The 42,703-nt window shown below is 40.8% G+C and carries 39 protein-coding genes and 2 pseudogenes; 20 read left to right on the plus strand and 21 right to left on the minus strand.

Annotated features, from left to right (window positions below; all coding sequences use genetic code 11):
• The first annotated feature begins 67 nt into the window (after positions 1-67).
• Entirely contained in the window at positions 68-3,262 is a 3,195-nt protein-coding gene (locus L4C32_RS12705) for an HD domain-containing phosphohydrolase (protein ID WP_428197252.1), read from the plus strand.
• Between the two features lie 29 nt (positions 3,263-3,291).
• On the opposite strand, the gene L4C32_RS12710 is transcribed toward L4C32_RS12705, so the two are convergent.
• On the minus strand, positions 3,292-4,197 hold the full coding sequence (locus L4C32_RS12710) for a LysR family transcriptional regulator (RefSeq protein WP_428197253.1): 906 nt from the start codon (positions 4,195-4,197) through the stop codon (positions 3,292-3,294).
• Positions 4,198-4,298: 101 nt separating this feature from the next.
• On the opposite strand from L4C32_RS12710, the gene L4C32_RS12715 reads away from it, so the two are divergent.
• From L4C32_RS12715 to cysS, 3 genes are all read left to right on the plus strand, one after another.
• Positions 4,299-4,775 carry a DMT family transporter gene (locus L4C32_RS12715; protein ID WP_428197254.1) on the plus strand — a complete coding sequence of 159 codons (477 nt, stop codon included), beginning with the start codon at positions 4,299-4,301 and terminating at the stop codon, positions 4,773-4,775.
• Positions 4,772-5,236, plus strand: coding sequence for a DMT family transporter (locus L4C32_RS12720; protein ID WP_428197255.1), 465 nt, complete (start codon positions 4,772-4,774; stop codon positions 5,234-5,236). Before L4C32_RS12715 ends, L4C32_RS12720 begins: the two co-directional genes overlap by 4 nt.
• A gap of 209 nt (positions 5,237-5,445) precedes the next feature.
• The gene (gene cysS / locus L4C32_RS12725) at positions 5,446-6,819 is read left to right on the plus strand and encodes a cysteine--tRNA ligase (protein ID WP_428197256.1); all 1,374 of its coding nucleotides are present in this window, start codon (positions 5,446-5,448) and stop codon (positions 6,817-6,819) included.
• On the opposite strand, the gene dsdA is transcribed toward cysS, so the two are convergent.
• Positions 6,806-8,146 carry a D-serine ammonia-lyase gene (gene dsdA, locus L4C32_RS12730; RefSeq protein WP_428197257.1) on the minus strand — a complete coding sequence of 447 codons (1,341 nt, stop codon included), beginning with the start codon at positions 8,144-8,146 and terminating at the stop codon, positions 6,806-6,808. The two genes, cysS and dsdA, sit on opposite strands and share 14 nt — an antisense overlap.
• Positions 8,147-8,223: 77 nt before the next feature.
• On the opposite strand from dsdA, the gene L4C32_RS12735 reads away from it, so the two are divergent.
• The gene (locus L4C32_RS12735; RefSeq protein WP_428197258.1) at positions 8,224-8,454 is read left to right on the plus strand and encodes a hypothetical protein; all 231 of its coding nucleotides are present in this window, start codon (positions 8,224-8,226) and stop codon (positions 8,452-8,454) included.
• Positions 8,455-8,463: 9 nt separating this feature from the next.
• Here L4C32_RS12735 and L4C32_RS12740 read toward each other — a convergent pair whose 3' ends face one another.
• Positions 8,464-9,348, minus strand: coding sequence for an AraC family transcriptional regulator (locus L4C32_RS12740; protein WP_428197259.1), 885 nt, complete (start codon positions 9,346-9,348; stop codon positions 8,464-8,466).
• 88 nt (positions 9,349-9,436) lie between these two features.
• Between L4C32_RS12740 and L4C32_RS12745 the strand changes: the two genes are divergently transcribed.
• From L4C32_RS12745 to L4C32_RS12755, 3 genes and pseudogenes are all read left to right on the plus strand, one after another.
• Positions 9,437-10,585 carry an aminotransferase-like domain-containing protein gene (locus L4C32_RS12745; RefSeq protein ID WP_428197260.1) on the plus strand — a complete coding sequence of 383 codons (1,149 nt, stop codon included), beginning with the start codon at positions 9,437-9,439 and terminating at the stop codon, positions 10,583-10,585.
• 596 nt (positions 10,586-11,181) lie between these two features.
• Positions 11,182-11,647, plus strand: a pseudogene (locus L4C32_RS12750) (CobW family GTP-binding protein); the annotation flags it as partial.
• 143 nt (positions 11,648-11,790) lie between these two features.
• Positions 11,791-12,156, plus strand: a pseudogene (locus tag L4C32_RS12755) (GTP-binding protein); the annotation flags it as partial.
• A 55-nt stretch (positions 12,157-12,211) separates the two neighbouring features.
• On the opposite strand, the gene ylqF reads toward L4C32_RS12755, so the two are convergent.
• Both ylqF and L4C32_RS12765 read right to left on the minus strand, forming a co-directional pair.
• Positions 12,212-13,147 (minus strand): ribosome biogenesis GTPase YlqF, encoded by a 936-nt coding sequence (gene ylqF / locus L4C32_RS12760; RefSeq protein WP_428197261.1) that lies wholly within the window; start codon positions 13,145-13,147, stop codon positions 12,212-12,214.
• A gap of 79 nt (positions 13,148-13,226) precedes the next feature.
• Positions 13,227-14,009, minus strand: a complete 783-nt coding sequence (locus tag L4C32_RS12765) for an EAL domain-containing protein (protein WP_428197262.1) — start codon at positions 14,007-14,009, stop codon at positions 13,227-13,229.
• 405 nt (positions 14,010-14,414) lie between these two features.
• Here L4C32_RS12765 and nrdD point away from each other — a divergent pair, with 405 nt between their 5' ends.
• Both nrdD and nrdG read left to right on the plus strand, forming a co-directional pair.
• Positions 14,415-16,550: an anaerobic ribonucleoside-triphosphate reductase gene (nrdD, locus tag L4C32_RS12770; RefSeq protein ID WP_428197289.1), complete on the plus strand. Its 2,136-nt coding sequence runs from the start codon at positions 14,415-14,417 to the stop codon at positions 16,548-16,550.
• On the plus strand, positions 16,550-17,020 hold the full coding sequence (gene nrdG, locus L4C32_RS12775) for an anaerobic ribonucleoside-triphosphate reductase-activating protein (protein WP_428197263.1): 471 nt from the start codon (positions 16,550-16,552) through the stop codon (positions 17,018-17,020). The genes nrdD and nrdG overlap by 1 nt, the downstream gene beginning before the upstream one ends.
• A gap of 59 nt (positions 17,021-17,079) precedes the next feature.
• Here nrdG and L4C32_RS12780 read toward each other — a convergent pair whose 3' ends face one another.
• The 4 genes from L4C32_RS12780 to L4C32_RS12795 all read right to left on the minus strand — a co-directional run bounded on the left by L4C32_RS12780 (position 17,080) and on the right by L4C32_RS12795 (position 22,419).
• Complete coding sequence (locus L4C32_RS12780; protein WP_428197264.1) at positions 17,080-18,249, minus strand: hypothetical protein; 1,170 nt, start codon at positions 18,247-18,249, stop codon at positions 17,080-17,082.
• Between the two features lie 39 nt (positions 18,250-18,288).
• Positions 18,289-19,071, minus strand: coding sequence for an outer membrane lipoprotein-sorting protein (locus tag L4C32_RS12785; RefSeq protein WP_428197265.1), 783 nt, complete (start codon positions 19,069-19,071; stop codon positions 18,289-18,291).
• Between the two features lie 24 nt (positions 19,072-19,095).
• Positions 19,096-21,432, minus strand: coding sequence for an efflux RND transporter permease subunit (locus L4C32_RS12790; protein WP_428197266.1), 2,337 nt, complete (start codon positions 21,430-21,432; stop codon positions 19,096-19,098).
• Between the two features lie 201 nt (positions 21,433-21,633).
• Positions 21,634-22,419, minus strand: coding sequence for a TetR/AcrR family transcriptional regulator (locus L4C32_RS12795; RefSeq protein ID WP_428197267.1), 786 nt, complete (start codon positions 22,417-22,419; stop codon positions 21,634-21,636).
• A 354-nt stretch (positions 22,420-22,773) separates the two neighbouring features.
• Here L4C32_RS12795 and L4C32_RS12800 point away from each other — a divergent pair, with 354 nt between their 5' ends.
• Both L4C32_RS12800 and L4C32_RS12805 read left to right on the plus strand, forming a co-directional pair.
• Positions 22,774-23,316: a cytochrome b gene (locus tag L4C32_RS12800; protein ID WP_428197268.1), complete on the plus strand. Its 543-nt coding sequence runs from the start codon at positions 22,774-22,776 to the stop codon at positions 23,314-23,316.
• Positions 23,313-23,882 carry a YceI family protein gene (locus L4C32_RS12805; protein WP_428197269.1) on the plus strand — a complete coding sequence of 190 codons (570 nt, stop codon included), beginning with the start codon at positions 23,313-23,315 and terminating at the stop codon, positions 23,880-23,882. Before L4C32_RS12800 ends, L4C32_RS12805 begins: the two co-directional genes overlap by 4 nt.
• Positions 23,883-23,937: 55 nt before the next feature.
• Here the strand turns inward: L4C32_RS12805 and L4C32_RS12810 are convergent, their stop codons facing one another.
• From L4C32_RS12810 to L4C32_RS12820, 3 genes are all read right to left on the minus strand, one after another.
• A complete protein-coding gene (locus tag L4C32_RS12810) occupies positions 23,938-25,014 on the minus strand; it encodes a mechanosensitive ion channel family protein (protein WP_428197270.1) in 1,077 nt (358 codons plus the stop codon).
• 29 nt (positions 25,015-25,043) lie between these two features.
• Positions 25,044-25,796, minus strand: coding sequence for a S1 family peptidase (locus L4C32_RS12815; RefSeq protein WP_428197271.1), 753 nt, complete (start codon positions 25,794-25,796; stop codon positions 25,044-25,046).
• Positions 25,797-25,922: 126 nt separating this feature from the next.
• On the minus strand, positions 25,923-26,678 hold the full coding sequence (locus L4C32_RS12820; protein ID WP_428197272.1) for a hypothetical protein: 756 nt from the start codon (positions 26,676-26,678) through the stop codon (positions 25,923-25,925).
• 218 nt (positions 26,679-26,896) lie between these two features.
• On the opposite strand from L4C32_RS12820, the gene L4C32_RS12825 reads away from it, so the two are divergent.
• The 3 genes from L4C32_RS12825 (at position 26,897) to L4C32_RS12835 (ending at position 28,265) form a co-directional block, all read left to right on the plus strand.
• Positions 26,897-27,415, plus strand: a complete 519-nt coding sequence (locus L4C32_RS12825; RefSeq protein ID WP_428197273.1) for an NUDIX hydrolase — start codon at positions 26,897-26,899, stop codon at positions 27,413-27,415.
• An 11-nt stretch (positions 27,416-27,426) separates the two neighbouring features.
• Positions 27,427-27,642 (plus strand): DUF3820 family protein, encoded by a 216-nt coding sequence (locus tag L4C32_RS12830; protein WP_428197290.1) that lies wholly within the window; start codon positions 27,427-27,429, stop codon positions 27,640-27,642.
• A 71-nt stretch (positions 27,643-27,713) separates the two neighbouring features.
• Positions 27,714-28,265 (plus strand): GNAT family N-acetyltransferase, encoded by a 552-nt coding sequence (locus L4C32_RS12835; RefSeq protein ID WP_428197274.1) that lies wholly within the window; start codon positions 27,714-27,716, stop codon positions 28,263-28,265.
• Positions 28,266-28,302: 37 nt separating this feature from the next.
• Here the strand turns inward: L4C32_RS12835 and L4C32_RS12840 are convergent, their stop codons facing one another.
• A complete protein-coding gene (locus tag L4C32_RS12840; RefSeq protein WP_428197275.1) occupies positions 28,303-28,620 on the minus strand; it encodes a hypothetical protein in 318 nt (105 codons plus the stop codon).
• A gap of 307 nt (positions 28,621-28,927) precedes the next feature.
• On the opposite strand from L4C32_RS12840, the gene L4C32_RS12845 reads away from it, so the two are divergent.
• A complete protein-coding gene (locus L4C32_RS12845; protein ID WP_428197276.1) occupies positions 28,928-29,506 on the plus strand; it encodes a cysteine dioxygenase in 579 nt (192 codons plus the stop codon).
• Between the two features lie 3 nt (positions 29,507-29,509).
• Here the strand turns inward: L4C32_RS12845 and L4C32_RS12850 are convergent, their stop codons facing one another.
• From L4C32_RS12850 to L4C32_RS12865, 4 genes are all read right to left on the minus strand, one after another.
• Positions 29,510-29,824 (minus strand): c-type cytochrome, encoded by a 315-nt coding sequence (locus L4C32_RS12850; RefSeq protein WP_428197277.1) that lies wholly within the window; start codon positions 29,822-29,824, stop codon positions 29,510-29,512.
• Positions 29,825-29,946: 122 nt separating this feature from the next.
• Positions 29,947-30,897, minus strand: coding sequence for a transaldolase (tal, locus tag L4C32_RS12855; RefSeq protein ID WP_428197278.1), 951 nt, complete (start codon positions 30,895-30,897; stop codon positions 29,947-29,949).
• Between the two features lie 176 nt (positions 30,898-31,073).
• Positions 31,074-32,537: a transposase gene (locus L4C32_RS12860; RefSeq protein WP_428197279.1), complete on the minus strand. Its 1,464-nt coding sequence runs from the start codon at positions 32,535-32,537 to the stop codon at positions 31,074-31,076.
• Between the two features lie 157 nt (positions 32,538-32,694).
• Positions 32,695-33,528, minus strand: a complete 834-nt coding sequence (locus L4C32_RS12865) for a DUF2797 domain-containing protein (RefSeq protein WP_428197280.1) — start codon at positions 33,526-33,528, stop codon at positions 32,695-32,697.
• A gap of 175 nt (positions 33,529-33,703) precedes the next feature.
• On the opposite strand from L4C32_RS12865, the gene L4C32_RS12870 reads away from it, so the two are divergent.
• Positions 33,704-35,050: a DEAD/DEAH box helicase gene (locus tag L4C32_RS12870; protein WP_428197281.1), complete on the plus strand. Its 1,347-nt coding sequence runs from the start codon at positions 33,704-33,706 to the stop codon at positions 35,048-35,050.
• An 85-nt stretch (positions 35,051-35,135) separates the two neighbouring features.
• Here L4C32_RS12870 and L4C32_RS12875 read toward each other — a convergent pair whose 3' ends face one another.
• The 3 genes from L4C32_RS12875 to L4C32_RS12885 form a co-directional block, all read right to left on the minus strand.
• Positions 35,136-36,503, minus strand: coding sequence for a YjiH family protein (locus L4C32_RS12875; protein ID WP_428197282.1), 1,368 nt, complete (start codon positions 36,501-36,503; stop codon positions 35,136-35,138).
• A 196-nt stretch (positions 36,504-36,699) separates the two neighbouring features.
• On the minus strand, positions 36,700-38,346 hold the full coding sequence (locus L4C32_RS12880) for a P-loop domain-containing protein (RefSeq protein ID WP_428197283.1): 1,647 nt from the start codon (positions 38,344-38,346) through the stop codon (positions 36,700-36,702).
• Positions 38,347-38,458: 112 nt separating this feature from the next.
• On the minus strand, positions 38,459-39,289 hold the full coding sequence (locus L4C32_RS12885) for a hypothetical protein (RefSeq protein ID WP_428197284.1): 831 nt from the start codon (positions 39,287-39,289) through the stop codon (positions 38,459-38,461).
• A 181-nt stretch (positions 39,290-39,470) separates the two neighbouring features.
• Here L4C32_RS12885 and L4C32_RS12890 point away from each other — a divergent pair, with 181 nt between their 5' ends.
• The 3 genes from L4C32_RS12890 to L4C32_RS12900 all read left to right on the plus strand — a co-directional run bounded on the left by L4C32_RS12890 (position 39,471) and on the right by L4C32_RS12900 (position 41,884).
• Positions 39,471-39,713, plus strand: a complete 243-nt coding sequence (locus L4C32_RS12890; protein WP_428197285.1) for a hypothetical protein — start codon at positions 39,471-39,473, stop codon at positions 39,711-39,713.
• Positions 39,714-39,926: 213 nt separating this feature from the next.
• A complete protein-coding gene (locus L4C32_RS12895; RefSeq protein ID WP_428197286.1) occupies positions 39,927-41,390 on the plus strand; it encodes an FAD-dependent oxidoreductase in 1,464 nt (487 codons plus the stop codon).
• A gap of 119 nt (positions 41,391-41,509) precedes the next feature.
• Complete coding sequence (locus L4C32_RS12900) at positions 41,510-41,884, plus strand: hypothetical protein (protein WP_428197287.1); 375 nt, start codon at positions 41,510-41,512, stop codon at positions 41,882-41,884.
• A 10-nt stretch (positions 41,885-41,894) separates the two neighbouring features.
• On the opposite strand, the gene L4C32_RS12905 is transcribed toward L4C32_RS12900, so the two are convergent.
• Positions 41,895-42,536: a hypothetical protein gene (locus L4C32_RS12905; RefSeq protein ID WP_428197288.1), complete on the minus strand. Its 642-nt coding sequence runs from the start codon at positions 42,534-42,536 to the stop codon at positions 41,895-41,897.
• Positions 42,537-42,703 lie beyond the last annotated feature (167 nt).

A 42,703-nucleotide genomic window follows, 5' to 3' on the forward strand; every position in this document is an offset into this window, starting at 1 on the left:
GTATAAATAGTATAAATAGTATAAATAGTATAATGTTAATGCATTGTTGTTTCAAAAGGAAACTCTAATGATAATGCGCGTGCCAGCTCTGTCAAAGCATACAATTCGTTTTACTGTTGTTAGTATTTTTATTTTGGCAACGGTTATCACTGCCACAATTGCGATCAGTTTACAGTATTATTTTAGTCGAACAATGGCGACTGAATCCGCTAGCCAGCTCTTTTCATTAACCAGCAAAAAAACACAAGAACATTTGTTAGTGATTGATAAAAAAGCAGAAAATGTCACTCAAATGCTTGCTAAATTTGGTGATCTGCTCAATGGCCATGAGCTTAGTGATTCCGCAATCCCCATATTTTCGTCAATGTTGGATAGCAGTGATGTTTTTTATGCGGTGTATATTGGTTATGGTAATGGTGACTTATCTGAGGTTATCAATTTAGATGCTAGCCCGGTTATTCGGCAACAAATTAAAGCCTCATATAAAGACCGGTGGGTGGTGATTGATATTAAGGATACGGGAACGGGTAGAACTCGAACCATAAAGTATCTGGATGAAGTATTCAATGTTCGCGTGATCCGTGAAGAGCCTAGCGATTATCTGGCTACGGTTCGCCCCTGGTATAAAAACGCTCAATTAGATACTGTTTATAAAACGTCACCCTATATGTTTCAGAATCTACAAGCGCCAGGACAAACCTATTCAGCGAAAATACCCAATACGGATGCGGTATTAGCAATCGATATTGCGTTGTCTTCTCTAGACGAATACTTAATGGAACAAGGCTTAGGGCAAGAGGGTGAAATCGATAAGGAGATATATCTATTTCAAAAATCTGGTGAGATCATTTCAAGCAGTCAAAAGGACATTGAGGGTTCGCTACCGACTCCAGCACCCAATTTACCATTAAGCAGTAAACAGAGGCAGTTGATTGAGAGTACCCCAACATTAAATGTGTCGAATGAAACAGATTGGGGCCCGATTGATTTTTCAATTTCTGGACATCCAGAAGGCTATAGTATTGATGTCCTAACCTTAATTTCTGAAATGACGGGGCTAAGTTTTACATATACTAATGGTCATACTTGGTCAGAATTAGTTGACGGATTTGATAATCACAATATCGACATGCTTCAACCCGCTTTTAATAGTGAAATTAATCATCAAAGAGGTGTGTTATCAACACCATTTTTAACTTTACCCTTTGCCATTATTACTCAACCAAAGCACGCCAAAATTGGTCGTATTGAACAGTTGCAAGGAAAAGAGTTAGCCATAGTACAAGGGTGGTCAATTACTAAAACAATTAAAGAACATTTCCCGACCATCAATATTATCGAACTCCCATCTAGTCGGGATGTGTTAGAGGCTGTATCACAAGGAGAGGTTTATTCAGGGCTTGATAATGAAGTGATCCTTCGATATACCCAGCAACAGTACTTTATTGGTGATATCCAATATCACTCGACACCGAGCTTCTCTCCAGCCGATATTGATAGTGGGCTGCATTTTATATTAAAAGATGAACAAAATGAGTTGATGTCTATTATTAATCTCGCTATTGATAATATTACTCAAGAGCAACGAGATGAATTAAACAAAAAGTGGCTTACCGTTACGACTGAAAATGGCCAGGTAGAGAGTCCTGAAGGTGTGATTCCTTACGTAGAGCTACTTGATCTAGCAGAGCAAGAAGAGTTTTATGGGAAATTACTTCCAGTTCAAATCGATGGCATCGATCAGTTTGTTTTTTTGACACCAGTCAACAGTAATAAGAGCGATTTTTTGGCGATTGTCGTTCCCAGTGAAACTATTTTTTCGAGCAGTTTAGAAAAGGTTCACATATCAATAGTTATTACCAGTATCTGTTTATTGTTCATTTTTCCTATTAGTTGGTTTTTCTCCGGGCCCATTGTAAAGCCAATTAGATTGCTTGCGATTGAGAATGAAAAAATCAAACATCGTCAATATGAAGATGTGTCTCGCATAAATAGTAATATTGTAGAAATTGATGAACTCGCGGAGTCAATGGTAGAAATGTCAGATGCCATTAAACATCATGAGAAGACGCAGCAAAACCTCATGGACTCCTTTATCAAACTCATTGCCCAGACTATAGATGATAAATCGGCCTATACAGGAGGCCACTGCAACCGTGTACCAGAACTCGGCTTGATGCTAGCCAGTGCTGCTGAGCAGAGTAGCAGTGAAGCATTTAATGACTTCTCTTTTAAGAACGCGGATGAGTATCGCGAGTTTCAAATTGCGGCGTGGCTGCATGATTGTGGGAAAATAATTACCCCTGAACATATCGTTGATAAAGGCAGCAAACTTGAAGCCATTTATAACCGGATTCATGAAGTAAGAATGCGTTTTGAAGTACTATGGCGTGATACCGAGATAGAATTTTATCAAGCGCTTATCGAACAACCAGATAAAAAAGCGGAGCTACAGCAGCAATTATCGGAGCAGCAGTCTCAATTAACCCTAGACTATACTTTTGTGGCCAATGCTAATGTGGGGGGCGAGTTTATGGCGCAAGAGAAAATCGAACGATTGCAGCAGATTGGTCAACGAACTTGGCTTCGACATTTTGATGATACCCTTGGCTTGTCTCCTGTTGAGGAGTTGCATTTATCACAATTTACGAATCAGTCAAAAGCTGATGGCTCTGTGGAATTACCCGTTACTGAGCAAGTATTAACAGACAAACCTGAGCATAAAGTGGTTAGAGGAGTGAAAAAAGAGTTTGATGAAAAGTTAGGGATCAAGATGCAGCCTCCGGAGCACCAAGCAAATTTAGGAGAGATCTATAACTTATCCGTTGCTCGAGGCACGTTAACTGCAGAAGACAGGTATATCATTAATGAGCATATAGTGGGAACGATTAAGATGCTGGAGCAGTTACCTTTCCCGCCTGAACTGGCTAATGTACCAAAATTTGCTTCAACGCATCATGAAACGCTTATTGGGACAGGGTATCCAAGACAGTTGGATGCAACCGATCTCACAATACCTGAGCGCATCTTAGTCATTGCGGATATTTTTGAAGCTCTTACTGCGGCAGATCGTCCGTATAAAAAAGTGAAACCATTAAGTGTTGCTATTAATATCCTGCACAAATTTGCGCTTGACGAACACATAGATATTGATCTTTTTGAGCTGTTTTTAACCTCTGAAACGTATCTAGTCTATGCGAAGAAATTTATGAAACCAGAGCAGATAGATAAGGTAGATATTACTAAATTCCTTCGGGGCTAATTCGTTTCATCACTCTTATGATGGGGGTGTTATTTATCCCAATGCGGCATTTCCTGATCGAATTGTTGTTGAAGGAACTCAATAAACAGACGAGTTTTTGCAGGAACATGCTTGCGCTCAGTGAGCATGGCGTAAACCGCATGCTTTGGCAGCTTATAGTCGGGAAGCAGGACGAGCAGTTTTCCCTCTTTGAGTGCCTGACTAACTATAAAGGTCGGCATTTGGCAAATCCCTAGCCCTGCTAGTAGTCCTTCATACAGTGCCTCACTGTTATTCACAATGTAGTTTCCTTTCGGCACCACACTGACAAGCCCCTCTGGCCCTATAAAGCGCCACTCATTACCTGCTTGGAAATACGAGTAGTTGAGACAGTTATGTGTGGGAAGCTCACTTGGGTGGCGGGGTACGCCATGTTTTGCAAGGTATTCAGGTGATGCGCACAAGACACTGACACACGGTGCAACGTGTTTAGCAATCAGAGATGAGTCGGGAAGCTTTCCGATTCGTATCGCAATATCAAAACTGCCAGCAACCATATCAATCACTTTGTCATCCATCTCCATATCGACCTGTATTTGAGGATGGTTTAGCAAAAAGTGAGGAATAAGTGGTGCTAAGTGTATGCGCCCGAAAGCCATCGGAGCGTTAATTCTCAGTGTGCCTTGAGGCGTTTGTTGTAACGCAGTTATCGCATCTTCGCCTTCACTAGCAATGGTCAGCGCATGGCGGGCATAATCAAAATAGTGCTCACCTGCTTCAGTTAAACTCAAAGATCGTGTTGTTCGATGAAGAAGCTTAATGCCTAACTGACTTTCAAGTTGATTAATACGTTTACTAACTGCCGATTTAGTCACCCCTAGTGATGCCGCAGCTGCAGAAAAACTTCCGCACTCAACGACGGCGACAAACACGGGTATTGAAGTGAATATCTCCATATTGTCAACTTTATCTCAACATTGTAATTCTTATCTGAATATTATCACCAATATGAAAACAATATAAGCTTCGGTTCCTAACAATAGATAAGGAGCTGAATGTGAGCGTAAAGTATTTGAATACAGTCATGGCATTGATTGGAGGCGTCTTATTAGCGAGTATGATTCGCTTTAATAGTCAACTGGCTGAGTCGAGTTCACCGATTGTTGCCTCGTGGCTCGCACATGGGATAGGGGCGGTTATCGCGTTGTTGTTGCTGGTACTCACTAGCGTGTTTAGCAACAAACAGAGTGTGGAGAGTAATAAGAAGCCGACACTTGCACCAAAGTGGAGTTATTTAGGAGGCGTGCCGGGGGCGGTAGTGGTCATCATCGCAGCTATTACCGTGAACAGTGATATTGGGCTAGCGGGCACTTTAGTTCTTGGACTTATTGGTCAGGTTACCTTTGGTCTTATCTGTGATGCTTGGGGGTTATTGGGTGTTGAGAAGAATAAGATCACTGCTGTGCAGGTAAAAAAAGTGATACTTATCGTCGTGGGCAGTATGTTAATTATCTTTTTTAGGAGTCCATCATGATTTGGATGATCGTGTTAGCACTAGGGAACGGTCTGTTAATTGGCCTATGTCGCGCAATCAATGGTCGATTAAGCCACAGTAAAGGTGCTTTTTCAGCTTCATTTTATAATCATGCGGTGGGTGCTCTATTGCTCATCATTGTCATTACATTTTGTGGCTATTTTAATATCGCAGAGACCTTAACATGGAGCGATGTCCTAGAGGTTGAGTGGCAACAAGTTCCGATAATAAGATATTTAGGCGGAGTGATTGGTGCACTATATGTGGCGATTAACAGTTATGTCTTAACACGGATTGGAGCGCTGAAAACGGCACTATTAGTCATCAGTGGTCAAATGGTGAGCGGGGTGATGTTTGATGTTGTTGATCAGCCCTTAGTCGATACAGCTATACAGTTATGCGGAGTCTTTATGATCATTGTTGGGGTCTATAGTGGGCAAATACGTACAAAAGAAAGTTGAGTACTAATATGGCATTGCATTCACTTTGCAGATGGTTTAGTTTGGGGTTATGAATAAATTTAATGCTATCTCTCACCCATCATGTTGTTGCTGTAAATTCACATTTACGGCGGCTTTTACGTAGTTATTATTTAGCATACTCAATCAAAAAGATTCAAGGCCGTTGATGTTCGCATCCACGGCCTTTCTGTTTTTTATAAGGAAATACTATGTCTACTATACCTGTGCAGCTCTTTAATACCATGGAGCGCGTCAAAACTGAGTTTACCCCCATTGAGAAAAAGAGAGTGGGAATGTATGCGTGTGGGCCAACAGTCTATGGCTACGCTCATATCGGGAATCTAAGAACCTACCTGTTTGTGGATCTGCTCAAACGAGTGCTGACACTCAATGGCTACTCGGTGGATCATGTGATGAACATTACTGATGTTGGCCACTTAGTATCAGATGGAGACACAGGTGAAGACAAGATGGAGAAGGGGTCACGGGCAATGAACCAATCAGCGTGCGAAATTGCTACTTTTTTTGAACACGCTTTTTTTGAAGATATGGAGCGATTAAACATCAGCATGCCTTCCACTGTGTGTCGTGCCACCGACCATATTCAGGAACAAATAGACTTTATCCTTGATCTTGAAATCAAAGGGTTTACCTATAAAACGCACGATGGCATCTACTTTGATACTGAAAAGCAACCGGAATATGGTCAATTAGCGCGATTAGATAAAGCAGGTTTAGTGGCTGGAATACGTGTTGATATGGCCAATAAGAAAAACATCACCGATTTTGCATTGTGGAAATTCAGTGGTGAAGAAAAGCGGCAAATGGAGTGGCCAAGTCCTTGGGGAATCGGTTTCCCTGGATGGCACATTGAGTGTTCAGCCATGGCAGAGAAGTATTTGGGTGAGCAGTTTGATATTCATATTGGTGGAGAGGACCACATCCCAGTGCACCATACCAATGAAATTGCACAGTGTCAGGCCAAAAATGGTCATGTTCAAGCCAACTATTGGATGCATGGATATTTTTTAAATCTGAATAAAGAGAAGATTTCAAAGTCAGGAACCTCAATGCGTTTATCTTCGCTCATAGAGCAGGGCTATGATCCGATAGATTATCGTTACTTAACACTTACCAGCCATTACAGAAGTCAGTTGAGCTTTACATGGGAAGGATTAGCAGGAGCAAAGAAAGCGTTAAAACGATTGAGAGATAAGGTTACTGCTCTGCCCTTAGGTGGGAACATAGACAGTGATTTTCAAGCTCAGTTTATGAAGAAAATAAATAACGACTTGAATATGCCCCAAGCGCTTTCGTTGGTGTGGAAAGTATTGGAAAGTGCGATCAGTGATGCAGATAAACGGGCTACCATCCAATTTTTTGATACGGTGTTTGGCTGTGATGTTGATAAGGTACCTGAGGTTACCGTGCCAGCTGCCGTCTATGAAATGGCTGCGCAGAGAGTGGCATTAAAACAGGCAGGAGATTATCAACAAGCAGACCAATTACGAGATAAAGTACTCGCGATGGGGTACCAAATTAATGATACCCATGCTGAAGAGATTGTGATTACTCCTGTGTAGCGGTGTTTGCTTTTTGCAGGTATGACGCCATTTCACTCTTTGGAACCATGCCACCACCTGTTGCCCAGACGAGGTGAGTGGCCTGTTCAACCTTGTCGGTGAGTTGCATTCGTTCTAAATAGTCAGAGTTGCTTACTACATGGTACTGACCAGGCATTCCTGCTAAAGCGGAGGGCTCTAATGCGAGCTGTTCCGTTTGCTCAAGCAGACCAAGCAGTTGATACATATCCCTATCTTCTATGGTAAAGAAACCATCGATCATTCTCTCCATCGCTTTACCAACAAAACCACTGGCTCGACCAACCGCGAGTCCGTCGGCAGCAGTAACGTTATCAATGCCTAGGTCTTGCACTGAGATCTTATCGTGCAATCCAGTGTGTACCCCTAGCAACATACATGGAGAGTGAGTCGGTTCAGCGAAGATGCAGTGAACATGGTCACCGAATGCTTGTTTTAATCCAAAAGCTACCCCACCGGGGCCGCCGCCAACCCCGCAAGGTAGATAAACAAATAGTGGGTGATTGCCATCTACTACGATGTTCTGATCATCAAATTGCTGTTTGAGTCTCTCTCCGGCAACGGCATAACCGAGAAATAACGACGTCGAATTCTCGTCATCTACAAAATGGCAGTAGGGGTCGTTTTCAGCGTCAAGTCTCCCTTGTTCAACGGCAATACTGTAATCAGCGTTATACTCGACCACATTGACACCATGCTTACGCAGGCGATCTTTTTTCCATTGTCTAGCGTCTGCCGACATATGAACACTGACATTAAAACCTAAAGCTGCACTGACAATACCTATTGATAAGCCTAAGTTACCTGTAGAGCCAACGGCAATCTTATACTGGCTAAAGAAGTGACGAAAACCCTCTGAATCTAACACTTTATAGTCATCGTCTAGCTGTAATTTTCCAGCGTTTAATGCCAGATTTTCGGCATGCTGTAATACCTCATGGATACCACCTCTCGCTTTAATTGAACCAGAAATTGGAAGTAACGCATCGAGTTTAATCATTAACTTGCCAGGTAGAACTGTTTGATAACGGCTCTGCAGAGCGGCTTGCATCTCCGGTATATCGGTTACAGGTGATTCGATAATACCCTTGGTTTTTCTTGTATCCGGAAAGGTTTGGCAAAAGAAAGGGGCGAATCGCTGTAACCTATCACTGGCCGACTTAATGTCATTATGGGTAAGGCCGACATAAGGCAAAGCATCTTCATATGTTGTGATGTTAGGGTTAAACCAACTCACAGGTTCCAATTGAATTAATTGCTGAATAAGTGGAAATTGAGTAGTAAGCTGTTTGATATTATCTTGATACATGAGCTAGCCCTAGGGTGAATCATGATTATTATATGGTTGGAATTTAACACGGTATTAAAACGCAATCGAGAGGGAATATGGACGATCTACATTTTACATTTCGAGTGGTCTCCGGTGAGGTTACTATTTTTCACCACGATAAAAAAGCGACGGTGTTACGTGGACAAAAAGCCGCTGAATTTTGCCAAGAGGTCGAAGATGGGTCCTTTTCTGATGGCCAACAGCTAATGGCAAGGTTAACGGGAAACTATAAGCGAGGCAACGAACGACAAGCTAAGAATAGCCGGAAGTCGCGCTATAACTATTAAAAAAGCAATTTAATAGAAACTAACGGGTAGGTAGAAATCCAACCCAAATCGTTCATCCGGTTCAATGAAGTGATTCTTGTGATAATGAACATAGGCAGGAGTTGCTTTCATTTTGAGTCCCGATGTCGGTAACCACTTCTCTAGAATCAAACTCAATTGAGGCAGTAACTCACCATACTTCCCCGTAAGACGGAACACGGCGTGTGTCCCACCAGGAATAATCAATTGATTAATATGGCCTCTATTTTTTATTGGCGTATCTATGCTAATACAGGCTACGTATCGACACAAAGCTAGCTCTACGACCGCAGGGTTGGAGTGGTGCAAACCAAACTGCTGTGAGAAATCACGACCTTCACTTATGGCCCAACTTTGCAGTTCTGACCACGCATTTTTAATTGAACGACCGTAACCTTGATGGCGCACATAAGCCGCGTGTCTAGGGGCGACTTCAACAATTTTGGCCGTTGGAGGTTCCTGATGAGAGATTCGTTGATAGCTGGTGGCGATTTCATTGTCAGATAAATAGGGTTTATCACGGCTACTCATGTCACTGTGTCGCCATTGACCAGGAGACAGGGCAAAAAGTGTTTTAAATGCTCGACTGAATGAAGAGACGGAGTTGAACCCCGCACTATGGGCAATATCCATCACGGTGGCAGTACTATCAAACATCAATTGATTCGCTGCATATTCGAGACGTGTTCTTCGAATATATTGATGTATCGATTCGCCAACAACCTGTTTGAAGATTCGATGAAAGTGCTGTTCTGAATAGGCGGCACGTGTGGCCAACTCACTAGCAAGCAAATCACGGCTAATATCTTGATGAATATAAAACAATACATCGTTTATTCGAGAAAGTTGTTGAGATTTAGACATATAAAATAGCATAAATAGACAATATAGATAGCATAAATGGACATGCCGAAAGGGTCAATCAATAGTATTCTGTTAAAAATAATAAATATCAGGATAAACCATGGAAATTGCACAATCGCTACAACAGATACCTTCGTCGTATATACGAGAAATCCTTGCAGCGGCAAGCAGCGACAGTGTGATTTCATTAGCGGGTGGATTACCTGATCAAAGCACATTCCCAATTGGTTTGATGGAATCGACTCTAGCTAGCTTAAGTTCTATGCCTGAGGTGTTCCAATATGGCAGCACTGAAGGGTATGGACCACTTTTAGCTCACCTTAACGATCTATACCAGTTGCCGGATAACCATAAGGCAATGGTGTGTACAGGCTCCCAACAAGGCCTTGATTTGATCGCTCGAGCCTATATGGACCCTGGTGATAAAATCGTGATGGAAGCACCAAGCTATTTAGGTGCCATGCAAGTGTTTGGGTTAAGTCAGGCAAACATGCTTAGTGTGAGCCAAAATGATGAAGGGCCAGATACCGTCGCCTTAGAGCAGATTTTTAAACAGAATAAGATAAAGCTCTTTTATGCGGTGCCTGATTTTCACAACCCAACGGGCGTATGTTGGTCACTGGCGACTCGTCAAAAAGTGGCGGAGCTTTGTCAGCAATATGACGTCGCTCTGGTTGAGGATGCCCCATACCGAAAATTGAGGTTCACTGGCAGTGAGTTGCCAATGGTCTCAAGTTTTTGCCCCGACCATTCGATTGTATTGCGTTCATTTTCAAAAATAGCGTCGCCTGGACTACGCATTGGCGTTGTGACCGGTAAAGAGAGCTACATTCAACCTCTGGTGAAGGTGAAGCAAGGCGCAGATTTGCATTCAAGTATTCCAATGCAAGCACTGTTATTAGGGCTGTTAAAGCACCCAGATTTCGAACAACATTTAGATGGCATTCGAAAGTTGTATAAAAAGCGCTACCTTAAACTGGTGGATGAATTAACACAGTCATTGCCTGATAACTGTACGTTGAAGCCAGTTGAAGGAGGTATGTTCATTTGGCTTACTCTACCTAAGTGTGATGCATTTCAGCTAGCTAATGACCTGTTAGCGCAAGGGGTGGCTGTGGTGCCAAGTGATGTCTTTTACGCCAACCGCTCTGAAGTGAAACCAGCGTTACGGCTCAACTTTACTAACTCTTCGCTTGAAGAGATAGAACAAGCGGTAGCAGTGATCGCCAAACAATTGACAACGCTTTAGAGGCTGATGAGATCTTTATGTCTGTATTCACTGATGTTATTGCCGAGAATGATATCGATCATAAATTGAATCACTAGTTTCGTTCTAAGAAAAGAAAAAGTCTTATTTATGACACCAGTTCCATTTTGTCCTAATAAGCTCAGTTTAGATTGGTAATTCTAAAAATATGAGCCATAGTTAATATGTACGTTGAAACACAGAAGCGTACAAGTTAGATGAAAAGAAAGTAATAGAAAATGTATAAATGAAATGTGTAAAAATATGTAAAACGTAAGACGAATACGTATAGAAAAAAGTAAAATATAATCGCAAAACGTAAAAGGCAACATTGTAAAAAAACAATTTTTGTAGAGAGCTACATGGAGGGCGAATAGAAAATATGAGTCACATGAAAGAGCTACACCCTTGTTGAAACAAAAGAATTGGTTCTAATTATGGCCTCGAGCTTTAGATCACTTCGCATTGCCCACGTATGAGCAGAAAACAAGGTTTAACAATGTTCCAAAAGACAGTTTAGTTTACAAATACAAGCCGTGCTAAGATTAGCGCGGCTTTTTTATGTTTGTTGTTTTTTATCCCGTCTTGGTAGGTTATAGATGTCTGTTCACGTTCCAACGAATATTATTACTGGTTTTCTCGGTGTCGGTAAAACTACCACTATCATTCATTTACTGAAAAATAAGCCTGAAAATGAAAAGTGGGCCATTTTAGTCAATGAGTTTGGTGAGATAGGTATTGATGGTGCATTGCTTGAAAATCAAGGGGGACTGGTAAAAGAGGTTCCTGGAGGGTGTATGTGTTGCGTTGCGGGTTTGCCTATGTCTGTTGGCGTCAATGCTTTGCTTAGACAAAAACCTGATCGTTTGATTATCGAGCCCACAGGATTGGGGCACCCTAAAGAGATTATTGCTATTCTTACTTCAGAGCAATATGCCCCTTATGTTGATCTAAAAGCGACAGTAGCTCTACTTGATGCACGTAATCTATCCAATACAAAATACACGAATAATCATAACTTTAACGATCAATTAGCGGTAGCAGATATTGTTATTGCCAATAAAAGTGATCAATATGGGGTTCAGGATTCACTGGCATTCGAATCTTGGTCAAATGAGCAGCAGCCTCAAAAATTAGCTACTCAAATAGCGGTTAATGGTGACTTTGATTTAGGTCTTCTTGATGCTAAGCGAACTATGACAGTAGAGATTGATGCCCATACGCATCAGCACATCAGTCAGGATATTCCAGAGTTATCTCTGGCTCCAGGTGAGACGTTTTTACGTAAAGAGAACAAAGGACAAGGCTACTTTAGTTGCGGCTGGTTTTTCGGCGCTGAAACCGAGTTCGCTTTTGATGATCTATTTTCAGTATTTTCAGATTTAACGGCAGAGCGGATCAAAGCAGTCGTTAATACGGATAAAGGCTGCTTTGCCTTTAATGTGGCTAATCAAGTGGTTTCGGTGAATGAGCTTACGTTAAGTGGTTTTGAATCAAAAATTGAAGTAATTGATAGCCAATTAATGCCTTGGCAGCAACTTGAAGATGTATTGTTGACGATTATGAAACCATAAAGCACTAAAAAAGAGCACTTAATGTGCTCTTTTTTATGACGTTAGCAAAGAGAGATTAACGTTTGTTTTTAAGGTAACGTTTACGACGCATCTCTTTTTTCTGAATCTTCTCTTCCATTTTACGTGTGTTATCGAGCTCTACTTGGATAAGCTCTTCAGTGATCATCTCTGGCAGTTCGAGGGTAATATTGCCTAAGGTCCCATTTCTGAGTTCATTTATTAGGATCTCAGAGGCTTTGTGTAAATCAATACGTCCACCTGCTCTTAGGCAGCCACGATTTCGGCCTATCGCTTCCATGAGTTCTATATCGGTTTCTGGTAACTCATCAATTTTGTAACGCTCTTGCAAACGCTCTGGGTACACTTTGGCCAAATACTCAACGGTATAAAACGCCACTTCATCATACTCTATAGCGGTATCTTTCACTGCACCAGTCGCTGCTAGACGAAAACCACTGTGTGGGTTTTCCACTTTAGGCCATAAAATACCTGGGGTATCAGAAAGAACGATACCATTTTGCAGATTGATACGCTGTTGGCGTCTAGTGACCGCGGGTTGGTTACCAGTGATGGCAATCATGCGACCAGCAAGGCAGTTAATGATGGTGGATTTTCCAACGTTTGGAATACCCATGATCATGGTGCGAATGTTTTTACCCATGTCTTCACGATGCGGTGCTAATTTACGGCACAACTCAGTGATCTGGTTTACCTCAGCAACATTGGACGTGGTAATCGCCATCGCTTTCACACCTTGCTCTTTTTCAAGGTGTTTAATCCATAATTCAGTAAGTTCAGGATCAGCTAAATCACGCTTATTGAGTACCTTTACACAAGGCTTGTCTCCACGAATCGAAGAGATTAACGGGTTTTCGCTACTAAAAGGGATTCTCGCATCCAGCACTTCAATGATGACGTCGATTTTAGGCACAACCTCTTCAATCTCTTTACGAGCTTTGTGCATGTGACCAGGAAACCATTGAATTGACATAGGAGCGTACCAAAATAGAAAAAAACCATTCTAGTCATTAATCAACGGGAGTAAAGGTGATATCGGCACTTGTTAAGAATTAATTGCAATATGAAGTCATTTTACGCGGGATTCCAAGGAAAAAGCCCTGAAAAAATTCAACGCCCAATGCTTTCATTGCGTTTAACTGGTGCTGGGTTTCGATTCCTTCAACAATTATTTGAGCATTGACCTTTTTCGCGAGAAGGATGGCGTGTTCTAATTCAGACGGTTGACCGCTAATGAAATCAAGAAGAAGTCGTCGATCAATCTTAATGATATGCGGGACCAAATTTATGACACGTTGTAGGTTGGAAGATTTAGAACCAAAATCATCAATGGCAACACGAAACCCTAAGGCTTTGATTAGCATGACGGATTGAATCAATTTACTCTCCTCACAACTGTTTTCTATGATTTCGAAGACCAAGTCATCTGTACATAAGGTGGTTTGTTTAATTAATTGCGCACTGATCAGATTAAATTCAGAGAGTTGATCGTGACAATAGTTCGCGATTGAGGGTAGAAGATTCAAAAAAAGCTTAGTGGAATTGGGTTTATTCCGATAAAAATTTTTAATATGAATGATTCGAGCAAGACACTCAACATTCATAATGAACTCACTGTCATAGATAGTAGAATTGAAGAAATGGTCAGGGTCGATGGACATATTGTTGTGATCAGTAATGCGAAGTAGGGCTTCGAATCCAATGATGGAATGTTGGAAGTCAAAAATTGGTTGATAGAGACTCATCAAAGTAAAGCCATTATATTCGGCTATATACTCTTGGTGCTCATCGATGAACAGACAACGATTTATTTGCTCTTGGCTTGATAGCAGCATCTTAACTACTTACTCTCTTTGGCCACATAGAATGATTTCTAGTAGTGGATCAATCGTAACGGACATCACCATTTCTTTCTTTCTCGATTTTGATAATGACTCTAAAAAAAGCTTGTACATTAATAGGTTAATAGCTAGTTAACGAGGTTCATATTAACGTGAGATAAAGGTATCAAATTAGTAAGCAAATTTTGGCGTTATTGCTTTTGTTGCGTCATCTCTGAGATACATGCCATGTTATTGTTGAAGGAAAGTTCAGGTGTAAATAAACCATGATTTAGATCAATGAAAATAAAAGTCAGATCTCGCCTAATACCCACATATTGTGTTTGTTGAGTTAATTTGCCCGATATCTAGTGTTTTAGGTGACAGGGTAATAAAGGAGAAAGAGTGATGACTGAGGTACTGCTACCAATAATTATTAAGCGTGATGGTAATCGAGCATGTTTTGAAAGAGACAGGATTACCGCTGCAATAATGAGTGCTTCAGACAATGCGGATTCGCGCCTTAAAGCCTATGCAGAACTTGCGTCACACGCCGTTGAAGTCTCGTTAATTGGCCGTAAAGAGGTAGATATTCAAGAGATTCAAGTCTTGGTTGAAGATCAATTAATGCAGGGACCGTACAAAGAGCTCGCACGTTCATATATAGAATATCGCCATGATAGAGACATCACTCGTGACAAAAAAAGCATACTAAATCGTGAAATTAATGGATTGATTGAACAGAGTAATGCTGATCTACTTAATGAAAATGCAAATAAAGACAGTAAAGTGATTCCGACTCAGCGTGATCTATTGGCTGGCATTGTAGCGAAACACTACGCGAAACGTCATATTCTTCCTCGAGATATTGTGACAGCACATGAAGCGGGTGATATTCATTATCATGACCTCGACTATGCCCCATTTTTCCCAATGTTTAATTGTATGTTAATTGACCTTAAAGGGATGTTAACTAACGGTTTTAAAATGGGTAACGCAGAGATCGATAGCCCAAAGTCCATCTCTACAGCAACGGCAGTCACCGCGCAGATCATTGCCCAAGTGGCGAGTCATATCTATGGTGGCACTACCATCAACCGTATCGACGAAGTGTTAGCGCCGTATGTGATGATCAGTTTTGAAAAGTATCGCCAGCTTGCGGTTGAATGGGACATTAAAGACGCAGAGAAATTTGCGATTGATAGAACTGAAAAAGAGTGCCACGACGCATTTCAATCACTGGAATACGAAGTGAATACATTGCATACCGCAAATGGACAAACGCCATTTGTTACTTTTGGTTTTGGTCTAGGTACTTGTTGGGCATCAAAGTTAATTCAAGCTTCAATCTTAAATAATCGCATTGCAGGTTTAGGTAAAAATAGCAAAACAGCAGTATTCCCTAAATTGGTATTTGCCATAAAAGATGGTCTTAATCATAAAAAGTCTGATCCAAATTATGACATCAAAGCGTTGGCACTTGAGTGTGCGACCAAACGAATGTATCCAGACATTTTAAACTACGATCAGATTGTTAAGATTACAGGCTCCTTTAAGACTCCAATGGGGTGTCGTAGCTTCTTAGGGACGTTTGAACAAGATGGTGAGTTGATCCATGAAGGAAGAAACAACCTAGGTGTTGTGAGTCTTAACTTGCCGCGTATTGCTCTACAGTCTGAAGGAAACGAACAGACATTCTTTGAAATTCTAGAGCAGAGATTACAATTATGCCGTCGAGCATTAGAAACACGCATTAGTCGATTGGAAGGTGTTAAAGCCCGTGTTGCTCCCATTCTGTATATGGAAGGGGCGTGTGGTGTTCGTCTTAATGCAGATGACGATATTATTGACATCTTTAAAAATGGCCGAGCGTCAATTTCACTGGGTTATATTGGATTGCATGAAACGATACTGGCACTGTATGGCGACAACAAACATATGTTTGACAGTGAACAGTTACAAGAAAAAGCGTTGAACATCATTAAAACTCTTAAGTCGGCTGTTGATGATTGGACTGCTGAAACTGGCTATGGATTTAGCCTGTATGCCACTCCAAGCGAGAACTTGTGTAGTCGTTTCTGTCAGATAGATACTAAAGAGTTTGGTGTTATTGATGGTGTGACTGAAAAAGGGTACTACACCAATAGCTTCCACCTTGATGTACAAAAAGACGCTAATCCATACGACAAAATTGATTTTGAAATGCCATACCCCAAAATCTCAAGTGGTGGTTTTATCTGTTATGGTGAATTCCCGAATATGCAGCGCAATGTAGAGGCGCTAGAAGATGTTTGGGACTATAGCTACAGCAGAGTCCCATATTACGGAACAAATACGCCGATTGATGAGTGCTATGAGTGTGGCTTTACCGGTGAATTTAAGTGCACCAGTAAAGGGTTCACTTGTCCAAAATGTGGTAATCATGACTCTTCAAAAGTATCAGTGACCCGCCGTGTTTGTGGTTATTTAGGCAGCCCTGATGCAAGACCGTTTAACTTCGGAAAACAAGAAGAGGTGAAACGACGCGTGAAACATCTACCTGGATTTGGTGAGTAGTGAATTATCACATCTACCACTCTATTGATGTCGTAAACGGACCGGGTACGCGTTGTAGCCTGTTCGTTTCCGGCTGTGTGCACGAGTGTAAGGGCTGTTATAATAAGGCAACTTGGCGAGTAAACTCTGGTTTTGAGTTTACCCAAGAGTTAGAAGATAAGATCATTGCCGATCTGCAGGATACAAGAATTAAACGAAGAGGGTTGTCACTTTCAGGTGGAGACCCACTGCACCCGAAAAACGTCAGTGCAATCTTACGTTTGGTGAAACGAGTTCGAGAAGAGTGCCCAGGTAAAGATATTTGGTTATGGAGTGGGTACCTGCTGTCAGAGATGGATGAACACCAACTGCAAGTGATTAAATTGATCGATACCCTAGTGGATGGCAAATTCGAACAAGATAAATATGATCCTGCACTTAAGTGGCGAGGCAGCTCCAATCAGATTATTCATACTTTAACTGTCGAATAAAAAGGCATTGAAAAACGATACGAGCGCAGGTTCAAGAAATCCGGCGCTCTTTTTATGGATTAAAAATAATATTCTAAAGCCAGTTCGATCACATCATCGTTGCGATAGAGATAAACGGGGTCTGAATGGCTTTCAGACTCAAACCACCACGCGTCCACACGCCATTTCCATGAATTGTTAATTCGACTAGAGGCTTCAAGTTTACCTATTCGAGATTGGGAGTCATCGAGATCTTGCGTTATCCCGACCAACACTTCAGTTCCTGATTGATCGTTTAGCGCCAAACGAGTACCAATAAATAGGTCATTTTGTGATGGGGTCGGTGCTTGCTGATCGCGAGAGTCATACAGATACTCTGCGATCAATCCAACATCCCAGAAGCTCTCTAACGGACCAACCCAGGTATATTCAAAACCCGACGTCATCGCGGTGTGATTCTCTTCACTGTCACGATGAATCACCTCAAGCTTTAATAACCAGTCACCAATGATCCCTTGAGCATCTAGCCCGAGTTGTGTCATCTGTGCATAGTGAGGAACTAGCTGAGAACCACTTGGGGTTAAGTAAGGATCACGGTTAGTACCATTAAACACACTTAGACCTAGATCCCAGTCGTCATAACTTTGTGAATAGCGAGCCGCTAAATCGATATGATGTTCTTCGGCGGATGATTCATAGGTGGCGTTATCATCAATCACTAAGGGGGCACGAAAGCGACCGTCCTCTCCTGTGTAAGTCTGCTCTCTAAAATAGGGCAGTACGAATCCTTCGAGTATCCCCCACTCTTTGACTGCCGAGAGATGAACCATAGGTTGTCCGAGTTTCTCTTCACGGTCAATGGACTCAATGGTATCGGTTTGATTGATGACGTCGACTAAATGTTGAGACTCGGTCACCCCCCAATACACTTTGCCAATACCCGCTTGGATTTCATAATCGCCGATCAGTTGAAAATAGAGCAGCTCACGAATATCTGCATGAGTTCGGTTTTCATCTAAACTATCCAATCGGACAAAGGGTTTAAATGTAAAACTGGCATCACCATCCTGAAATTGCCAGTAAAGCTCAGGCTCAATAGTCAAAGAGCTTTGTTGATTCTCTTGTCCTTGCGCACCGGATTCAAAAAATTGACGATGCTCCACATTAACCTGCCCACGAAGATCGGTAGCACAAACCCACTGACTACCGAAAAATGCTATAAACGAGAACAGTACAAAAAACGCTTTCATGTTGATTTCCTACCTACATTTGATTAACGAAAAGCGCCATTAATGAGCTCTTTTCAGGCTTGATTTAGAAAAGTCTTTATCAGATAAGCCGGTTTGAAAGCGCAATTCATGGGTGGTTAGTGTCGTCATTTTTCCTGTTTGATGATTGGTCATGACTAATTGATGTGCACGCCAGTATTTTGATAAATAGTTCTCATAGTTAGACAGGGAAAGTGTCTTTAATAGACTGTTTTTTCGGTCATAAAATTCAACTTTATAGGGACGATACTCTTGATGATCAAGCCAAACAACTTGCTTGGTATACCCAGAGTACTTATCCGTTGGAACCTGTTCAAGCTTGAACATATCAACCCCATCAATGCTCTCATCACCTAGATAATTGAAACTATATTTTTCTATTTCAAATGAGCTTAAGTCTTCATACGCAAACTCGCTTCCCATGAAAGGCCCCGACTTATTACGAGACCCAATACGTTTAACGCGCTTTAACGCAGGCAGATAGATCCACTGGTCATCGGCTTTTGATGTGTGTGCGAAATTAAGAAAAGCGGTTCCTTTTACGTCAAAAGGTTCATCGAAAATAGTGAGTCCTTTGTCGCCATCGTTCTCGACTTCCAAGGTCTTAATCCGAATTTTTCGGCTGCTTGTCTCTCCTTGAGCATTGTTCAAAACCATGCTCATGTCGGCCACACTATCCTGCCATCCAATATCACGAGCTTTGCGTTCCTGGGCAATTTCCAAGCCTTTAGTGTTATCGGCGCCAGCAGTCGTCGTCAGTGTAGCCAGCAAGATTGTAGCGGCTATTTTTAAATGAGAATTCATAACTTATAGTCCTTAAATATCAGATTATTGTTGAATAACAATGGATGATTCATCGATGGTGGCATTGGCAGGTGTGACTTCTGGTGATTTATCGAAAATCATCAGCAGAGTAGGCAGCATGATAAAATCAACGATTAAAGCGATACCGATAATCAGTGCGCTGAGTTGTCCCATGTCTGAATTGAGTCTAAAGTCAGACAGTGATAAAACAGAGAAGCCGGCAATCAATACTACTGAAGTGATCCACAACGCCCTTCCTACCGTTGAAAAGGCATATCTAATGGCTTGTTCTGTACTATTACCAAGCTTGCGTGAGTATTGGTATTTACTTAAAAAGTGGACTGTATCATCCACCACGATACCTAGGGTTAGGGTGACAACAATGGAGAGACCCAAATTAATTTCTCCAGAAATCATGCCCCAGATACCAAAGCCAACTGCAGCAGGCACAAGGTTTGGAATTAAGCTGATTAAGCCTAAACGTACCGAGCGTAAAGCAAAGATCAATAATCCTGAGATGAGAACTAATGCAATTGGCAGTGTTTTTATCATACTGTCCATATTGCTCTCACCAATGTGGGCAAACATGAGTGTTGGACTGGACGCGAGTACCTGGTAATCAGGGATATTTTGAGCTATCCAGTGATTAATTCGATTTTCAAGATCAAGAAACTCATTACTGCCAAGGTTCTTAATGGTGAGTTGAAGTTTGACTGAAGATTTATCAATATTGATCTGGTTATTCAAGTCCAAACCATAAGGAAGTGACATTTCATAAAGCAGCAAGTATTGAGCTGCTAACTCTCTATCATCAGGCAGTAAGTATTGACTCGGGTCATCTCCGTGCATGTTTTTATTAAGGCGCTTAAATGTATCGGAAAGGCTTGAAATATGGTCGATTTCTGGTTGTTGGCGTAACCAATCAGTAAACTGACCTAAATCGGAAATAAACTCTGGACTATTAATGCCTTGAGATTGCCCCGTTTTCAGTACGACGCTTAGGGTTGACATGCCACTGATGTTCTCCTGCATAAAGTCAGCGGCTTGTCGGAATGAGTTGGAGGTATCAAAATATTTTACAGACTCATCATTGACTCGGTTCTGTGGAATAAATGCACTGATTGCAACGACCACGGCAATTGAGAGAGGTAATAAAACCTGACGTTTATTGATAATAAAATCGGCTAATTGTTCAAATTTAGTGGAACGGGTGCTCTGCGTTTCTACCTCAACCTTATATGGCAATATTTGCAAAAGAGCGGGTAGCAGAGTCACAGACAATACAAACGCAATCATAATACCTAATGCGGTTAAGTTACCTAAGTCCCTAAATACAGGGGAGTCAGAGGCATTAAGCATGATGAAACCAATGGCTGTAGTAACGGACGTAATCAGTATGGGAAGAAAATTGAGTTTGATGCTGTGAGTAATTGCTTCTGTTTTACTTAAGCCTTTCTGCATGGTTTGACGAAGAGTAGCAATGATATGCACACAATCAGCGACAGCCAATGTCATGACAAACGTTGGAACATTCACTGTTGCTGTATTTAAGAACAGACCGGACCAACCGGCAATTCCCATGGTTGCTAGAATACTAGCAATGAGTATTAATAGGGTTGAAGCAACAGCTATGAATGAGCGAAGCATTAAGCCTAAAAAGAGTAGAATGACAACTAACATGGTTGGTACTAACGATGCACTGTCATTTTGTGCTGATTCCATAAAGGCATTGTTAAGGGCGAGTAATCCCCCTTTATGGAAAGTGACATTTGGGTAGTCCTGCTGATATTTGGCCATCATTGCATTATTGTGAGCCATAATTTCAACCAGTTCAGCCATCTCATCAATACGAGGCATTTGTACGGTGATATTAACGACTGCAACGTGTCCATCTTCTGATACTAAAGCGTTAACTATGGTCGGTTCACTCAAAGCCACTTTTTTGATTTTTTCAATTCGCTCAGTAGTTAACGGATTCTCTTCAAGTGCTAGGTCTTCGACTAAAAGGTCATCGTCGATGGCTTCTGTGTGTTGATAGTTAGTAATAGAATCGACGCGATTTGAATAGGGAGTTTGCCAAGCATCAGCAGTAATTTGTTGAATGAGCTCTATACTCTGTTTACTAAACACATTGCCTGAATCAGGGGCGATAACAATGGAGATATTGTCAGATTTAGTGAAGGTGTTTTGAATTTCATCAAAGGCTTGAAGTTGTGGATTGGTACCATCAAAAAAGATGTTGTAATCCCCCCTAAAATAGAGGTTCTTTCCACCAATAGTTGCAGCGAACACCACACCAATCAAAAAGAGTATAACTAGTCTTGGTGATTGTGTAGGTAAGCTAAGTAAACGTTGTTTCATCACGAGCTCCATTGTGACGTTTCGTCATTAAAAGATAAAATAATAATATTTATCGACAAGCTTAATTGGTGAAGATTTATAAGAGGCTGTAATATAGTAACTTATTTAATCTTAAATCAGTTGTYGATAACTGTTATTTTGACGATTCGTCAAAGAGCGTGAAAAAATAACCCGATTTAACGGGTTAGTCTGTATCCTGATTTAGCGACCGACACTTTCCAGATAGCTAATTTCTTCAGGAAACAACTCATTTTCAGCTCTTTTCCAAGAGCGGTTATAGTCCCATTCTGATGAAGATGGTTTCCAATTAAGGCCATCTAACACAATGTTCACGTTAAGGAGCATCGAGTTGGCTTCATTTATACGATCAATACAGCGGCTGTTGGTGGCATTGTTTATTAATGCATTAGAGCCGAATGAAACCGCCCAGTTAGCAAAAACAATGGTATCGATACTTAACGCAGGAGATAAGGTAATGTCTCCTGCTTCGATGCCGCTTAAAAAGATCTTATCTGCCATTTCAATAATATTTTCCTCTAAACTGTTTAAAACCTCGTTCCTTTCAGGAGACGTCTTTTCAACAATCCAGCGAGTTTTGGCGGTGAGTACACACATAAAAAGAATAGGTTCAAGTCTTGAAAACGTACGATAAGCAACATGAAATGCCATCGCTCTTTCTCGGCTGCTGCCAACAAAAGTGAGCGCTTTATTGAACATCGTTTGCTGTTTTTTCATACCTAAAATACACAGCGCAGAAATGACATCTTCTTTGCTTGTGAAGTGATTGTACACAGTGCCTTTTGAATACGGACTTGCAGAAGCAATTTTTTCCATTGTCAGATTGGCAAACCCTTCAGCAGTAACAATATCCTTTGCTATCTGAAGTAACTCTTTTTCCCTATCTGAAATAGCTTGTTGCTTCTTACTTTTGAATGTCCTTTCAAAAAAACACGGCTTCTTGTCACCATTACAACTCGAACCAAACATATTTGCTACTCTTTATGCGTAACCATCAAAATCGATATTACCTTCCCCTAGCGTATTTTAACATGAAAAATAGTTCTATAAACACCAATTATTGACGAACCGTCAAACTTGACACTTCGTCATATTAATACATACATAGATAAGATCAAGGGTTTGGTGTGAAATATTTATTACATCAATGAATGGGCCGTAAAAATGAGTTATTTTGGTTACTTGATTTGGGCTACAGATCAGTTAAATGTATGAAAAATTGTAGTAAGTACAAAATATTTGAAGGGTATGATCAGAATATTGAAATGGTAAATCAACAAAATACGATTACTATAGGGTAAGTTAAATGTATTGAGGTGTCATGTGAACAGAAAGCTACAGTATTATGATATCGTTTCAAAAACATTTCATTGGCTATCGGCGTTAGCTATTTTTGGTCTATTTGGTCTAGGCTATTGGATGGTGGACCTTACCTATTATGATGAGTGGTATAAAACAGGACCAGATGTTCATCGCTCTATTGGTATTTGTTTGGCGTTGGTAACGTTTGCTCGAATGCTATGGAAATTGAAAGCGGTTCATCCGGAGGTTGAAGGTAAACCTTATGAGATTATTATCGCTAAATTAGTACATAGACTGTTTTATGTGCTGCTAACGGTACTCTTTATTTCTGGATATCTAATTACAACCGCAGATGGAAATTCGATCGAGGTTTTTAACTGGTTTTCAGTTCCGGGATTTGGATCGATGATAGAGAATCAAGAGGATATCGCAGGAGAGATTCATTACTACTTAGCATATACAGTTATCGGTCTGGCGGTGGTTCATGCATTGGCAGCGATTAAACATCACTTTATCGATAAAGATAAAACATTAATTAAAATGATTGGGGTTAACAAACAATGAAAAAATTATTATTAACGTTGGGTTTAAGTGCATCATTGTTGATGCCAACAATGGTCAATGCTGCAGATTATGTTATTGACTCTAAAGGGGCTCACGCTTCAGTAAATTTTAAAGTTAGCCATTTAGGATACAGTTTTATCAAAGGCCGGTTTAATAAATTTGACGGTAATTTCAGTTATGATCCTACAGATGTTTCAGCTTCTACAGTAACAGTGAATGTGGAAACAACTAGCTTGGACTCTAATCACGCTGAACGAGATAAGCACTTAAGAAGTGATGACTTTATTAATGCAAAAAAATTCTCTAAGGCTCAGTTCGTTAGTAACAAAGTCACTGATAACGGCGATGGAAAGATGGTTATTTCCGGTGATTTAACGTTACATGGTAAAACGATGCCTATCTCTATTGATGCGCAATTAATTGGTGAAGGAAAAGACCCTTGGGGCGGCTCTCGTGCTGGATTTACCGGTACGACAAGACTGGAATTGGCCGACTTTGGTATTAAAGTAATGGGCTCTTCAAGTTATGTTGACATGGAGTTGCATGTTGAAGGTATCAAAAAATAAAACATAATACTCGTAAGGGGCGACTTAATCAGTCGCCCTTTTTATTGCGGCAATCTTATATCGTTGTGTCTGGTGGCTCGATTTTAAGAGTTTGAGTTGGGAAAGCGACATCAGCATTGTGTTTATGAACAATGGCAAGAACGTTCAGTAGTACATCTTGTTTGACCTCGTGAAAAGTCACCCAGTCGACAGTCTTGGTAAAAGTATAGATAAAGAAATTCAAAGATGAAGGGCCAAATTTATCGAAGTTAACGATCAATGTTTGGGTTGCATCAAGATCTGAGTGAGAGCTCAGCATTACCTTAACATCAGCGATAATATCATTTATTACACTCGCATCTTCATAACGTATTCCGATGGTTTCGTTAATACGTCGATGTGACATTCTAGATGGGTTTTCTACAACGATATTACTAAACACAGAGTTAGGTATATATAGTGGACGCTTATCAAAAGTTCTGATAATTGTCATTCTCCAACCTATTCGTTCAACGGTGCCTTCAATGCTACGATCAGGTGAGCGAATCCAGTCACCTACTTTAAATGGGCGGTCAAAATAGATCATTAATCCGCCAAAGAAATTAGAGAGTAGATCTTTGGCTGCTAAACCGACGATTAGGCCACCCACACCACCAAAAGTAAGAAGCCCTGAGAGACTGAGCCCTACCGTTTGCATTACGGATAAAATACCAATAGTAATAAAAACTAATCGAGATATCTTTGCGATAGCATGAACCGTAGTTTCATCACGATTGCTATTGAGCAAAAGTTGGTTTTCGACATGAATGGTCAGTCGTATGGTCACCCATATGAAAGCGATGATAAGCAATATTTGTTGAAAAGTAGTAATCCAAACAACTGGAAAATTGGCTAAATTGGTCAATAAGATTTTGATCGAAATAGAGGCTGGCCATAACCAAATCAAGACACTCATTGGCGCTGAAATGGCATGAACCAAAGAGTTATCCCAGCTTACTTTGGTTTTACCAGCAATGGCGTGCAATCGACTTATAAGGACTTTCCAAACAAACCAACATAGTAAACTGAATCCCGTTAAGAGAAAAATATCATTGATCCAATCACTGCTTGGACCAGCTTGAAGAGTGTGCCACCAATTATAAAGGGTTTCCATTGACGTCCTACTTGATGAAAGAGATAAAATTATTTGGTATGTGTGTTGATGAGCTTCTGTAAATGTTTAACCGGTATCGCATAGGTGATGGCACTTGGATCTGTGAGGGCCGACTCTTTGCTGCCTTTTACGAAAACTTTGTTAATAATGGCGACAACTTCACCGGTTGCGGGGTGGTAAAGTGGGCTCCCACTATTACCCGGATAGGCTGTGGCATCAAGTTGATATATCTTGTATGGATCCCGTAGTTGTTTAAGTTGGGCAAGGGTTAACTCTTTACCGCTTCTGGCAGGGATAGCAATGGGTGTAATGCTCGACACGATTCCACGATGAGTCACCGGTGTTAACCCTAAGATTGCGCCAATTGGGAAACCGGTAAAGGCATACAGTTCCCCTTCACGGACACTCTTTTTAGAAACAGTTAAAGGTGTGAGTTTGTTATTGGTTAAGCGAAGGATTGCAAGGTCAGTGACTGCATTTTTAGTCACCACCTCTACGGGGTAACTATTCACTTTACTTCCATGTTGCTGAAATGCCATTAAAATTTCATTTTCATTCTTATTTAGGCTTTTGGGCACAACATGGGCATTAGTCGCTACGTACTTACCATTAGCCACAACAAATCCAGTACCAAGAATGACGGCTTTAGGTGTACGCAGTTTATTGTAGGTGCCAATAGCAACAATAGAGGGCTTAACTTTATCAATAGTGTCGGGTAACGCGGCGTATGATGATGAAGTGGAGAGAACTAACCCCATTAACGCTAGATATATTTTTAACACGATATTCATCCATGAGTGTGAGAACCACTCAATAGTAGCTGAAATATCAAGATATTACCAAATGAGTAACGGGGGTATTGAAATCAGAATAGGCAAGCAGACTGTGCATGCCTATTCAGAGTGTGATTATCGGTTATTGCGTCTGTATATCAGAATAGAGAAAAAGCTCATCATAAAGATTAGTAGGGTACTGGGTTCTGGAATACTCACCGTATTAAACTGCTTTGCACCTGCATAAGTAGCAGTGACGACAAGGTCGTCATAATCAGCATCATTAGAGCCATTGTCATTAAAAAGTAGGTAAATAGTTGATAGGTCAAGGTGATACATGTCATCTCCCTTAAATCCTACAAACCAACTGTTGCTAATTTCATTATTGTCACCGTTTTTAGTACGGTTAGATTGCGCACATTTGCCACTAGAACAGTTACTGCTAAAAGCAAAAGGGACCGCTTCACCAGAGTTATGTTGGTAGGTATGTTTTACTTTACCATCCTTCTTTTTATCGCCTTCACGAATGATGTTGCCGTGCTCAGAGAATATAAGGTTAGGGCCATTAGATGAATTAGTAGCAAAGTTATCGTTGTTAAAGTTTGAAGTCGGTTTTTTTAATCCAAACAGTGCATTATCAAAGCCTGATTCAGCATTGATAAAATTCCATAGCACCTTGTAGGATCCTAGGTCATTAGTATCGAAAAGCACATTTGCACCTAACCAGCCAAAAATTTTAGTTTCATCAACGACGTGACTGTCGAAGTTTGAAGCAACCGTACTGAACTGGGTGATCTCAGATTTATTACCTGGTTCAATAAATAGACCTGCTGAAACCAGTGTCGGGAGCAGGCTTAACATTGTTAATAGTGTTTTTGTCCAAGTACTCATATCAATATCCTTAAAGGCGTCTTAATTTATAAAAGCAAGAATTAGGCCATAATATAATTACATTAAATATCATAAACTTAATGGGAAGGCATGGATTCAATTATGAGATAGTGTAAAATATTTGGACACAATATCACATTAATGACAATATTGTTTCACAAAAGATACATGGAACGATGTGATAAAATTAGTCAAAATTAACGGTGAGAACGCTCGAAATGAGGCATTTACAAACATCCATTCATCCCGATATCGGTCATTTAGACGATTATTCAATATTTCAGCGAAATGCAACACGTGCCATTGTATTGAGAGACAGTGACATTTTACTGTTATTTACAGAGCGGTATCATGATTACACGCTTCCAGGCGGAGGTCTGGATGAAGGTGAAGATGTGATTCATGGTCTAGTACGTGAACTTGAAGAAGAGACTGGCGCACAGAACATCAAGAATATTGTTCCATTTGGGATTTACGAGGAGTTTCGCCCTTGGCACAAACCAGAAGCGGACCTTGTTCATATGATCTCTTACTGTTATGTTTGTTCTGCAGATAAAGAGCTTGGAAATACGCGTTTTGAAGAACATGAAGTCAATAATGGGATGAAACCATTATGGATGAATATTCATGAAGCGATTGCCCACAACGAACAGACGATCTCCAACAGCCCAAAGAAAGGGATGTCTATAGAGAGAGAGACTTTTTTACTTAGGCTAATTGTGAAAGAGTTACTTTAATAGGGTAGATGATGTTCGATAAAGAGCAGATATTGAAATTGGCAACGATTAAAATGCCATTTGGCAAATATTCAGGACGGATTTTAATTGATCTACCTGAGGAGTATTTGCTTTGGTTTGATAAGAAAGGTTTTCCCAACGGAGAGCTTGGTGAGTTATTAGCGTTATGTCTTACAATGAAAATTGAGGGGCTAGACGAGGTGATAAAACCGTTAAAACGCATGTAATTTAGAATAAATAGTAAGTACTAAGGGCCGTTTAATCGGCCTTTAATGATCAAAGAAAGGCATGAATTCGTATGGAAACGACAAGACTGATTTTAAGACAGTGGAAAAACAGTGATTTACCAGCGTATGCTGAAATGTGCGCTGATCCTGACGTGATGAAATACTTTCCTGCTGTACAAACTGTCGCAGACAGTTATGTTCAAGCTAATCGAGGGCGCGACTATATCGAGGCTCACGGTTGGGGTTTCTGGGCTGTAGAGCTGAAGTCAACGGGGGAGTTTATTGGGTTTGTTGGTCTGCATGCGCAAGAAGCAAACTGCGGTATACCGAATGCACCATTCGTTGAGATTGGTTGGCGATTGCGTGCAGAAAGTTGGGGACACGGTTACGCATCTGAAGCGGCTAGCCTAGCCCTTGACTATGCATTCACTCAATTGGATGTTGACGAAGTTTACTCTTTTACTGCTATTCCGAATGAACGTTCAAAACGTGTCATGGAGAGGATTGGAATGGCTGATACAGGGCAACTTTTTAATCACCCTAAGGTGGTGCACGGACATAGAATGGAGTGCCATTGTTTGTTTAAGATAACAAAAGAGCAGTGGGGTAATCACTCAGTATAGCGAGAAATGAAAGCCTGAAGAAAGGGGGAGTATCTTGCTATTGACGCTCACCAATTTGGGCTTTCACACCGTCTTCAGCAGGATCTTCTTCAGTCAATAAATGAGTCAATGCGTCACAAAAGCTACCGCTATCATTCAAGGTTTTTCGTGAATGGTCAATACTCCGTTCTGCCTTTCTACGCACTTCCGCACTGTTATCATCATTACTAAACGTCACATGTTTTTTAAACACGGCTTCTAAGTACTGCTGCTTACAAATTTTTTCATCAACAGACTTCTGACTGATGACTTCATTCGCACATAAGCTAAAAGAGAAGGAAAGAGTGAAGGCGATGAGCAGAAAACGATTTTTCATTGAAATTCCTAATGTTATTTTGAGCATAATTTAATTTAAGAAGTGATATAACTCAATATTTTTAATTTTACATGACTACGAACTATGATCTGCTTCTTATTTATATGAGCGTCATTTTATATTGGTTTACGTTAACAATGTCAGTTAGGCGCTGCTATACAAACGGTCAAATAGAATATTATTTACTTACTGTTAACATTGTAGGTAATTTTTCTAGCATATTCGTCAAATACCCATCGACTTAGAAAGTTTTTCTATATCAACCCGATTAAAATAGAATAATAATCCAACGTGTAAGAGAGTTGTAATGAACGTGATGCATAAAAGTGAAGGAATGGGTGTAGGTTGTGTGGAAGGGGCTTCAGTCGATCTTTCTCAGCTGGTTCAGTTCTTACAACAATCTGAAAGTAGCCTCTCTCTCGCAATGATTACGCTTTTATTAAAAAACATTAAGCTGAATGATAGTGAGATTTCAACGTTAGCCTTGTTCGATCAACAACGATATCACCGCCGCTATTTATATAACGATAAAAATGTTCAGGTGTTGATGCTAGGCTGGCTTAATGGCCAACGCAGTAAAATACATGATCATGTAGGTTCAAATTGTGGAGTGAAGGTATTAAGAGGGACGGCAACAGAAACCTATTTTGCCTCTGCAGATAATAAACAAATATATGCCACGGGCTCTTCACAGTTAAAAGAGGGGGAGATCACTGCAGGTTGCAACGAAGATAAGCACCAAATATCGAATTTACAAGCAGATAATAAAGCATTAATCACTCTTCACATCTACTCTCCACCCCTCAATGACTTTAATCTCTATTCACTTGATAGCGAAAAGATTGAAAAGCCCGAACAGAAAGATAAATGGATGTATGAGATATAAGTCCTATTCTAATTGAGAATAATAAGCAGCAATGTCTGCTATATCTTGAGGTTTTAGTTTGGAAAGTTGATCTTTCATCATATCAGCTAAATCACCGTTACGTTGACCGAGAAGATAGGATTGCATCGACATATAGAGATAATCTTGCTTCTGCCCATTTAAGTTTGGGTAGCTAGGCTCAGTCGATTTGCCATCAACACCATGGCAAAATTTACAACTTGGGATTTTTAGAGAACCCATTTTGCTATCCCCAACGGGTTGAGAAGCAGATGTTAGACTCGAAAAAAATAAGATCACAAGTAGGGCGAATAATTTCATAATTGGCTCAATCTATAAAGAGCGTCATTATAAAGCTTACAGTAACGGGAAGCTCAAACAAAAAACACCCGCAATTGAGAGTCTGCGGGTGTTTACGTTTACCTATCGATTACTTTACACGCTTATAGGCGTTCAGCGATCATCGTTTCAAGTTTACCTTGGTCAACAGCAAAGTTGCGGATGCCTTCAGCTAGCTTTTCGATGGCCATTGGGTCTTGGTTATGATCCCATAAGAACTCACTGTGAGTCATTGGAGTCGGTGCTGGCTTCACTTCAACATTGCTAGAAAGCTTCGCTTCAACAACGCCTTCAGAATCCTCTAAGTCTTGTAACAACTGAGGGCTGATCGTTAGGCGATCACAACCTGCAAGCTCTAAGATTTCACCGATATTTCTGAAACTCGCACCCATTACCACTGTGTTGTAACCGTGTTGCTTGTAGTAGTTATAGATAGCGGAAACAGAGATAACACCTGGGTCTTCACTTGGTTCAAAATCTTTGCCTTCACGAGCCTTGTACCAATCCATGATTCGGCCGACGAAAGGTGAAATAAGGAAAACACCCGCTTCAGCACACGCACGTGCTTGAGCAAAAGAGAAAAGAAGTGTTAGGTTACAGTTGATGCCTTCTTTTTCAAGAATCTCAGCAGCACGAATCCCTTCCCATGTAGAAGCCAGTTTGATCAAAATACGATCATTTGTAATGCCAGCATCGTTGTACATTTTGATCAGTTGGCGAGCTTTGGTTACGCTGCCTTCAGTGTCGTATGACAATCTTGCATCTACTTCCGTAGAGATACGGCCAGGAACGACTTTTAGGATCTCTTTACCAATGTTAACGGCCAACATGTCACAGGTATCTTGTACTTGCTGTGCTTTATCTTGGCTTTGCGCTTTTGCATATTCAATCGAGTTATCAATCAGAGGTGCGTACTCTTTGATTTGCGCCGCTTTAAGGATTAAAGATGGATTGGTTGTAGCATCTTCAGGTTGGTACTTACTGATAGCTTCGATATCGCCAGTGTCGGCAACTACAGTAGTTAGCTTGCGAAGTTGTTCTAATTTAGTGCTCATCTTTACGCCTTTAATATAAAAGTGTGGTTGGAAAAATATCGGGTCAATCTTGACCTGTTATGATTGTGATTTGTGCTTAGATTGTCAAATAAATCGTCCCTCATAATTGTGAAGGGAGTAGGATTTATTGGATAAATGCTATGCCAAGCGATTACCTAAGAATGATGAAAAGGAACTTAGGATAAAAGTTGAGCAAGTGTAAGTGGTCCATTTGTAATGCCAATCGATTGAGCGGGAGTGTTACCTGCAGAATCCTGTCGACATAGATTGTGCCAAGCTCGATAGATATCAAGCAGAGGAGCTAAGCCTCCTGGCCTGAGTTTTCTTCTAGGCTCATTAATTAAACAGGTAAAGTGTTGATAAAAATTGTGTTGGAACTGTTCAATATTAACGGTTGAAGCGCGTTTAAGCCAGTAGTCATCGTTCGGTGAATGGTCCGTTTGATGGCATATTCCTTTACCCGCGCTAATCGTTTGATTGATTGCCCAGCGGTCTCTCCACCAACCAATGATAGATACGTCAATTTTAGGGCTACTGATCCATTGGGTATCTTCCATAACGTAGACAATATCAATGCTCTTTTCTTGAATGCGGTTTAAAAAGACAGACATTGCGGCTGAGCGTAATAGAGGCTCTTGAGGCATAAACAGATCAATATGCTTAAAGGTGGATAAGCTTTGCGCAAGCGTTAAATAGTGAGCGCTTGAGGTATAGGGAGGCCTCACAACAGCCCCCTTCGATGGGTAGTGTAGCTTACCTAAATGACAAAGTGGATCTTCAACATTACCCCGAGATAAAATTCGCTGATAGTTAAGCTCGATACGAGACTTTAGTGACCCTGTATTTTCAGAGAGCTTGTGATTGAATCCCACAAAATCATTGGATACATATTGTGGCTCAGAGCTATACGGGTCATGTGTTTGTGCGTTTGGCGCATGCCCATCAGATGAATAATTAATGTCTTGGGCTAATATATATCCGGAATGAACTTCACCGCTGACAAACCATAAAACCCCATTGTCACTTTGGGGTTGAAGAGGCACAACGGCAGAGGCAATACCGATGGCGCTTTTGTTATGGTGATGATAAAGACGTGAATCAAACAGATAGAGTTGTCTTCTACAACGGCTGGCAATGGTATTTAACTGGTCGTAAAAGGTTTTGGGATTGATGGTGAGCTTTCGACAAATTTCTCTTACGTTATAACCGGTAAATAAAAGAGCCAGCAGTTTTTGCTGTATTACCAGATAACGATTTCCCCCAGACCAACGATCAACGAATGTACTTTGACAGGAACGGCATCGATAACGCTGGCGGTCACCACTGTAACCAAACGCGTGATAATGTTCTCTGTGAGTTAGAACATCTAAACCAAAATTGGAACAATCACGATGATTGCAGCATGCAAGTTTACTGTTGTGCAGTGATTTTAAGCGTTGCTGTTCATGGAGAACAGCACGATTATTGAGCAGGGGAGGGAAAGCACCACATTGTTTGCATATCATCGCAGGATGTAAAGGGTTGTCACGTTGCAACAGATAATACTGCGCTTCGCTCAGACCAAAGTTATCACACGCCAATGTTTTACAAAAGTTGAGTTGTAACCCTTCTTCCGCAGATGGTAGCTTACCTGTTAGCACTTTTCTCCCCTAGATGTAGAGTGAACGTTTCAAGCGACTTCATAGTAGTGTTGAATAAACATTAGTCATGAGAAGTTCATCACAGATTGAACTACATGATGAACTATAGCACCCATTAATAACTAAATGTGTTTAAAGTGCGTCATTACGCAACTGGTTAGTAACTCACTGTCACTTCGTATGAGCCAAATTTTCGAATGTTGATAACACCGGTATCGAAAATGAGGTACTGACCTTTAATACCGATCAATGTTCCAAGGACTTCGGGCTGTTTATCAAAATTGTGGCTGGTGATTTTGGTTGGAAACTCTGAGACATCGTATCCTATGTTGATAACCGTGCTATCGAGTTGTTCTATGGATGCATCACCAAAGCGCTCTTGCAATTCAGCGAGTTCTGAATGGATGATTGGAATAAGCTCTGACGCTTTCGCTTTTAAGTCAATATCTTCTGCGTTGCCCTTGAGGAGGGTTCGCCAGTTGGTTTTATCCGCGATTTGTTTCGCTAATTCAATCTCTATCAAGCCTGATAATTTACGGTTGGAGACTTTAAAAATAGGTAGAGCTTGTGTTGCCCCTTGGTCAATCCAGCGTGTAGGTATTTGTGTATGTCGAGTGATGCCAACTTTCAAACTAGATGTGTTTGAGAGATAGACATAATGGTCAGACATGCACACTTGCTCGGCCCACTCTGGCTCACGGCAAGTACCTTGATCAAAGTGACAGGTTTCCGGTTTCATCATGCACATATCACAACTTGCAAGCTTCTTCATACAGACATAACAGTGCCCTTGAGAATAGCTCTTTTTGGTTTTTTTACTGCAATTACTGCAATAGATATTTCCGGTGTGATTCAGTGTGAGCGATTGACCGATTAACTCGGTAAGATTCACGCTGTGTTCCCCAACAGGAAGGTGATAACACACTGAACCTTCATCAGGATTTAGCGTTGTGGTCATTTTACGAAGTGTTCCAGTATAGACATTGCTCATAGTGATTCTTTTCTAATTTAATTATGCGTGCATCATAACAAAGAGAGTCACTTTGGTAACATCTTAAATGCGAAATTAAATCTAGCATTGAAGTTATATTCTGTGAGGGGAGATGTGTTATCATCGTCGGCTACTATTTATTGCTAAACATTGAAGCGTATTACGCCTGTACAAATTGGAGCGACACTTGCAATTTAAAGAACTTGGTCTAGATAACCGCCTACTGAAAACACTACAAACGTACGATTTTAAAAGTGTGACTGAAATTCAGAGAATGGCGATACCTGTTGCGATAGCGGGAAAAGATCTACTGGCATCATCTAAAACAGGATCAGGAAAAACCCTCGCGTTCGTTCTTCCTTTATTGCATCGCTGCCTAAAAAACAAAGCGTATTCAAAAAGAGATCCCCGTGTTGTTATACTTGCTCCTACGCGTGAGTTAGCTAAGCAGGTTTACGGTCAGCTTAAAATGATGTTATCTGGACTTTCATACGAAGCCGCGTTAATCGTTGGTGGTGAGAACTTCAATGACCAATGTAAAGCATTAAGAAAATATCCGAGATTGATAGTGGCAACACCAGGCCGTCTAGCAAATCATTTAGACCAAAAATCGCTATTCTTAGATGGTTTAGATACTTTAATTCTCGATGAAGCCGATCGAATGATGGATTTAGGCTTCTCAAAAGAGCTACAACAAATTCACAAAGCAGCGCATCATCGTCGTCGTCAAACACTGATGTTTTCTGCAACATTAGATCATGCTGAAGTGAACCAATTCGCTGGAGAGTTACAAAATTCACCAAAACGTATCGCAGTTGGTATGGCAAATGAAGAGCATAAAGATATTACTCAAGAGTTCTATCTGTGCGATCACTTAGATCATAAAGAAGCGTTGTTGAATAAAATTATTGAAACGGTTGAATATCGTCAAATTATTATCTTTACTGCTACACGCAACGATACCGACCGTTTGACAGAAGCATTGAATGAGAAGAAGTTAAAAGCAGTGGCACTCAGTGGCGAAATGAACCAAGCCGCTAGAAACAGTATTATGAGCCAATTTGAGCGTGTTGTTCATAAGATATTGGTAACAACTGATGTTGCTTCACGAGGTTTAGATTTAACCAGTGTTACCCATGTAATCAACTTTGATATGCCAAAACACAGTGAAGAGTATGTTCATAGAGTAGGGCGTACAGGTCGTGCTGGCAATAAAGGCGCAGCAATTTCACTGATTGGTCCAAAAGATTGGGTTAACTTTAAAAATGTAGAAACCTTCTTACAACAATCCATCAATTTTTCTGAATTTGAAGACCTTAAAGGTAAGTTTAAAGGTTTAAAACCGAAACCGATTAAGCCAGAAGTTAAGAAATCAAATAAGAAAACAGTTGATAACAAAAAGAGCCAAGTGGCGAAAAAATCAAAAAATCGCGACAAGAGTTTTTATAAAACGGTTGCGGTGGGGGATGATGTATTTATGCCTAAGAAGAAACCAAGAACCAGTGACGAAGCACCGGAGTAGCGCTTCTTTCTTTCGTTTATCTAAATAATAAAACCCCGATAATGAGTAATTATCGGGGTTTTTTGTGTTTATATCTTGTCTGATTTTAGAAAATCAAGTGTGCAATCCCGGCAATGACTGGCAGTGTGACTAACGTTCTAAGAATAAAAATCACAAAAAGCTCTACCATATTGACAGGGATCTTACTGCCAAGTAATAAGGCTCCAACTTCTGACATATAAATGAGCTGAGTGACTGACATTGCAGCGATGATAAAACGTGTCATGTCACTCTCTATGGAAGAAGCAAGAATAGCTGGAATAAACATATCGGCAAAACCAACAACGATGGTTTCTGATGCTGCTGTGGCCTCTGGAATGGCAAGCAGTTCAAGCAATGGGATGAATGGTTGTCCTAGCATTGAGAACAGAGACGTGTACTCAGCAATAACCAGGGCAACCGTACCAAGAGCCATAACAACAGGTAAGACACCAAACACCATATCAATGGCATTCTTTAGCCCCTCTTTAAATACAGCACGTAGCGACGTCACTTGAGCGGCTTTGTCTACCGCTAATTTAAGTCCCCAGCTGAAACTACCGTAACCATCAGGGATTAAATCAGCATTGGTGTCGCGAGCAGTGCCATCAATGAAGATATCTTTTTTCCAACATAATGGGGGAAGGCGAGGAACAATGACTGCAGCAGTTAAACCAGCTAAACAAACGGTGAGATAAAAAGGTAAAAAGTATTGTTCAAGGTTCACTTGAGCGATAACCACCAAGCTGAAAGTGATAGAAACAGCAGAGAAGGTTGTGCCAACCACGGCTGCTTCTCTTTGTGTATAAAACTTCTTCTCATATTGCTTGCTGGTTAATAGTATTCCTACGCTACCATCACCAAGCCAAGAGGCCATACAGTCAATGGCTGAGCGACCAGGAAGATTAAACAGAGGGCGCATAATTTTACTAAGCAGGGTACCAAACAGTTCCAGCAGTCCAAAATTCAATAAAAGAGGTAGCAGTAGACCGGCAAAGATAAAGACAGAAAAAAGCACTGGAAGAAGGTCATTTAATACTAATCCCCCTGTATTTCCTTCCCAAATGGCTTTTGGACCGAGTTCGAAAAAAGTGGCGAATGCAAATAACCCACCTAATAGGCGAACGGCAAACCAGGTTGTGGATGGGGTAAATAAGCTGCTTAAAAAGGAACTATCCATAATAAGCTTGGGTTTGGTTATACGGATAACTATTGAAGAGACACTCATTGCAACGATGATGGTGGTTACAATCGCGACTAAATATCCCTCAAGAAGCCCTTGGATAGATTTCGCTAATACGGCAACAGGTATCGTTATGTTTCCCTGATAGCTGATGGGAGCCATAAAGACAAAGAGACCAATTAATGAGGGGATTAAAAAAGTTAAAAATGAATTTTTTCTTGAAGGTTTGTCGTTACTGCTTGTGGTTTGCATGTTTATCTCAACTACTCGTCAATGTCATGCCGGTTCCGTGGCATATATATTCACTAAACATCCTTATTCATTCAGTGAGTGGCAGAGTACAGGTTTTAAGGTGGCATTGGAATAGTATGCATTGAAAAAAGATATATATGCACAAGAGAAGGGGCGTTAAGCATGCCTTATTGAAGAATAAGGCATGCCAATGACATTATAAAAACTCGGCTTTTCGCATTCGATTGAGAATGGCTAATACATCAATAGCACGTGGTTTAGCCAGATCGCCATGGTTTGGCATCGCATCATACCAGCGGCCAGAAAGTAACGCTTCAAAGGCTTGAGTAGGTGCTGATTCAACGCCCATGTTTTGGGCAAGTTGGAACCATAACCAACCGGCAGCGTGCACCTGGCTAGATGATTCAATTTGATTTAATGCAGTGATGTCGACATATTCACGGCCAAATCGAAGCGACTGTGTATCTTTTGCTTGTATTCTGAATTTCCCTTCTTGCAGCTGATTCTGCAAGCCGACAAGGTTAAGCGTACGAGCAGGTGGTGTCAGTAGATCGGCAGAGCCTTCATTATGTCGAGCACTTGGGTGTTCAATAATGACTTCTTTGGCTCTAGAGGTAACATCTACAGGTTGATAATCATGCATTTGAATCACGGTATCTGCAATGTCTAAATAATCACCCGAGCCACCCATAACGATGATGGTGGAGATATCCAATTGATCTCTAAGTTGACCAATTCTATCCACTAATGGGGTAATAGGTTCGGCACCTTTTGAAACCAGTGCCTGCATACGCTCATCTCTGATCATGAAATTGGTAGCAGAGGTATCTTCATCTATTAAAATGGTCGAAGCACCAGACTCAATGGACTCTTGTAACCATGCTGCTTGAGACGTTGAGCCTGAAGCGTCTTGAGTGGTGAAACAGTGAGTATCGCGACCCATTGGAAGGTGGTTAATGTAATTGGACAGGTTTAATTGATGAACACAGCGGCCATCTTCAGCTCTGATTTTGGTGGCATTGCATTCGCTAACAATATATTCACGGCCATCACCAGGAACATGATCATAAATGGACCTTTCAATCGCAGTAAGTAACGTCGATTTACCGTGAAAACCGCCTCCAACAATTAAGGTGATCCCTTTTGGAATACCCATACCGCGGACAGTGCCTCGATGTGGCGTAACGAGTTCAATAGCTAATGATTCTGGAGCCTTGAAAGTGATTGCTTCTTTCATTGGAAGATCGCAATTACCTGCGGTTCTAGGAAGCGTGCTTCCATCGGCAACAAAAGCCGTTAAATTGTGTTGCGCTAATTGATTACGTAGTGCAACTTGGTCTTCGACAATTTCACAATGGCGTTTAAGTTCATCGATTGGAATTTCACGCTCAATAGTCGCTCTTCTTACAAATTTCGGCAAATAGAAGGTAAGAATATTGATCGCTTTTTTGGCTAAAATAGTACGGCCATCTGCGGGTAGATCGACTCTAAATCTGAGCTCAATAGCTTCATCGTCAAATATGACTGAGGTGTGATCAAGAATGGTTTGTCCAGTAAGATCGATGGAGACACTCTTCTCTTTTTCAGCCAACTGATGAAAAAAGCGAGCGATATAATCGCGAGCTGCACGTTGATAGTCCTCTGAACACTCTTTTAACCAGGCGAGATCGGTTAGCCCCCATGGTCGCCTTACGCGAACCCGTGTTGGTGGCGAAAATGGGTCAGCTTGAACGTTATCAATATAGAGTTGAAAGTCAGTAAAGTCGTATTGACCCTTAATGCTGGTATAACTGCGGTAGTTCTTTTTTTCGATTTTTTTTAATAGCTGTTCAAGGCGTTCCATGAGGTCTCATTTCTTATTGCAGAGATAGTGACAAGAGTATAACTGAACAATCAACTCACGACTCAAATAATCACACCTTAGACGTTAATGAGTCACGGAAGAGAGAGTTTACTCAGTGTTTTTCGATACGTTGTTTAATGGGGACTCGAAGTTCAGCAAGACGTATGTTTTCAAGCTGCTGTTTTTTCAGTTTGCAGTTTGAACAATAATTTTTTAGTGCTTGAAAAGAGGGGAAGTTTAGTGCCTGTTTTAAAAGGTGTCGTTGAGTGGTTCCTCCACTTTTCGTCGCGGCACGAAATTTATTAACAAATGATGTGTAGAGTTTGGCCTTAGGCTCAGCGGTATTGAACCAATACCCTAGCGTTGACTGAGAGAGTTCAGGAATCAACTTATTAAGTCTAAGCTCATAAATACTGACGTGGTCGTAGTGTGATAGTTGTCTAAACTGTCCCGATTGGAGGGCACCAACGATCAAACTAATGCCGCTGTTATCGAAGTTTTCGGCATCAACTTTATCTAAGAAGGAGAGTGCACCAGTAGTGCCAATCAAACCTAATTGAGTCAAGGAGTTACGTTGTCCTTCTTTTGCGATGGTTTTAACCGCTACATTATTAGCAGGGTAGAAGTGACAAATAAGGGCAAGCAGGTTCGGTCTCTTTTGTAGTAGTTCAAGACAATATTTAGATTGCGCGGCCAACATAAGCATGTGGATAGCTTTTGCACCATATGGTTCTGCAGTTTGTAAATAATCTACTGGGATCGACCTTATCCACTGTTCCCCACCCACTGACTCTCTAATGGCATCTAATTCGAAACCAACATTACCATCAATAGACTTACGGTAGCCGTCAGAGTGTACAGTAAAGGCCTTGAGCCCACGCTTCCACTCTGTGATGGTGATAAACGTATCAAACCCTAAAAAATCGAGATCAATTTTAAGCATATCTGTTAGCTACCAATAACTTATTTTAAATACATACTTGCTAATAATATCATTATACAAGAGGCATGGCTCACAATGAATGAGTCTAGATTACATAAAAATAGAGAAAAAGGTAGAGTGTTTAGTTAAATGATATTTTATAAACAAAAGAAAGACGGATAATTGAGCAAGGAGCGCGACTATGATTCAAACAGCATTATTTGGGATTGAAAACATACTTATTTTTGGTGGTATTGCGATGATCATTCGTTCCATTGTGCTTTATGGTCAACGAACCTCAGATTGGAAGGGAGCAATAGCCATGTTTGTTAAGCGAATTCCTCTTAAGGTTAATGAAGCAAAATGGTACAAACTGGGAGTATCCATGTTTTTGTTAGGAGTGGTGTTAAGAATTGTCAACTTTACGCTTTGGCCAAGTGCGTAACCATACTGATAAAGCATCGAAATTAAGTTATCCACAAAAACAGTGGATAACAATTTGGATAACCGCTACAGAGCTGAATAAATAAAGCTTTTTTTGTAATTCAAGCTTTTTTTACTTTTTTTATTTCGTGTTTATCCACTTCTATTCATATTGCTACAACGGTAGAATTGCGTGATATAAATCCCTATAGCTGCTGTAGAAATTATTAGACTCATGAGCAAAATTTCAAGCGAAAATATAAATGATAACCAAGCCTATAAACAGACTCACGTAGCTATTGTGGGGGGAGGCATTGCGGGTTCAACCATTGCATTAAAACTGACCATGGCTGGAATTAGAGTGTCAGTGTTAGAACAAAACGCTGGGCTTGTGAATGGTCCGCCTGTTTGTCATTTACATGCAGGGGGCAACCTATATAGAGAACTGTCAGAAGAGCAATGCATTACCCTTTTGCATCAGTCTATCGATACATTAAAATTGTTTCCACACGCTGTTAATGTCCGACCGACCGTTATTGCGGTGCCCTGTAATGATCCGGGTGAACCCAATGAGCTATTGCCGAGGTTGAAACGTTTACAGAGTGAGTATCAAGCGTTAGTTGAGCAAGATGCTGAGAATAGAGTGCTTGATGACCCAAAGAACTATTACAAAGTCTATCAAAAAAGCGATATTGAATCGCTATCAAACCATCCGCTCCCTACTCACCCAGAAACTCTAGACGAATGGATGACACCTGTTGCTCATTTTGTCGACCTTAATCAATTAAAGTTCCCTCTGATCATGGTGCAAGAGTACGGTTTAAGTAAATTTCGATTAGCCGCGATGCTAACGCTTGCACTGAATCGTAGTCGCCATTGCGAAATGAGGATGAATTCTAAAGTGGTTGGTTTAGAAAAAAACAGTACTGGCTGGGGGGTGAGCTTTACTTCAAGTGATAAAGAAGAGACGGAGACTATCTCTGTTGATTATGTAGTTAACGCTTGTGGCTTTAGAACCGGTGAGCTCGATGATCTTATTAAAATCAAAAAGAAACGATTGGTTGAATTTAAAGCGGCGTTTATCTCGACGTGGAGCAAACAACAAGGTATGTGGCCTGAAGTCATCTTTCATGGCGAGAGGGGGACGCCTAATGGTATGGCACAACTAACACCATACCCAGATGGAATGTTTCAACTGCATGGTATGACAGAAGAGATTACACTTTTTAAAGGTGGGCTCGTTGCGTCAACGGTTGATAGCTCACAACCTAAGCTTGATGGTGTATTGTTACAGAAAATTAATGTGGGATGGCAGCCGGAGGTACAAAAACAGCGGACAGAGAAAGCAATTGCACATGTCAGCAAATTCATTCCTTCATTTGCTACCGCCATTATGGGGGGGAAACCTCTGTTTGGTGCCCAACAGATCCCAGGCGAAGACCCAACCAAAAGAGCTACCGCGATCTCATTCACTTCCCATCAATATGCTAGAGCAGAAATTGTTAAAGCTTCATCGGCAATTAATTGTGCTGAACAATTGATTAATAGACTAAAATTAGAAAAAGTGTTTAATCCCATCGAGAACTCTGCGGAGGCAAACCGTTTTATTCAACTTCAGTTTGATGAGGTTGAGGAGCTAGCGATTGAGATGGCAACCAAGAGAGGTTACCCAATAGCACTTGCAAAAAGATTTCGTTGAACAGCTGTTGATATCATTATCATCTGCGGTGATATTTGGTAGTATCCCTGACAGGTTTACACAAGTTGTTAAGGATTGAACAACTCTGTTCTCTAACAATGGAATTAATGGGGGAAAAAATGCACTTTGAACGTAAAAGACGTTGGCCTCGATATGAGTGTGTTGAAGGTGTGAAGGCGAAGATCTACTGGGGACACCGATTCTTACCATTTGTAGAGATTCGGTTATTGGATGTATCTAGCGGTGGTTTTGGTTTTGTGTCTGACCGTAAATTGAGTGAAGGTGCTGCAGAACTGAGAATTCGCTCCTTCCCAAATCTACTGGGTGAAATTATATATCGTAGAGAAGGTACCAATGCGAAAGGGGGGGCACTTTATCAATATGGATTTGATTTAGACATGAAGTTACACAAAACTCAGCTGGAAAATTTAGGCTGTAAACGAGTGTCTGATTTAGAATACCACGATGAAAATAATGAAAGGTCACTTGGATAATTTGAGTTGTTCAGCAATGATCTATCGTAAGTAAGCAGTAATAAAGAGAGTACTTTTTAACCTTCTTATTGTCACTCAATCTTGATAGTGGATGAGTCGCTGCAATCGAGTGAATACTAAAAAGTTCTAGCTGCGTTAACTCATCAATAAAGTGAGTTGACGCTTTATTCAGGTTAATTCCCTCTTGTGTGTACTCATCAACATTGTCTGGAAGTTCACCAACCCACCAATCATAGAGTTCTTTACTGGCTTTACTTCTGTCATACCAATGGTCTGCTACGACGACGATAAGATCATTGTTTGAAAAACAGACAGAGAACTCATTTCGTAAACTCTTTAATTGTCGGATGACACTGTTTCTACAGGAGTAGTTTGCACTCACCATACGACGTGCCACTACCCAAACTGATGAGCTTGCTAGAACGATCCGATAAATAGGATGGTCAGGGCATTGAGACACTTCGATAAATGGAGCAACTGAGTGCTCTACGGATGAGGTGGAGAGTGTGCTTGATAGGCGTCTTGTTATTGCTGTCCCTAAATGTGTTTCTAACATCCCTCTGTTATGAACGGTTGGGTAGTGTTTATCACAAATAAGTGCGCAGTCATCTTCAAACATAGTCAGACTGTTAAGAACAAGGTCCAGCAGCAATGCAATTCTCCACAAGGTACTTGATTAGATGGTTGAAAAAATTACCAACCAAGAGATAAGTCTAAACGTCTTACTTAGTGGTGTCACTAACAGAGTGATAAATAACAGGTATGTATCATTACTCTTTGATTAAAATAGAGTCAAATTATGATTATTGAATTGAAAAC

This window comes from Aliivibrio kagoshimensis (genome assembly GCF_050337105.1).
Lineage (GTDB): Bacteria > Pseudomonadota > Gammaproteobacteria > Enterobacterales > Vibrionaceae > Aliivibrio_A > Aliivibrio_A kagoshimensis.

What these genes read in the sequence shown, in the direction of transcription:
- L4C32_RS12835 (WP_428197274.1), top strand. Translation starts at nt 27,714, where the DNA reads ATGGAAACGACAAGACTGATTTTAAGACAGTGGAAAAACAGTGATTTA.
- L4C32_RS12900 (WP_428197287.1), top strand. Translation starts at nt 41,510, where the DNA reads ATGCACTTTGAACGTAAAAGACGTTGGCCTCGATATGAGTGTGTTGAA.
- L4C32_RS12710 (WP_428197253.1), bottom strand. Translation starts at nt 4,197, where the DNA reads ATGGAGATATTCACTTCAATACCCGTGTTTGTCGCCGTCGTTGAGTGC.
- L4C32_RS12790 (WP_428197266.1), bottom strand. Translation starts at nt 21,432, where the DNA reads ATGAAACAACGTTTACTTAGCTTACCTACACAATCACCAAGACTAGTT.
- L4C32_RS12830 (WP_428197290.1), top strand. Translation starts at nt 27,427, where the DNA reads ATGTTCGATAAAGAGCAGATATTGAAATTGGCAACGATTAAAATGCCA.
- L4C32_RS12875 (WP_428197282.1), bottom strand. Translation starts at nt 36,503, where the DNA reads ATGCAAACCACAAGCAGTAACGACAAACCTTCAAGAAAAAATTCATTT.
- L4C32_RS12845 (WP_428197276.1), top strand. Translation starts at nt 28,928, where the DNA reads ATGAACGTGATGCATAAAAGTGAAGGAATGGGTGTAGGTTGTGTGGAA.
- L4C32_RS12795 (WP_428197267.1), bottom strand. Translation starts at nt 22,419, where the DNA reads ATGTTTGGTTCGAGTTGTAATGGTGACAAGAAGCCGTGTTTTTTTGAA.
- ylqF (WP_428197261.1), bottom strand. Translation starts at nt 13,147, where the DNA reads ATGTCAATTCAATGGTTTCCTGGTCACATGCACAAAGCTCGTAAAGAG.
- L4C32_RS12745 (WP_428197260.1), top strand. Translation starts at nt 9,437, where the DNA reads ATGGAAATTGCACAATCGCTACAACAGATACCTTCGTCGTATATACGA.
- cysS (WP_428197256.1), top strand. Translation starts at nt 5,446, where the DNA reads ATGTCTACTATACCTGTGCAGCTCTTTAATACCATGGAGCGCGTCAAA.
- L4C32_RS12765 (WP_428197262.1), bottom strand. Translation starts at nt 14,009, where the DNA reads ATGCTGCTATCAAGCCAAGAGCAAATAAATCGTTGTCTGTTCATCGAT.
- L4C32_RS12810 (WP_428197270.1), bottom strand. Translation starts at nt 25,014, where the DNA reads ATGGAAACCCTTTATAATTGGTGGCACACTCTTCAAGCTGGTCCAAGC.
- L4C32_RS12880 (WP_428197283.1), bottom strand. Translation starts at nt 38,346, where the DNA reads ATGGAACGCCTTGAACAGCTATTAAAAAAAATCGAAAAAAAGAACTAC.
- L4C32_RS12805 (WP_428197269.1), top strand. Translation starts at nt 23,313, where the DNA reads ATGAAAAAATTATTATTAACGTTGGGTTTAAGTGCATCATTGTTGATG.
- L4C32_RS12890 (WP_428197285.1), top strand. Translation starts at nt 39,471, where the DNA reads ATGATTCAAACAGCATTATTTGGGATTGAAAACATACTTATTTTTGGT.
- L4C32_RS12780 (WP_428197264.1), bottom strand. Translation starts at nt 18,249, where the DNA reads ATGAAAGCGTTTTTTGTACTGTTCTCGTTTATAGCATTTTTCGGTAGT.
- tal (WP_428197278.1), bottom strand. Translation starts at nt 30,897, where the DNA reads ATGAGCACTAAATTAGAACAACTTCGCAAGCTAACTACTGTAGTTGCC.
- L4C32_RS12740 (WP_428197259.1), bottom strand. Translation starts at nt 9,348, where the DNA reads ATGCTATTTTATATGTCTAAATCTCAACAACTTTCTCGAATAAACGAT.
- L4C32_RS12885 (WP_428197284.1), bottom strand. Translation starts at nt 39,289, where the DNA reads ATGCTTAAAATTGATCTCGATTTTTTAGGGTTTGATACGTTTATCACC.
- L4C32_RS12735 (WP_428197258.1), top strand. Translation starts at nt 8,224, where the DNA reads ATGGACGATCTACATTTTACATTTCGAGTGGTCTCCGGTGAGGTTACT.
- L4C32_RS12825 (WP_428197273.1), top strand. Translation starts at nt 26,897, where the DNA reads ATGAGGCATTTACAAACATCCATTCATCCCGATATCGGTCATTTAGAC.
- L4C32_RS12785 (WP_428197265.1), bottom strand. Translation starts at nt 19,071, where the DNA reads ATGAATTCTCATTTAAAAATAGCCGCTACAATCTTGCTGGCTACACTG.
- L4C32_RS12850 (WP_428197277.1), bottom strand. Translation starts at nt 29,824, where the DNA reads ATGAAATTATTCGCCCTACTTGTGATCTTATTTTTTTCGAGTCTAACA.
- L4C32_RS12840 (WP_428197275.1), bottom strand. Translation starts at nt 28,620, where the DNA reads ATGAAAAATCGTTTTCTGCTCATCGCCTTCACTCTTTCCTTCTCTTTT.
- L4C32_RS12865 (WP_428197280.1), bottom strand. Translation starts at nt 33,528, where the DNA reads ATGAGCAATGTCTATACTGGAACACTTCGTAAAATGACCACAACGCTA.
- L4C32_RS12895 (WP_428197286.1), top strand. Translation starts at nt 39,927, where the DNA reads ATGAGCAAAATTTCAAGCGAAAATATAAATGATAACCAAGCCTATAAA.
- L4C32_RS12820 (WP_428197272.1), bottom strand. Translation starts at nt 26,678, where the DNA reads ATGAGTACTTGGACAAAAACACTATTAACAATGTTAAGCCTGCTCCCG.
- L4C32_RS12720 (WP_428197255.1), top strand. Translation starts at nt 4,772, where the DNA reads ATGATTTGGATGATCGTGTTAGCACTAGGGAACGGTCTGTTAATTGGC.
- L4C32_RS12705 (WP_428197252.1), top strand. Translation starts at nt 68, where the DNA reads ATGATAATGCGCGTGCCAGCTCTGTCAAAGCATACAATTCGTTTTACT.
- dsdA (WP_428197257.1), bottom strand. Translation starts at nt 8,146, where the DNA reads ATGTATCAAGATAATATCAAACAGCTTACTACTCAATTTCCACTTATT.